Source organism: Streptosporangium sp. NPDC050284, from assembly GCF_044459525.1.
Lineage (GTDB): Bacteria > Actinomycetota > Actinomycetes > Streptosporangiales > Streptosporangiaceae > Streptosporangium.
Genome location: NZ_JBITIZ010000005.1, coordinates 140283 through 196699 on the forward strand (window position 1 = coordinate 140283; position 56417 = coordinate 196699).

Below are 56417 nucleotides of genomic sequence, written 5' to 3' on the forward strand. Positions count from 1 at the left end.
TCGACGACGGCGACGTGCTGACCGCGGCGGGCAGCGCGGCGGCGCTGGACCTCGGCCTGCACCTGATCCGCCGCGACCACGGCGCGGAGGTGGCCAACACGGTGAGCCGGCGCCTGGTGTTCGCGGCGCACCGGGACGGCGGCCAGCGGCAGTTCGTCGAACGCCCGGTTCCCGCGGTACCCGACGACTCCCTCGGCTCGGTGCTCGCCTGGGCACAGGAGCGGCTGGACCACCCGCTCACCGTCGCGGACCTGGCGGCACACGCGGCGGTGAGCCCCGCCACCCTGCACCGGCGGTTCGCCGCCCAGCTCGGCACCACCCCGCTGGCCTGGCTCACGGCCGAACGGGTGGCGCTGGCCTGCCGGTTGATCGAGTGCGGCGAGCTCCGGTTCGACGTGGTGGCCCGCCTCAGCGGGCTCGGCACCGCCTCGAACCTGCGAGCCCGGATGCGGCAGCAGACCGGGCTCGGTCCGCTGGCCTACCGACGGCGATTCGGACCGGCTGCTGAGCCGGCCGTGAGCTGCCTGGAGTACTACGCAGGAGCAGATCAAGGCTCAGATCTCGGGCCCGTGCCGGTTCATCCACGGCGTGGACGGCGGCTCTGAAGACGGACGCACCGCTGCCCCGTTCTCTCTGCTGTCCGGTGACGGCCGCCAGCTCGCCCTGGACGCACAGTGAGCCCCCACTGGGCATCCCCGCAGACTGGCATCAACGCTACGACGGCGCCCCTTTACGGCTCGCATCGCACTGCGTCCACGGAGACGACAAGCCATGGACCGTGCACTACGAGGTACCCATCGACGAGACCAAACCGGCGTGAAGCACCCGACCCGCAACACCCTGAAATACCAGGGAGACGATGATCTCCTCTCCTTCCTTTCATTGATCGATTGATCTAACCAGGGCCACCGTGATCGGCAGCAGCCCGCTACAACCGGGACGAGCGCTCTGTCCGCGGCTATCAAGGAGAACTCCGTGATCCACGCCAGTCTGATCGTCATCTACACCGATCAGCTCGACGCCTGCCATGGCTTCTACTCCGGGCTCGGCCTCACCTTTGCCAGGGAGCAGCACGCCGCCGGCCCCGAGCACTACGCCACCACCCTCGGCGGCACCGTGTTCGAGCTCTACCCCGCCACCAGTCGCCGCCCGGCCACCGGGAGCCTGCGGATTGGCTTCACCGCCCCGGCCGATGCCGTCACGCTGCCATCCGGCCGGCACGTCCTTACCGACCCCGATGACCGCGTTGTCGAGCTTTACGTCCATCAGGAACCTGGCCTGCGCAGGTCGTAGAGGCGCCCCTGTGTCAGCTCAACCCCGGCCAGTAGGCTCTGCTCGTCCTGGTCTAACTGCGCAAGGGCGAGACGTTCATCGAACTCGGCGCGGGATTAGGGGTACGTCACTCCACTGATCCCGGAGCGGTTCAATGTGTCGTCACTCAAAGTTAAGCGATGAGGATTTCGTACGCTGCTCAGACGGAAGTACGGGTGCGGATGCGGGTTTTCGAAAGGGAGGTTTCGATCGTCCGCCAAGCTTCCCGACAGGACACTCGGAGAGCGTCCTGTCGGGTTCGACGTTCTCCAGGGAGTCAGGCAAAACCGTCGAAGTGGCCGTTCTTGATGCCGTTGATGAAGGCGCCCCAGTCGTTGCGACTGGAGATGAGGGTGCCGCCGTCGCGGATGGCGACGTCGTTGCCAACGAAGGTCATCTCGACACAGCTCGGGCCGTCGCCGCTGAGGCTGCTCTTGCGCCAACGTGCTCGGGAGAGGTCAGGTTTCCGCATCCTGTGTCCTCGGTGGGTGGGGGTTAGGGGAGGGCGTCGAGGTTGCCGTTCTTGATGCCTCCGATGAAGGTGTTCCACTCGGTACGGCTGAAGATGAGGGTTCCGCCGTCGCGGTCTTTGGTGTCGCGGACGGCGACGTCGTTGCCGACGAAGGCCATCTCGACACAGCTCGGACCATCGGCGCTGAGGCTGCTCTTGCGCCATCGCGCACCGGACAGATCTGGTTGCATCTGGGTTCCTTTCGCTAGTGATCTCTGTGTAGAGATGCGAGTAGCGCGGCTGTATCGGCGGGACTGAGCGCTATCGCGCGAAGGTGCTCACACATATCGTTATACCGCTGGATATCCGTTTCTTCCTCAAGGAAAATGTCGCCGGCCATGCTGTCGATGTGAATCACATCGGGGTTGTCCGCAGCGAACTTCAAGACGATGAAGCTGCCGGGCATACCTGGGTGGGCTCCAGCGGAAAACGGGATGGTCTGGATGGTGACATGTGGGCGTCGAGCCTGCTGGGCCAGGTGTTTGAGTTGGGCACGCATGACAGAGTCGCCGCCGACCTGTCGGAGCAGGGCGGCCTGGTCCAGGACCGCCCATAGATGAAGTGGTGTGTCTCCCTCCAGGAGAGCTTGTCGTTGTATCCGGGCAGCGACACGATCCTCGATTTCGTCATCGGTAACGGTCGGACGGACACCACGGATCATCGCCCGCATGTAGTCCTCGGTCTGCAGAAGGCCGGGGATGAACAGCGACTCGTAGTTGATGGCCTGCTGGGCTTCGGCCTCCAGGCCGATGTAGGCGCTGTACTTGTCGGGGAGGTCTGCTTCGAGGCCGTGTAGCCATCCGCGTTGCTTGGCCTCCTTCTGGAGCGTCACCAGATCTGTGCGTTGGCTGCCGGTGACGCCGTAGGCGTCGAGCAGGGTGTTGAGTGTCCGGAGCTGCGGTTTGGTCTTGGCCGTTTCGATCCGGTGGAGCGTAGCGAGGTTGACGTCGGTCTTCTCGGTCACCTCGGCCTGGGAGAGTCCTGCTTCCTGGCGGAGGCGGCGTAGCTCGGCTGCCAGACGCCGTAGACGTACCGTCGGCGGCTGACGCTTGGTGCGTGGCAGGGGTGCAGTCGCTCCCAACTCATCTTTCTCCTGCATCTTCAGCACCTTTCTGGACTATGCGGGCAGTGTAAGAACCTGCATTGCATTTACTTACAGTGGTGATGCATGCTCTCTCCGTGAGCATTCCAGGCAGGGTCCCGCCGGAAGGCAAAACGAAGGATTTCCCCAGACGGCCGGGCGGACAATTTTCCCTCTCGGTGCGGCCCACCCCGTATCGGGTGCCCGCCCGGCCTCAGCGGTACGACCGGCGATACATCTGCGACGCTCCCCGGCCGTACTCCCGTAGGACCGGCACCGTGCCCCCTCGTCCCCCGTGGGGGAGTGCGGCGTCCCCGGCCGCGAACGGTGCCGGTCCTATGTCCGACGTACCAACCAGGAGCGAGGGAAAATGACCGATGTCGCCAGCAGCACGCAGTACCTCAAACTCTCCCTCTTCCCGACCTCGCCCTACTACGCCCGGGTCCACGTCCGGCGCGTACTGGAGAGCTGGCACCGGGACGACCTGATCGAGACCGCCCAGCTCGTCGTCTCCGAGCTGGTCTCCAACGCGATCACCGCGCACGCCGCGTGCCCCGAGGCCGCCAAGGTGATCCCGCACGCCGACCCGGACCAGATCTGGATGGACGTCTACCGGATGGGTGAGACCGTTGTACTCCGCGTCTGGGACGCCAGCCCGCTCACCCCGGTCGTCCGCGATCCCGGCCCCGACGACGAGAACGGCCGCGGCCTGCACCTCGTCGAGCTCCTCGCCACCGACTGGGGCTACTACCGCCCCACCCCCGGCGGCAAGATCGTCTGGTGCACCCTGGCGCCACCACCTCCCGAAGAGCAGGTGGGAACGATCCACTCGCACCGATAAGAGGGAACAGCCTTGGAAGCCTTCGAACGCGCCCGGCTGGACGCCTACTTCGCCAAGATCGCGGCTCGGTTCGTTCCCGACGAGCGGATCACGTCATTCCTGGTCACCCACCTTCTGCCGGAACGGCCCTGCTTCGTTCGCGCGGTCGCGGCGATGAGCCGCCTGCGGGCGGTGTTGCCCAAGCCCAAGTCGATCGACCCTGCCGCACGGCGTGAGGTCGAGCAGGCCGTTCCGGTCGACGCGCTCTTCCGCGAGTTGTTCGCCGACCCCGGCACGGCCCTGGACTACTTCGAGTCCCGGGCCGCCACCGAGCCGGTCGCGCTGCTGGACGTCGGTGGCTACTTCGCCCCGACCCTGGCCGAGGTGCACGGACGCTTCTCCGGTCGGCTGCTCGGGGTGATCGAGGACACCGAGAACGGCCACCGCCGCTACCGGGATCTCGACCTGCTGCCCTGTCCGGTGATCTCGGTCGCCCGGTCGCCGTTGAAGGATCCCGAGGACTTCCTCGTCGGTCAGTCCGTAGTCTTCTCCACCGAGGCGGTGATGCGTGGCCGGGGCGACATCCTGCACGGTCGTCCGGCCCTGGTGATCGGTTTCGGCAAGCTCGGCAGTTCGATCGCCCGGCTGCTGCATGCCAAGGGGGTCCAGGTCACCGTCTTCGACATCGACCCCGTCCGCCGTACCCAGGCGCTGTCCCAGGGGTTCGCCGTCGCCCGCGACCGTCACAGCGCCCTGACCGGCGCGGGACTCGTGCTCTGCGCGACCGGTGCCCTCTCCCTGCGCGGCGAGGACTTCTCTCACCTGCGCAACGGCGCCTACGTCGCCACCGTCACCAGCAGCGAGGACGAGTTGGAACTCAGCGGACTGCCGGACGTCTACACCCGCACAATGGTCGGTGACCACATCACCCGCTATCAGACGACCGGCCACTACTTCTATCTGGCGAACGGCGGAAACGCCGTCAACTTTTTGCACGGCGCCAGCGTTGGGCCGTTCATCTTCCTGGTCCAGGCCGAGATACTCGCCGGGATCGGGATGCTCTCCCGTGGGGACCTCGCATCCGGTATGCATGAGGTCTCTGCGGCCGACCGTGCCGCTGTCGCGGCGATCTGGCTCTCTTACGTCAACAGGTGATCGACTTGGCCATCACGGCAGACCACATCCGTACCGTCATCGGCGACTACCTCGACGCGTGCCCCGAGGAGAAGCAGAGCCTCGCCCCGGCTTTGGAACTGCTCGACGACGGCGCGGACCTCACGACCCGCGACGAGTTTCGAGGCCACGCGACCGCCGGCGCGATCCTCGCCGACCCCGACGGGCGGATCCTGCACATCCGCCACCTCGCCCTGGACCGGTGGCTGCTGCCCGGCGGTCACCTGGAGGACTCCGATGCCACCCTCCTGGACGCGGCCCTGCGCGAACTCGCCGAGGAGACAGGCATCCCCGCCGCCGCCGTCACCCCAGCCGGTGACCGTCCCCTCCACATCGACATCCACCCCATCCCCGCCAACCCGGCCAAGAGCGAACCGGAGCACCGGCACATCGACTTCCGCTTCCTCTTCCACACCACCAGCGCGATCGGCCCGCTCCAGACCGAAGAGATCACCGCCGCCGCCTGGCGCAGGGCCGACAGCATCGGCGACCCCATCCTGAGACAGCGCGTCACCCAGGCACTGCGCTGAGACTCTCCGGCCGAGTTTGGTGAGTGCTCTTCGCTTTCGTTAAGGGACGCGCACATTAGTCCGTAAAGCATCGACGGTGTCGACCGAATCGTTCAAGGAGCTCATTCGAACCCGGTAGTGCAGGTCGCAGGCTCGTTGCGAGCACCGGGCTTGGTTTCTGAATCTTGTTAAAGCAACCTTCGCTCTTCAATCTCGCAAGGCGAGACAAAACTCCTTCTCTATACGATAGTTTACAAAAAATGTCAATACTTGTGTGGCGCGCCTGTCATAACTCATGATCAACGAAGAGGGGTCGCGAAGAGAGACGGAAAGGAGAGCCTTCCCATCGGTCTTCACCAGAAAGGAAAAAATGATTATCCGTAAATGGCGAATTGTTGTCACCGCCTCACTCTCGGCCATCTTAACCGCGATAGCTGCAACCGTGTCTCCGGTGTCACTTATGGCTAACACATGGCCATTCGACGGCATGTATCCAGACAAGAGCACGCACAGCTGGTGCTATCACAGCTCGGCGGGATCGACGCTGAGGAGTTATATCCCAGGAGCGATGAACTACCTATACAACTCCACCACCATCCCCGGAATTCCTCAGCACGCTACATGTGATACGCAGAATTCAAACCAGGACGGCGACCCGGCAACCGACGTTGTATGGAGACAAGGGAGCCTGAACGGACAGTTCGGTACCGCACCCTGTTTCGTGGAGACGGCATCTAATAGCACTCACTGTGATCAAAGACAGATCACCATAGGCGTCAACAACATCGAAAATTCCGATTATCCACACCAGCAATATATTAAGACGGTATGCCACGAACTAGGACACACGGCAGGCTTTGATCATTATGCTGGTTTCGCCAATCCCCCCGCTATTCCCCCAGGGGGTGTACTGGACTGCATGGTGAGCGGAGACGTCAAATACGCTAGCAATCCTACTGGTTCATGGATATGGCAATATAATAGCCACCACCTCAGTCACGCGAACTCTTGGTGGCCCTAAAACGGAAAGGAGTCCGTCGATGAAGCGGCCTATTGCTGCTCTGGCTCTCGTTTCGGCTCTTGCCCTAAGCGGGTGTACAGGCGATGAGACCTTCGGCAACCCCGCTACAGGCCAGATCACGCGGGGGAATTACAAAGCACTCGACGTCTCAATTCTCCGGGTCGCGGAATCGGACTTTCAGCCCCTGTCCTCACCGGAGGCACTGGCAAAAGTCCAGCCGATCGTCGCCGCAGGCGTGGTCGACGGCTGGCAGGAAGGTCCAGCTCTGGCCACCTATCCCAATGGGCCACTCGAACATCGTGTCGTTCTCAGGATCAAGGTCACCCACCCCTTGAAAGGTATTGATACGGAGGGGGCAAACAGTAATTCAATGATCTATGTGGATTTGTTTCGGGGCGCCGTGGTCCGAGACGACTCCAAGAAGCCCGAGGAGTGGCTACCCAAAAGATCTTTGGAGGACTTCGAAAGTTCCATCCCCACCGGCACCAAGGCCATGGTTTTCGCAGCCAATCACCTTCCTTACGAAGGTTCTGTTATAAAGCCTGGAGTCACACTCTCCGATGAGGCCGTGCTCACCAGCCCACCGCCTCAGGGGCTCGTGTTCGAAGATCAGACGCTTGTCCAGCAGAAAAGTTCAGACGGCCGGGCCCTCGTGGGCGGAATCGAACCGCTAGACGTCGCGGGCACCAGCTCAGGATGGGCAGAGCCTAAAAACATGGACGACCTGATCTCGCGACTCAAAAGCAATGGTTTTTCCGATTGAACTAAACGCGCCACAGCTTACCCGCCAAGCCGGACAGGCAAACAGCCACTCTCTGTCAATCCTGACCTAACAGGCCGCGATGGAGATCGACAATCTCGATCTCCATGGCGGCTTCGGTGATCCCGTCCGGGTCGGTCCGATCAAAAGATTCCCGGGCGCTTGTTCCGGACAATCCCGAATGCCGTGATCGCCGGACATGTACGCGCGCCGTACGTCCCGCTCGGGAACGAGCGGATCGACCGGCGGCACGCGCACTCGATCGCCCTTTCGGCGTTCTTCCGGCACGCGAAGAAGGTCGGTGGCGAGACGTGGGCGACGGCGGGTGAGTTCTTCCTGCCGGAGAACGGCGGAGTGGCCGCTTCACGGCTCCGGTCCTTCCTCTCGCCGGTTCCCCGAGACGTCATGGAGTCGCTGCTGCGGGTGCTCCCGCCGGAGGTACAGCGGGAGATCGGCGTCAACACCGGCGCCTGGGTCGACGTGCTGGCCGACCTGCTGGAGGAGATCGGATCCCAACTCGCCCTCGATGTCGAGATCTTCGAGGAACGTCGCGTCGCGGCCTTCGAAGCGCGTCAGGACCACCTCGTCAGCCGGTACGCCAGAACCATCAACACCCTGACCAAGCGCAACCTGCTCGGTTACCTCGCCAACCGGAACGTGCTCCCTATGTATGGTTTCCCGGTCGACACGGTCGAACTGCGCACCTCGTACTCCGGGGAGGCGGTGGGCGCCAAGCTGGAGCTCACCCGGGACCTGTCCGCGGCGATCTACGAGTACGCGCCGGGCTCCGAGGTCGTGGCCGGAGGGCTGCTCTGGCGATCCGGCGGCGTCTACCGGCTGCCGGACCGTGAGCTCGTCGGCAAGCACTACCTCATCTTCGAGCACTGCCAGCACTACCGGGAGGGGGACGAACAACTCGACCCGATCTGCCCCTCCTGCTCGACGGTGGCGCGGAACACGCCGAGGCAGTACTACGTGCCGGAGTTCGGCTTCGTCGCGGAGTCCAAGCCGTCGAAGACCACCACCACGCCGCCCAAGCGGAGCTGGAACGGCGCGACCCACGTTCTCTCCCTGGCGGTCGAGGTGGAGGAGATCATATGGCGAGCCTCCACCGGCGGGACGATCCTCGGCCGGGCGGGTAGACGAGGACGGCTGATCGCGCTCTCGGAGGGACCGACCGGAGCCGGCTACCTGATCTGCGACTGGTGCGGCACCGGGATGCCGTTGACATCAAAAAAGGTGAAGTCCCACCCGCACCTGCTGCGTGGCACGGACTGCACCGGAACACTCCGGCGGCGCTCGCTGGCCCACCCGTACGAGACCGACATCCTGGCGCTGGACTTCGACCATCTCGTCGTACCGCTCACCACCAACACGGCGAGTTGGCACTCGCTGCTCTACGCGCTGCTGGAAGGGGCGGCGGAGGAACTCGAACTGAGCCGCGACGACATCGGCGGCACGCTGTACGCGTGGCCGGGCAACCGGATCGGACTCGTCCTGTTCGACGCGGTGCTCGGGGGAGCGGGCAGTGTGCTCCGTATCGCTCGGGCTCTGGACGGAGTCGTGAAGGCGGCGCACGCCAGGGTGTCCGACTGCGACTGCGGTGAGGAGACCTCCTGCTACGGCTGCCTGCGGAGTTTCCGCAACCAGGTCCACCACGAGGACCTCAGCCGCGCGGCGGCCCTCGGTGTACTGACCCACTGACAGTGGCCGGCCTGGAGGCGGAGCGGTACTGACCCGGGAGGACGTTTGATGCTCGGGGGTCAGGCGCCGTGCCGGGTGGGATGGGCGCGTGGTCACATCTGCAGACGTGACCACGCGGCTCGTACCCAGGCGCTGTCTCAGGGGGTTCGCCGTCGCCTGCTACCGTCACAGTGCCGTCGGGCCGCACTGTTGGTATGGAGAGAAAACTGTGACTCTGCGCGCTCTTCAGGTCCCGAGCAGCCCTCGCATGAACTCCTGGGTCCGCGCGTCCGTGGAATAGACGCAGGTGCCGATCATGCCGCGGGTGAGCAGGACCTTGTAGGTGTTGCGGATCAGCCGGTCGGCCTGCTCGTCGGTGGTTCCTCGGGTGAGGGCGGGGTCCTTACTGGCCGTTCGGACGGTGACGAGCCTGCCGTCGCGGTAGACCAGGTCGGGGCCGATGATCACGCCGTTCCAGTCGTACTCGAAGCCCTGGGCGGTGTAGACGCAGCCGACCTGCTCGAAGCCGCCCTCCTGGGTCGCCCACAGCGCGCTCGCGGGCGCATCGCCCACGCCGCGGTCGCCCTTGACGTTCCACGGGCGGGACCAGCCGTCGAGCCGGACGTCGTGGACGAGGGTGCCGTCCGGGTGGGGATCGCTCCACGGCCAGCAGAACCCGGCCGTCATCCGGGCCGAGTAGCCCTTGTCCAGCTTCGAGCGCAGCAGGGCTTCGAGCTCCTGCGGCGACTCGGCCGCCGAGACCGAGAAGTGGTCGTCGCCGGGCCACGGCGCGGGGCCACCCTCCGTCAGGCCGAGCAGCCGCAGCACCCACTCCTCGTACGCACGGCTGCCACCGCAGCGGAACTGCTCGTCGAGGGAGACCTCGTGAACCCGGAACCCGCGCGCCTCCGCATGGTCCCTGATCTCGGCCACGGTGCCCATCTCGCCGGGCCGTACGACCTGGTGCTCGTCCAGCAGGAAGACGGGGACCCGCGCGGCGTCGATCAGCTCGTCGACCTGGCGGCGGTCGCTGCGCAGGCGGGCCGGGGTGTAGCGGTTCTGCGACGTCTCCCGGATCCGATGCGCCTCGTCGCAGACGAGGACGTCGAGGCCGTTCTTTTCCGCCGTCATGAAACCGTTGAAGTACTTGAAGAGGTTCTTCACCTTCGAGGAGCCCTTGCCCGGCACCCGGCGCAGCGTCTCGGTGAACGAGCGGGAACCGGTGGCGTGCAGGACCGCCCGGCCCTGCCGTGACAGCTCGCCCAGCAGGGACAGCGCGATGACGCTCTTGCCGCTTCCGGGGCCGCCGGTGATGACGACGACCTCCTTCGAGTCCGCCCCACGCGCCCTGCCGACGGAGTTCAGCACGATCTCGTACGCCAGCCGCTGCTCGGCGAGGAGGACGAACTGCTCGCGGTCCTTGATCTCCTGGGCGGCGAGTTTGAGGAGCTGCTTGGAAGGGCGGACGGCGCTGGTGAGGAACCGGTCGGCCGCTTCAGCACCCGCTTCGGGGGCGAACAGCTCGCGGAGGTAGTCGAGGAAGGCTCCGCGGCGGCTCTTGGTGAACATGCGGGTCCGCTCGTCGAGCACCCCTGCGTAGAGGTCCTGAACGTCCGGGTCGGCCGCGTTGTGCAGGTAGGCCACGCCTCTGAGCGCGTCGTCCCGGCCCGCCAGGGCGGCGACGAAGTCGGTGATGTATTCGCAGTAGCCCTGAACCTGGAGCACCGGGTGCAGCTTGGGGCCGCCGGGGACGCCCTCGACGAGCACGAGCTTGGGATCGTCGTCCAGCAACTCGGCCTGGCTCCACTGTTTCAGCTCCACCACCAGGTAGGCGTCACCGCCCGTACGGCGGTCGACGCCCGCGAGGACCACGTCGGCGCGCTGGCTGGTCAGCGGCAGCTGGTATTCGACCAGCATCTCGACACCCCCGAGCCCGGCGTCGACCAGGTCGCGGGCGAGGACGGGAAGGCTCCGATCCCAGGACCTGCGCTCGGCGGGGGAGGGGTTGATGCGCGCGGTCCTTCTGAGGTGCTCGGCGACGACCTCGCTCAACCGCCGTTCCGGAACCGAAGCATCGGTCGCCAGCATGGCCAGACTTTCGGCGGAATGCCGAAATGCCGTCACGGACCTACCCCCAGGCAGCACGAGAGACTCGTGCGGTGTGGGGGCGTGTCCGCGATCAGATGATGAGCGGAAGCCCGTCGGGCCGCATCACTACGTCAGGCACATTACAGCGATCATCCGACAAAATCAGGCGAGCGGCGGGGCCTTCCTGGCCGACCCCCGGTAGGTCTCCACGGCATAGCGTTTCTCGCTCTGGTCGAGCTTGGCGTGGGCGGCCTCGACGAGATCGACGTTCAGCACATCGGCGAGCCGGACCAGGTAAATCATGACGTCGGCGAGTTCGGAGCGCAGGCGCCCGGCGGCCTCCGGATCCTCCATGGTCCGCGCGGACTCCTCGGGAGTGAGCCACTGCAACTCCGCGAGGAGTTCACCGGTCTCCCCGGCCAGGGCCATGGCCAGGTTCTTCGGGGTGTGGAACTGCTCCCAGTCCCTGTCGTGCGCGAACCGCCGCAGTCTGTCGGCCAGCTCCTCAAGCTCCGTCATGGCAGCACGCTACAAGCCACGGAAACCACGGTCCGAGACAACCGCGGCTGTCCTTGCCGCGCCACCGGGAGCGGGGGAGGAGGGACATCCGGTCGAGAAGGTTCCGCCTGTTCAGGCGGGTATCTGTGTCGCGGCCTGCTCCTGTCGGCCGAGTAGTTGCTCGTGCAGGGAGCGGGCGGTGCGTACGAAGTTGCTCGTCCCCTTGCGGGCCGCCGCCTCGGCGACCGCGGGGACGGGACCGCGCGCTCCAGCCCAGCGGGCGGCGTCGATCGCGAGGGAGAGCGCCTGAGTGTGGCTTGAATGCGGCCGCTCGTCCGGTCCTGGCAGGTAGACCGGCAGCAACCCGGTCATGATCTCCCACACCTGCCGGTGCGCGCCCTGTCTCGCGCATTCCTCCAGCGCCGAGCGCACGGGGCTCATCGTGGTCACCTCCCTGCGCAGGGACAGGCCGAGCTGACGTCCGCATTCCACGGCGGGCAGGCAACCGGCGGCGGCCGCGTCCAGCAGCAACCGCAAACCGCGTTCGGGCCATGCGAACATGCCCTGCTGGGCCAGCTGGACGGCGATCAGCAGCGCCGTCGCCTCACCCACCGGCCCGTCCTGGGAGAACAGCGCGGTCACGTACTGATGGAAGTAGCCGGGCCGCTCCCAGGTGTCGAGCAGGTGCGGCAGCAGGTGCATGGCCACCGCCTCCCGATCCGAGGGCAGCGTCAGCCGCCAGAACTCCATGTACTTGCCGTCGTCCGTGCCCGTCCAGGGACGTGGATCGGACAGCAGCGCGTCGATCAGCGCTAGCCCCGTCGGTTCGATCCGGATGCGGGGGTTCAGCCGGGGGGTGTGTTCGCCCTTTTGCCGGTCGTGCGTGTAGGCGCCGTTGGCGTGCGCCCAGTCCACCCGCAGTTGCGGCTCCGGCCGGTCGGTCAGCCAACGCGCCAGCGTGGCGCCCGCCTGAGAGGTCAGTTTCCCGGCACGGTCGATCACCTCGGGGGCCGCCTCGCGCGGCAGCCGCAGCAGCGCCTGCCCCAGGTCGGCGGGCAGGGCCTGGACACCGGCCCGCTCGTACCCCTCCAGGCGGGCCACCAGCTCGGCGGGATCGAGGTGACCGGAGGTCAGGGTCGGGGTGGCCAGCAGGTACGGAGGCAGCGTCCCGGCTTTCAGCGCGGAGTGGATCTCGGAGCAGCGCATCAGCATGGCGTAGTGCGGCGCCGAGAGGTGATGCGGGTCCGGCAGCCGGTCGTGCGGCGCGTTCTGCTGTTCCTCGTGGCTTCTCCAGCTGCCCGACGACATGATCCACACGTTCAGGATCTTCGCTTCGAGCGGCGGGCCCTGCGTGAAGTGCTCAAGGTTGCCGAGCGGAGTGCCGTTCTCCGTGAGGGCCGCAGCGATGTTCTCTCGCAGCTCGGCGGGCAGCCGGCCGAAGTCCACCTTGATGTCGCGCTCGTCGCCGCCGTCGGCGATGCGCACGCCGATGGCGTGCCTGACGTACTCGGGAGCCTGTTCGGGCTCGGGGACGGGAGGCTCCTGCCCAGGGTCGGCGGCCTCGCGCAGCAACGCCTCCGTCCACTCCTCAAGGCGGCACCAGTGGCGCCGCTCGTAGATGCGGCCCCGGCCGGGGCGCGGTCGCTTGAACGGGTCGCGGACGAAACCGTCGAGCCACCGTTCGAAGGTGACGATGTCGCTCACCTGGTCGTAGGTGGCGGTCAGGTCCTCCAGCGCCGGTGGGAACGGCTCGTGGGCGAGCGGCTGGAACGGCGGCAGCGTCCCGGGCTCGAAGTCGTCGATCATCTCCGGCTCGGCCGCCACCACCCCGTAGGACTGAGAGAGCCGCGCCGCCAGCTCGGCGGGCAGGACGCTCGCCGCCTCGCGGACGGCCTCGGCCCCGGTGGGCGTGAAGCGCCGGGCGTGCTTGACGGCCAGGCGTACCGCGCGCTCGCGCACCTCGTAGGTCTCGCACAGGAATGCCGAGGCGAGCGCCGGGGCCAGCTCGTCGAGGTCGCCGTCCGCGTCGCGGGCGGCTTGGTCGAGCAGGGTCAGTCCGGCCCGCACGAGCTTGCCCTCGGGGCGGAACAGCAGCGCCGACACCGCCTCGTCGATCTCCTCGCCGCTCAGCCCACCCGCGCCGCGCAGCTGCCGTAGCGCCAGCTCGGCCACCGGCCCCGGCGCGGCGGGCAGCAGCCGCAGGTAGTCGCGAGTGCGCTCGGTGCTCTGTGCCGGGTCGAGCATCTCGTGCAGGCGAACGAAGAAGCGCAGGTCGGCGGCGCCGCCACCGCGCAGAAACCGGCGCAGACAGCCGTCGACCAGCGGCTCGGGGGCGAACCGGCCGACCGCGACCGCGGCGCGCAGCGCCCCCAGCCAGGTGCGGAGGCCGGGATCCCACGAGGGCGGATCGACGCTGTCTCCGCGCAGCGCCTGGCCCACGCCTTCGGCCTCGAACAACCGGGGCACCAGGTGCTCGGCCAACGGGTCGTGCTCCAGATTCGGCGGCTGGGACACCCAGGCGACGGTGAGCGGGTCGTGTTCGGGCGGGACGGCACCGCTACGGCGCAGCAGCTCCAGGGCCAACGGCATGCTGTCGTCCCTGGCCTGGGTCCGGTTGCCACGCAGCCGCAGGGCCAGCCGCACCGCGAGATCGGCCTGCCACTGCTGCGGTCGCGCGGCGATCACACGCAGCAGCGGCTCGAAGTCCAGCGGTGGTCGCCAACGGGTGAAGTCGCGCCGATACAGCCAGGTCGCGACGGCCGCCACCCCGCCGAACACACCCGCGCCGGCGACCCGCATGGGCTCGATCCATTCCTCGCCGCCGGTCCATACCCCCCGGCGCCGGTCGCGTTCCTCGACCGCTGTCCTGGCGACGTCGATATGGCCGGGCAACTCGCGAGCCACCTCCCGGCGCCCGGCCTCGTCCAGATCCAACACGGCGGCTGCGACCAGGGCCGGGTCACCGGTGGTGATGGCCGCGCGCACGCTCGACCAGGCCCCGCTCACGGGGGAGTGTGTCGTCATGCCGCACACCGTAGAGATCGACCCCGACAGAACCGGATCTCACATGAACCGCACCGTGTACGCAACGTGTTGGAGGCGGGGAAGACGGAGGCCGTGCCGGTGCCGACGGTGAAGCTCACGCAGCCGGCGCGACCGCGACGCCAGGGGCGCTTCGAGAGAACCGGTTTTACCGGAGCGGTAGCCGGACGGCCGGCGGGAGAGGGGAGAGTCCGGGGTGTGCCTGGAACGACTGGATCATCAGTGCGGCGAAGCGGCGGGCGGCGGCCGCCCTCAGTTCGGGGGACTCGGCTCGGATGCCCTCGCTCGCCGTCATCGTCAGGACGACGTCTTCCAGAACGATGTCGGCGCGCAGGTCGCCCGCCTCCTTGGCCTTGCTCAGAAGTTCGCGCATCCCGCGTAGGGCGCGGTCGCGGTCGGCGGTCAGGCCCACCGATGCGGGCAGTCGTGAGACGAAGGCGTGGGAGAAGCCCCGGCCGAGGGCACGCATCTCCATAAGCCTGAAGATCGTCTCGCGGAACCCGTGCCAGGGGTCGGGGTCGGCCCGGCCTTCGTCGACGATCTGGGAGCACAGCGTCATCCCTTCACCGAAGGCCGCGGTGAGCAGGGACTCCTTGGTCGGGAAGTGCCGGTAGACGGTCGCCGGGCCGACCTGGGCGCGGCGGGCGATCTCCCGGATCGGCACGTCCAAGTCTTCCTGGGCGAAGGCGGCGCGGGTAGCGGCGAGGATCCGGGCGCGGTTGTCCCGGACGTCCGAGCGCCGACTCTGTCTCACTTCCGCCGTCACGACTCTCACTTTAGACAAGCGGATGAAGTGCTCTATTACCGTCAAACTCCATGAGAGCCGTCCAGTTTTCCGAGTACGGTCCACCCGATGTCCTGCAGGTGGCCGAGGTTCCGGAGCCGCACGCCGGACCGGGGGAGATCCGTATCGCCGTCCGGGCGTCCGGACTGTCCGCGGGCGAGGCGCGCCTGCGCTCAGGGGAGATGCGTCACGTGGTGCCGCTGACGTTCCCGTACCGGACGGGGTTCGACGCGGCGGGCGTGGTCGACGAGGTCGGCGACGGCGTCACCGGCGTTCGTGTCGGCGACGAGGTGTTCGGGATGACACATTCCGCCCTGCGCGGCGCCAACGCCGACCACGTCGTCCTGACCGCCTGGGCTCCCAAACCCACGGCATGGGACTGGGCGGAGGCGGGCGGCGCGGCGGGCCTCGTCGAGACCGCCACCCGGGTTCTCGACCGGCTCGCCGTCGGCCCCGGCGGCACGGTGCTGATCCAGGGCGCGGCCGGTGGGGTCGGCACGGTCGCCGGCCAGCTCGCGGCGGTCCGCGGCGCCCGCGTCATCGGCACCGCCAGTGCCCGCAACCACGACTTCCTGCGTTCCCTCGGCGTCGAACCGACGACCTACGGGCCCGGCCTGGTCGAACGCGTCCGAGCGCTGGCCCCGGCCGGGGTGGACGCGGTGTTCGACTGCGCCGGAGGAGCACTGCCCGACCTCGTCGCCCTCGCCGGAGACCCGGCCCGGGTCGTCACGATCGCCGACACCACCGCGGCCGCGCACGGTGTCCACATGTCCCACGGCGTCCCTGACGACGGCACCGCCCTCGCGGCGAACGCCGACCGGCCGGCGGTACACGGCCTCGGCCTCGCCGTCGACCTCGCCGCCCAAGGCCGCCTGCGCATCCCCGTCGCCGCCGCGTTCCCGCTCACCCACGTCGCCGCCGCCCACGAACTGAGCGAGACCCGCCACGCCCGCGGCAAGATCATCCTGATGCACTGACCGCTCATTCATCGACTCTCAGGTCCGGAGCAGCCCACGCGACAAGCCACGGAAAGCATGGTCCGCGACAACCGCAGCCTGCTGGGTGTCATCCTTACCGTGATCGGGCGAGCCGGAATCCCAGGTCGTCGATGCGGAAGGTCGGGTGGCTCTTGCGGCGGCACGACGCCCGGCACCCCCGGGGGTGATCGTAGAGACCCCCGCCCCGGAACACCCGGTACGGGCCGTAGACCTCGGGGTCGTAGACGTCCCAGCACCACTCCCACACGTTGCCGATCATGTCGTACAGCCCCCACGCGTTCGGCGCCCTGGTCGCGACGTCGTGGACCTCGCCGCCGGAGTTGCCGCGGTGCCAGGCGATCTCGTCCAGTTCCCCGTAGCGGACGCCGGTGGTCCCGGCCCGGCACGCGTACTCCCACTCGGCCTCGGTCGGGAGGCGGTAGCCGTCGGCCTCCCGGTCGAAGACCACGTCCTGGCCGTCGGGGTCGTCGCCCATCGAGTAGCAGGGGGCGAGGCCTTCCGCCCGCGAGAGCAGGTCGCAGAACCGGACGGCGTCCATCCAGGAGACCTCGGTCACCGGCGTCCGCGGCCCCGCCGGGCTCGCGGGGGCCTCACCCAGGACGGCGCGGTACAGCTCGCGGGTCACCGGATGGGGGGCCAGCTCGAAGGCCCCGATCTCGACCTTCCAGATCGCCTTCGTGCCCTCGTCCCGCAGGAAGACGTTTCCCGCCGGGATCGCGACCATGTGCTCGGCGATCGCCTCGCGCGGCGTCGACTCGGCGCTCATCGTTCGTGCTGCTCCACCCGATCGGTCCCGGACACCCCCGTCCGCGAACGCTACCAGGCGCGTCGGCGGGCCGACGGTCTCGCGGTCGCGACCGGGATTGTCGGTCTGTTCCGCTACGTTGCCGCCATGGCGAAATTCGTACTGGTGGCAGGTGCGTGGCTCGGCTCGTGGGTGCGAGACGACGTGGCCAAACCGCTGGGCGGTGCTGGCGCTGACGCTCTGACCGCCCGTCTTCGTGTGCTCCACGCCTCAGCGCAACGATGACCTGGCCGTGGGCGCCAACCGGAGCTGCCGCGGAGCGCCGGTGAGGGTTTCCGACAGTTCCGGGAGCACTCGATCGCGCCATGTGCGTGAGCCGGCCAGCCGCTCCTGGTGATCGGCGAGATCGTCAGGGTCGGCGAACCGGGAGAACCACACGAAGACGTTCTCCCCGGTGCGGACCGGCAGGGCGGGGAAGGTGTTCTCGGCGTACTCGGTCCGCAGGCAGGTGAGCGGCCGTGCTCCGGTCTCGGTCAGCACCGGTCGTACGGAGCGGTCGAAGAAGTCCGCGAACGCGTCGTCGAACGGCCGGTCGCGGTGGTAGAGCGTCGCGACGACGATCGACGTCGGTGTGGCATCGCCGACCGGAGGCCGCGCCGCTGCCGGGAAGTCCTCTCGGGTGCGCAACAGCAGCACGTCATCGGAGTCGATCATCGTCGCGTTGGCCCGATCGCGGTTCGCCTTCCAGACCGGACCGCCGTAGAAGGAACGCAACGCCTCGGCGCGGCGCTCCATGTCGGGGAATCCGCGTAGCCAGACGAATCGGTTCGGAGCGTCGAGGTCGCGGAACTGGCCGATGACGGTCATTCCCGTCGCTTCCTGCGGCTCGACGAACTCCCGCTCGAAGAGGTCGACCAGTACGTCGCGTTCACCCTCGTGCAGGGTGTACTGCCTGAGTTCGACGATCGGGTATCGACTGTCCTCCACCGGTGAGGCTCCTTCCGTGTTGATGGAACAAACATTGTTACTACTGAAGGCAGGCGTCGGCGCACCTACAGGCAGTCCCGCAGCACGTCGGCGATCGAGGTGAGATCGAGTTCGCGGCGCAGGCTCTGGTCGGCCCGGTCGTAGACCACGTCCAGCACGGGCCGGATGCCCCTGCCGATCGGACATTCCAGGTTGGGTTCGGTGCGGTGCATGGCGAAGAGCGGCTCTCGCTCCACGGCGTCGTACACCTGAAGCAGGGTGATGTCCTCGGGTGCGCGGGCCATGCTCCAGCCGGCCCCGGCCCCGTGGCGGACCTCCACCAGGCCCGCCCGGCGCAGATCGCCGAGGCTGCGTCGGATGATCACCGCATTGGTGTTGACGCTGGCGGCGACCTGCTCAGAGGTGAGCCACTCCTGCCCGCGCCGCTGGGCGAGCGCGATCCAGGTCAGCGCGTGTACGGCGATCGTCAGCCGGCTGTTCGCGGCCATCGGCCCTCCTGTCTGTAACAAGACATGTTACAGCTAAACGGCTGACGCGGAACCGGATGCGGGGCGCGCGAAAAGCGATCGGGGCCCTCGGCCATGCATGTTCACCGGGGCCGATCGCGATCAGGACTTCCGGACGGCGAGGCACAGGATCGGCGACGTGATCTTCCGCCAGGCCTATGGCCTGCCAGAGCACCAGAGTCGCCCATTCGAACGCATTGGATTCGTACCCTCGCGAGAACTTCGCACTTCCCGGGATATCAGGGTGCAAATGATTATTGGTCGAAGGCGGTCCCGGCATCCTCGGGGGCGTTCCACGGGCCGAGCAGCCGGGCGCTCTCGCGTACCCCCTCGATCATCAGGTCGCGGTGCGCGCGGAAGTAGCCGAGCGGGGCGGAGGCGGCGACGGCGCCGACCACGTTCGCCGAGGCGTCGAGGACGGGAACGGCGACGCAGGCCAGGTCGGGACGGAACTCCTCGACCTCCTGGGCCACCCCCGTCGCCCTCACCCGGCCCAGCTCCGCCTCGAACTCCTCCAGCCGGGTGATCGTGCTCTCGGTGAGGCGGCGCAGCCCGAACTCGGCGAGATAGGTCCTGCGTTCCGGAAGGTGCGCGAGCAGCACCTTCCCGAACGCCGTCGCGTGGGCCGCCTCGTGAAAGCCCACGTCCAGCGGCTGCACCCGCGGCGTCTCCGGCGAGTCGACCACCTCCGCGACCACGAGGTGGGCGTCCCGCAGCACGCTGTAGTAGACGGCGGTGCCGCTGATCCGGTGGGCGTGCTGCAGCGCCTCCGACACCAGCGGCGTGCTGCCGAGCTGGTCACGCAGACGCTGGTTCAGCGACGTGAGCTTGTAACCCAGGCCGTAGCCCCGGGAGTTGGGCAGCCGGACGAGGTAGCCCTCGTGGATGAGCGTGTTCAGCAGGTGGTACGTCGTGGACAGCTTGAAGCCGCAGCGCCGAGCCACGGCCTTGGCGGTGACGCCGTCACCGGCCGACGCCACCACCTCCAGCACGTGCAGCGCGCGCTGGACCGAGGAGAGGAGTCCCTGGCTCTCAGCCGGTTGCGGCACGGAGGACCTTCACGAACTCGCGCATCCACGCCGGGTGGTCGGGCCAGGCCCGCCCGGTCACCAGGTTGCCGTCCACGTGGGCCTCGCTGTCGATCCAGGTCGCGCCCGCCACCTCGACGTCCGGTGCGCAGGCCGGGTAGGCGCTGCTCTCCCTCCCCTTCAGCACGCCCGCCGCCGCGAGCAGGATCGGCCCGTGGCACAGCGCCGCGATCGGCTTGCCGGCCCCGGCGAAGTGCCTGACGATCTCCAGGCAGTCGCGGTCGTTGCGGATGTACTCGGGAGCCCGGCCGCCGGGAACGACGAGCGCCACGTACCGCTCGGGGTCGACGTCGGCGAACGCGAGGTCGGCGGGCCAGGTGTGGCCCGGCTTCTCGGTGTAGGTTTCGAAGCCGTCGACGAAGTCGTGCACCACGAACTGCAGCTTCTTGGCGCTCGGCGCGGCGATGTCCACCTCGTACCCCTCCTCGAGCAGCCGCTGGTAGGGGTACATCACCTCCAGGTCCTCCGCCGCGTCACCGGTGACGATCAGCACTTTGGCCATCGCGTAACACCTCCGTAATCAGTCTCCCCCGATCCTCATCACGCGAGGCTGCGGGGTCAACGGCGGAGATTCCACGGGTCGGTAAAACGGACATTCCCTGGTCCGCCGACCCCGTGAGATCGATGGCGCCGGTCTTTGACGGGGAGATGTGCCGTCGCGACGGGTGTCATGGCGTGTCGTCATGCGTGTGCGCACGAGCGCCTGCCGGCTCGGATTCTCCGGCTCGCTGAACAACCAGCGGTATTCGAGCTTCCATAATGCCCCTCAAGCCTCTGAAAATACGGCAGGAAAACCAAGCTAAGATCGCATCTCGTGCTTTCGGATAATCTATGGCGGATTATTAGAATTGGGGTAGTAGGGCTGGTTCTCGCGGCGGCGGTCGCGGGCCTGCTGCTCGGCGACGCCTGGCTCTGGGTGGCCGTCGAATGGTCGCCGCCGGCCTATGGGGAGTTCTACGGGCGCGACGGGTTCGACACCCCGACGACCGTGGTGCTGCTCGTGGCCGCCCTGGTGAAGGCCGCGCTCCTGTGGCTGATCCTGCGTGCTCCCGCGCCGGGACCGCTGGACCGCCGAGAGAAGGCACTGCGCCGACTGCTGTATCTGGCGGTGGCGTACACCCTCGTGCTGTGGTACCCGATCGTGCTGATCCCCGGTGCGGCCAACACGGCATTCCAGCTCGTGCTGTGGACCGCGGTCGACGTCCTCTACCTGCTCGTCATCCGCTGGCGGTCCCGCGTGCTGCGCGCGGTGGCCGGAGCGATGTTCGCGGTCGAACTGGCGGGGATGGCCAACCAGCTGCTCGACGAACTCGACCTTCCGGAGTTCGGATCGGGCGGCATCGCCGAACTGGGCCTGCTGCTGGGCGGAGTGGCGGCGACCGTCATCACGGTCATCGGGCAGCGGCGCGACGGCCGGTGGAGTCGCGGCACGCAGGTCGCCGGGTGGTTGTCGGTGGGCGTCTACGCGCTGGTGATCCCGTTCAACATGCTTTTTGCGGGGATCGCCGACGGCGGTCCGGTGGTGCCGATCATGATGGACGCGGTCGGTCTCGTCAGCGTCGTGTGGATCGCGGCGACCGCCCGTGAACTCTCCACCGAGGGCCATCCGGCGGACCTTCCGCCCGCGCGGTGGCGCGTGATCCGCGTCGCGGTGACGGCCGTGGCCGTACTGCCGATCATCGCGATGATCCACCCGGAGCAGACCCCGCACCTCACCCACACCGGCTGGTCGATGGACTGCTACGACCGGCGCAACTTCGGCGACCTGAAACCCGCGGAACGCGACGCCGAGTTCCTGTGCCGGGCGCGGAGCACAGAGGGCGGAGTCTCGCCCATGTTTCCCGACAGCCTGTCGGACCAGGGGGTCCTCGCGTACGGGCGGGCGCTGTGCCGCGCGAAGGACCGCGAAGAGCAGGAGGCGATTCTGACGCGGGCCGGGAGCGCACGGCCCGCGTGGGGCGCGGACCCGTGGGACCTCGTCTACGTCTGCCCGGAGATCGTCGGCGCGACCCATCCCGATCTGCTGCGGTCGACCGCGGAGAAGGAGGCGGCGAACACCGCCTACATCGCCGAGGAGAACGCGAAGTGCCGCGACCCGTGGCCCCGGACGAAGGGGGTCGTCCAGGCCTCGGCCACGTACTTCCTTTTCGCCGACGGCGATCACGGCTATCTGGTCCACGACCCCGAAGACGAAGCGGGCGAGAAGGAGGCGGAGCAAGCGACAGACGAGCTCTACGACGACGGAGCCCTCATCGGGGCGGTCGGCAGCTCGGTGCTCGTCGGGCACGTCGAAGACGTCATCGATCTGTGCCTCACGGTGAAGGCTTTCCGTACCGCGCCGCCGCGGCGGACAGCCGGGTGGGATCAGGTTACCGAGGTGCCGGTCGTCAGCCGCAGCGGCCGGCTCACCGTGCCGGAGATGGGCGAGGGCGGAGAGGTGGGCGCGGGTGCCCCTATGCCGAACCTGGCGATCGCGGGGAAGGGCCGCTACCGGCTCCGTGTCTACGTGCGGGTCGGTGATGTGGGGGAGGAGCACCTGGTCGTCGTGTTCCCGGGGGCGTCGAAGAAGAGGCTCAAGCTGAAGCCGTGAGCGGTGGTGAACGGTCAGTTCTCATGTGTTTGCCGTGGTCGTGGAAGTGAACCCCGCCACTGACATCTCTGGCCTGTACGACATCACGAGAGGACCCTGACAGCTCGGAACGCGAACCGCCGGAGTGCTCTTCTCCCTCTCCGGTCTTTCTGACGTCTACTCCGTCTTCGGCTGGGGCGAGTGAAGATGGGCCAACTCGCGGTCGAAGTAGGAAATCACATCTTCACCGGCCTCATAGAGGTTTTCGATGTATTTCTGCCAACTTGCGATGAAGCCGGGATCGGTGTAGCGGACCGCGCCGTCCGGGACACCGGTCGCGGTGTAGAGGACGTAGTAGAGGGTCTGCCCGCCTAGGATGACCACTTCCGGCAGTGGATCGGTCTTCTCCAGGGCCTGTACCCTTTCCACGCCGATCACACGGATCCTCTCACCGCATTCGGCGCGGATCCGCAGAGAGTGCAGCTCCCATCGCATATACGGTGTGAGTGGCGTCTCGACCACGCGTACCCGGTGAAAGAAGGAGCCGCGACGTTCGTCCTCCCGGGTGAGCGCGAGCAGGTCGTCCCGCCTTTCGTCGAGAAGCCGCAGCGCCTCGTCCCAGTCGCCTCGGCGAAAGGCGTCACGACTTGGACTGCCCTGCTCCTCGAAGTGCTGCCGCCGCTCGAACTTCCAGGAGTCATGATTGCGAATCCGCGCGTCCCGTTGCCGGAAGTCGCGTCTGTAGGCTTCTCTGACGAGTTTCTCGCCCTGTGGGGGAACGAGGAAGGGGGCGCCGGGATCAAGCATCGGGGATGTCCGCCTTCGCCGCGCTGAGCATGATGCCCGGGATGACGACCAGGCGCTCATCCGGGGCGAGGGACACGCCTTCCGGCAGGTGAGGGCCATAGGCGGCCGTGAGGTCCCTGCCGATCACCGCGATGTCACCGTTGCTGAGTTGCCAGATGTCTGGGCATTCGTCACGGCCGTCCGAACGATCCAACTCTTTGGCGGACTTTCCTAATCGCCGCTCGAACAACGCGGAAGGGTCGGCTTCCCAGGAACGAGCCATGCCCGCCTCCACTCGGCTTGGCTGAGCGTTTCACCTGTGCGGAGCATATGTCGGACGCTTCTCCGGGACAACGGAATGGGAAAACCGACACGCGAAAACAGCCGAAAGAGCAAACGGTCGGCCGAAACGGGAGTAAAGCGGGTTGAGTGAAAAGTGTTCTTCGTGCCGCTCCGCCGATTATCGATGCGCAGGGTTACGACGGTTCGACGCCGAGTCGGGGTCGGGCGGGGGGTGTCAACCGGATGTGTGCCGCGACAGCCCTTCCGGATTCACGCTATGGCCGCATGTTCCGACATCCGGTTTGTCGATGCTCGATTCCGGTGATCGGCGGACTCCGGAGATGTCAGGAACATAATGGTATGAACGGTGCACGCAGTACTTTCTTCCCGGGATTCTCATATTCCTGAGAAGGGGGCGAAAGTATCGAGGTCATGACTGTTGACCTCATAGGCGGCGCCCGGATGATCGATCACGGCGGGCTCACGGCCGACCGATATGAGCACAGGCCGGCCCGGGGTGCAGGTGAGGTGTGATCGCTGCCTTTGTGGAGGACGGTCAGTCCGTGTCCTGCGCTTTCTGTGGCTTCGGGGCGCCGAAGGTGATGCCGCCTTCGATATCCCTCGCCTGCACGGCGCTGCCGTGCACGGTGCCGCTGATCTCGTTGTGCACGCCACCCGGTTCGGGTTGGGCCGCTTCCGGGCGTGAGGAGACCGTGCCGTAGATCGCGAGACCCAGTCCCAGCAGTCCGACAAAGACCCCAAGAACGCTGGCGAGCTTGTCGGCGCGATCCAGGCCGACCGCGATGAAATACCATCCCAGCGCGGCCAGCGCCCCCAGCGCCACGGCCACCCCCGACCAGGTCAGTGCGCGTCTCGACATGCGTTCAGTGTCGGCCATGTCGCACGGCGGCGAAAGCCCGTGCTGTCACGCCCTCGGGACAGGTCGCGGGGTCGTCGGCCGGTTCGACGACGGTGTCACGGTGCTCACGACGGTCGATGTGGCACCGTGCTTGTTTGGTAACGGTGATGTAACAGACCTTTACCGGTGATTACGTTCGGTGGTTGACTCCGAGCATCCACTGTAAGCGCTTCCACCTTCAGTCGTCATTGAGTGTAAGCGCTTCCACTCGGCAGGGAGATCGGACGACAGGTGGCAAACAGCGACGAAGGTCAGGGTGCGACCATCTATGAGGTCGCGCAGCGGGCGGGCGTCTCCATCGCCACCGTCTCCCGGGCTCTGCGCAACACCGGACCCGTCTCGGCCGGGACGCGCGAGAAGGTGCTGAGGGCGGTCGAGGAGCTCAGCTTCACCCCGAGCCGCCTCGGTGTCTCCCTCGCCCAGGGCCGCCACGCGGCCAACGGGATCGTCTTCCCCGACCTGTCGGGCCCCTACTTCGCCGAGGTCCTCCTCGGCTACGAGGAGGTGGCCTCCGAGCTCGGCCGTTCCGTGCTCATCCTGTCCACGCGCGGGCGGGCCGCCGTACAGGACCTGGTCAGGGACCTGGTCGGCAGGGTGGACGGCATGGTGATCTTCGGCAGGACCGTCGAGGACGCCGTGGTGGACGAGATCGTCAGGAGCAGGACGCCGCTGGTCCTGCTCGCACGCGATCCCGTCGAGCGGGCCGACGCGGTCTGCAGCGAGAACACCGCCTCGGCCGAGGCGCTCACCGCCCACCTGCTCGGCCACGGTTACTCCACCTTCGCGATGGCCGGGGACGACGACGGGGGCGACGTCACCCAGCGCTGGACCGGGGTGAGACGGGTCCTGTCCGACCACGGGATCCGGCCCCCCGAGCCGTTGCCCTGCGAGTTCACCGTGGAGGGCGGGTACGAGGCGGGGCGGACCCTGCTCGCGGGAAAAGCGGGAAAAGCGGGGAGGGCAGGGAAAGCAGGAGGAGCGGGAAGAGCCGGTGGAGCGGGCCGGCCGCAGGCGGTGATCTGCGCCGACGACCAGGTGGCCCTCGGCGTCATCCTGGCGGCCGAGGAACTCGGCCTCGACGTGCCGGGCGACGTGGCGGTCACCGGCTGGGACGACATCATGGCCGCCCGCCACGCCAGGCCCGCCCTCACCACGGTGCGCCAGCCCATGCGCCTGCTCGGCGCCAGTGCCGCCCGCGCGCTGGACGAGCTCATCAGGGGCACCCGTACCGTCCCGAAGTCCGAGATTCTCCCCACCCAGCTGATCGTCCGATCCAGCTGCGGTCCTCACCCCCTGGAGGAAAAGTGAAGAAGTACGCCGTCGGGATCCTCGCGCTGGGACTGGTACTCGCCGGGTGCGGCCGGAGCGGCGAGGGGGCCGCGGAACAGGCGAGGGAGGTCGACACCGGCAAGGCCACCGGGGAGGTCACGGTCTGGGCGATCGGGGCGGAGGGGGAGGCGCTGGGCGCCTTCGCCAAGGACTTCGAGACGGCGAACCCCGGCATCACGATCAAGGTGACCCCGCTCGGCTGGGACGTCGCCCACGACAAGATCACCGCGGCCATCGCGGGGAACGCCACCCCCGACATCACCATGCTGGGCAGCACCTGGATGGGTGAGATGGCGAAGACCGGCGCCCTCGACCCCACCCCGGCCGACCTGATCGACAAGTCGGCGTTCTTCCCCGGCGCGTGGGGCACGGTCGAGGTGGAGGGGACCGCGTACGGCGTGCCCTGGTACGTCGAGACCCGCGCGCTGTACTACCGCAAGGACCTCGCTTCGAGGGCGTCGGTGAAGCCGCCCGTCACCTGGGAGGAGACCACCGCCTTCGTGAAGGCGCTCAAGGAGAAGGGCGGCGCCTCGCTCGGCGTGGAGCAGAACTTCCGGCAGGGCTCCTGGCAGGAGGTGCTGCCGCTGGTGTGGCAGGCGGGCGGCGAGATCGTCTCCGACGGGAAGTGGACGCTGGACACGCCCGAGATGGTCAAGGCGCTCAAGCAGTACGGCTCGTTCTTCGAGAGCGGGCTCTCCAGCACCGACCAGCCGACCGGCGCCTTCCCGCAGACGTTCGTCAAGGGGAAGGTCGGCGCCTTCTACTCGGGGCCGTGGATGATCGCGGGCCTGGAGAAGGAGGGGGGCGACGGCTTCGGGGACAAGTTCGCCGTCGCGCCCTACCCGAAGGGCAGCGCGGGAGGTCCCAGCCTGGTCGGCGGCAGCGACATGGTGGTCTTCAAGGACGCGAAGAACCGCGACGCGGCCTGGAAGTTCCTGAGCTGGCTCGTCGACCCCGAGGTCCAGGCCACCTGGTACACCAAGGTCAACGCGCTGCCCAGCGTCGAGGCCGCCTGGCAGGACCCCGCGCTCACCGCCGACGAGCGGGTCACCGTCTTCGGCGAGCAGCTCAAGGACGCGAAGGCCGTACCGGCCGTCCCGACCTGGGAGCAGGTGGCCAAGGTGATGGAGACCGAGGTCGAGAAGATGGCCCTGGGCAAGCAGACCGCCGAGGAGACGGCCAAGCGTGTCCAGGAGCAGGCCGAGACCATCGGGACCGGGGTCTGACCATGGTGGTCAGCGAGCGGGTGGACTCGCGCGAGTCCACCGCACCGGCCCCCGCCAGGCAGTGGAGACCCCGGGGCGGATTCCGCCGCACCGGTCTGGCCTGGATCTTCGTGACGCCCTTCGTCGTGATGTTCGCGGTGTTCTGGGCGGGGCCGCTCCTCGTCGAACTCGGCATGAGCTTCACCGACATGCGCAGTACCGACGTGCGCGACCCCCTGGCGGTGAACCTCGTCGGGCTCGACAACTACCTGCGGCTCTTCGACGACGAGCTCATGCGCCAGGCGGCGCTGAACACGCTGATCTTCGTGGTGACCGCGCTCCCGCTCACCATCGCCCTGGGTCTGGGCGCGGCCGTGGCGCTGAACTCGGGGATCGCCCGGCTACCGGCCGCGTTCTTCAGGCTCGGCTACTACCTGCCCTACGTCACCAGCATCATCGGCGTCGCGGTGGCCTGGAGGTTCCTGCTCGAACCCGACGCGGGACTGGTCAACCAGGTGCTCGCGGCGGTGGGCGTGGACGGCCCCCGCTGGCTCGCCGACGAGAACCTGGCGCTTCCCGTGATCATCGTCATGACCGCCTGGCGGAGCTTCGGCTTCGACATGGTCGTCCTGCTGGCCGCACTGCAGGGCATTCCCAGGGAGCTGTACGAGGCGGCGGAGGTCGACGGGGCCGGGCGCTGGGAGCGTTTCCGCTCCATCACGCTGCCGATGCTTCGTCCGGCGCTGCTGTTCTGCACCGTCTACAGCTCGATCGGGTTCGCCCAGTTCATGGAGGAGCCGCTGGTGATGACGAGGGGAGGCCCGGCGGGGGCGACCACCTCGGCCTCGCTCGCGATCTACAACCAGTTCGGCTCGGGCAACTACGGCTACGCCGCCGCGGCGGCGAGCGTGCTGTTCACCGTGATCGTGGCGCTGGCGGTCCTGCAGTTCCGGGTCGGGAGGTCCAGATGACAACCGCTTCGGGTCGTAAGGCCCCCGCGAGAGGCCAGGCTTCCGAGAGGCCGGGGCGCGGGGCCCTGGTGAAACGCCGCTTCTCCACGTACGCGCTGCTCAGCGCCGGGCTCGTGCTCGTCGTGCTCCCGTTCGTCTGGACGCTGCTCACCTCGTTCAAGCCGGAGAGCGAGATCAGGCGGGATCCGCCGGAGTTCCTGCCGACGCAGTGGACGCTCGGCAACTACGGCGAGCTGCTGGAGAAGATGAACATCACGCAGGTGTTCTTCAACAGCGCGGTGGTGGCCCTCGCCACCGTCGCGGGCAACCTGCTGTTCTGCTCGATGGTCGGATACGCCTTCGCCAAGATGGCCTTCCGCGGCAAGAACGTGCTGTTCGCGCTGGTCCTGACGCAGATGGCGCTGCCCGCCATCGTGGTGATGATCCCGCAGTTCGTGCTCATCGCGAAGCTCGGCCTGGTGAACACCTTCCTCGGGATCATCCTGCCCGGCCTCGTCACCCCGCTGGGCATCTTCCTGATGCGCCAGTTCATCGCGGACATCCCCGACGAGCTGATCCACGCCGCGCGGGTCGACGGCGCCAAGGAGTTTCGGATCTTCTTCAGGATCGTGATGCCGCTCTGCAGGCCCGCCCTCGCCACGCTCGGCCTGATCACCTTCCTCGGCTCGTGGAACAACTTCCTCTGGCCCGCGGTGGTGGCCCAGAGCGAGGACAAATACACGCTGCCCGTCGCACTGGCGATCTTCAACGGCTACCAGGGGACCCAGTACGGGCTGCTCATCGCCGGGGCGGTGGTCGTCGTGCTGCCGGTCCTCGTCCTCTTCGTCTTCCTGCAGCGCTTCTTCACCCAGGGCATCGCCTCCACCGGACTCAAGTAATCCACGTAAGGAGCCCCCCGTGCGTCGTCGTCACGCGGCCGCCCTGGCGGCCTGTCTCGCCCTGATCGCGGCAGCCCCCTCTCCCGCCTCGGCCGCCCCTTCCCCCGCCCCCTCCGCGTCTCCCCTGGTATCCCCTGATCTCCCCTTGACAACGTCGACACCTTCGACGGCTTCGGCGGCGGGGCGGCAGCGGGAGGTGCTGCGCCGCTACGCCGCCGACACCTGGAAGTCCATGGTCGCGATGGCCGACCCGGCGACCGGGCTGCCCTCCGACAAGATCGACGGCTCGCTCGCCCCCGGCACCCGCGCCAAGGTGACCTCGCCGACCAACATCGCCACCTACCTGTGGAGTACGGTGGCCGCCCGCGAGGTCCGCCTCATCTCCAGGGACGAGGCCCGGCGCCGCGTCGCCACAGCGCTCGCCTCGACGGCGAAACTGGAGCGCCACGCCCCGACCGGACAGTTCTACAACTGGTACGACCCGCGCACACTGCAGGTCGTGCGCACCTGGCCGGAGGACGGCTCCGTCGTGCAGCCGTTCCTGTCCAGTGTCGACAACGGCTGGCTCGCGGCCGCCCTCATGATGATCCGCAGTGCCGTTCCCGAGGCCTCCAAGCAGGCGGGGGCGCTGCTGAGTGGCATGGACTTCGAGTCCTACTACGACCCGCAGGCCCGGCCGGACGCGGGCACCGGGCTGCTGCGCGGCGGGTTCTGGCCGGAGAAGCCCACCGGCTGCTCGGTCGAGAGCGACTACAACGACTCGGGGACCACGGTCCACTCCACCTGCCACCACTACGGCGCGCTCACCGAGGCGAGGATCGCGAGCTACGTCGGCATCGCCCTCGGCCAGCTCCCGCCCCAGCACTACTACGGCATGTGGCGAACCTTCCCCGACACCTGCGACTGGTCGTGGGCCGAGCAGAAGCCGGTCGGCACCTGGCGCACCTACATGGGCGTCAACGTCTTCGAGGGCACGTACGGCTACCGGGGCATGCGCCTGGTGCCCACCTGGGGCGGCAGCATGTTCGAGGAGCTGATGGTGACCCAGCTCGTACCGGAGGACGTCTGGGGCGCCAAGAGCTGGGGCCGCAACCAGCCCGTCTACATCGCCGCCCAGATCGAGCACGGCATGAACGAGGCGAAGTACGGCTACTGGGGCTTCTCCCCGTCCAACGACCCCGCCGGGGGCTACCGCGAGTACGGCGTGGACGCGATCGGCATGGACACCCCCGGCTACACCTCCGACCAGGAGCGCACCTCCGTCGACTACGGGTTCGAGGGATGCCGCGAGGGGCAGCCGGAGCCGGAGTCCTACGGCGACGGCGTGGTCACCCCGCACGCGTCGTTCCTCGCGCTGCGCCACACGCCCGGCGCGGCCCTCGACAACCTCGCCAGGCTCAAGACGAACTTCGACGCCTACGGGCCGGGCGGCTTCTACGATGCGGTCGCCGTGCGCAGCGGCAAGGTGGCCAAGCAGTACCTTGCCCTCGACCAGGGAATGATCATGATCGCGCTCGGCAACGCGCTCGCCGACGACAGCCTGCGCCGCCACTTCGCGACCCGCGACGTCACGGCGAAGCTCGCGCCCGTCCTGCGGCAGGAGGAATGGGCCGTCGTACCTCCCAAGTGACCGTCGTGCCTCCCAGGTGAATCGTGCCGCTCACGTGCGTTGCTTCTCGCGCGTGAGCCGTACGCCACCGCGCACACCCACCCCACCCACACCGACCATCGGGGAGACGTATCCATGAGCACGGCCGACGCCGCACGCCGAGACTGGCAGGCCCGCATCTACCGGGCGTCGGGGGAGGTGACCGCGGCCGGACGGGTCGAGGTCACCGCCCCCCGGGGACTGCGCGCCGACAGCGGAGGCGGGCAGGTCACGCTGGCCTGGGAACCGGTGGCCGGGGCCATCGGCTACCTCGTCCACCGCGCGCCCGCCGAGGCGGGGCCGTACACCTCGACCAAGCAGCGCGACGTCGACGTACCGGCCGTGCCGGATCCGCGCTACGTCGACACGCGCGGGGAGCCCGCCTGGTACAGAGTCGCCGCCGTCACCACGATGGAACGGACCGGCCCCTTCACCGAGGCGGTGTTCGCCGCGCCGCTCGCCGAGCCGGGCGCGACGGTCCTGCGGGTCGACGCCTCGACGAGCACGCGGCCCCTGCCCAGGCCGTGGAAGTACATGATCGGCTCCGAGCACCTGTCGTACATGCTCTCCGCCGACACCGTGGGCGGCCGCCCGATCGGCCCCGAGCTGACCGAGGCACTGTGGACGACGCGGGAGGAACTCGGCGTCGAGACCGTGCGCGCCCACGCGATCCTCTGCGACGACCTCGGCGTCTACCGGGAGGTGGACGGCAGGCCCGTGCACGACTTCACCCGGGTGGACGAGGTCTACGACACGATCACCGCGTTCGGCATGCGGCCGATCGTGGAGCTGTCGTTCATGCCGCGAGACCTCGCCTCCGACCCGTCGAAGACGGTCTTCGGCTACGAGGCGATCATCTCGCCGCCCAGGGACTACGACCGGTGGGGCGACCTGGTCCGCGACCTCACCCGCCACCTCGTCGAACGGTACGGCCTGCGCGAGGTGGTCGACAACTGGGCCTTCGAGGTGTGGAACGAGGCGAACCTGGAGGTCTTCTGGAGCGGCACGCCGCAGGAGTTCTTCCGGCTGTACGACGTGTCGGCGGCGGCGGTCAAGGACGTCCACCCCGACATCCGCGTCGGCGGTCCGTCCTCGGCGGCGAACGGCTGGGTCCAGGAGCTGATCGACCACGTGGACGCCTCGGGCGCGGCGCTCGACTTCGTCTCCACCCACACCTACGGCAACGCCCCGCTCGACTGGCGGCCCGTCCTGGAACGGCACGGCCGCGAGGGCACGCCGATCTGGTGGACGGAGTGGGGCCCCACCCCCACGCACTTCCACGGCATCGGCGACGGGCCGTTCGGGGCGACGTTCCTGCTGCACGGGATGAGGTCGGCGGCCGGGCGGGTGGACGCGCTCTCCCACTGGGTGGCCTCGGACCACTTCGAGGAGCTGGGCCGCCCACCGGCGCTCTTCCACGGCGGGTTCGGCCTGCTCACGGTCGGCAACCTGCGCAAGCCCCGCTACCTCGCGCTCACCCTCGCCGACCGCCTCGGCGAGGACGAGCTCGCCTGCTCGGCCACCGGTGACGTCGCGGGAGTCGAGGTGTGGGCGGCGCGCTCGGCCACCGGCGCCGTCGGGGTGCTGGTGTGGAACGGCACCCTCGACCAGGACAGGGCCGGCGGCGCGGCGATCCTGTCACGCGAGGTCACCCTCACGGTCGAGGGCCTGACCGAGGGGGAGTACACGGTCGGCCACCACCGGATCGACGAGCGGCACTCCAACATCCGGGCGGTATGGGCGGAGATCGGCGGGGGTGCCGACTGGCCGGCGGGCGGGCAGTGGGAACGGCTCCACGCCGCGAACGGCCTGGACGAACTGGAGCCCGCCCGTACCGTCCGCGCGGAGGACGGGACCCTGCGGCTGGAGTTCACCCTGCCGATGCCCGCCGTCTCCTACCTGGAGTTCACCCTGGCGTGATGCGGGGATGCCCGCTGTCTCCTACCTGGAGTTCACTCCGGTGTGACGGGTACGCGCGTCCGCCCTCCTCGCGCTTCGAGGGCGGGGGACCGGTCGCCCTCACTTTCGGCGGGATCGCCGGGTCGCTTTCGGGAACCGCAGGCACGCGGGAGAGCAACAACGGGTGTCCTGACCGAGAGCCGAGAGGCCGGATATGAGCGAAACGAGCCGGACCCGGACGGGGGCGGGCGGCACCTTTCCCGCCGACGAGGTGGAGGTCGACGACGCCTCTCTCATCGGGCGGTCCCTGCGGGAGCCGGAGGTGTTCGCCGCGGTCTTCCACCGGCACGCGCCCGACATCAAGCGCTACGTCATCCGGCGGCTGGGAGCCGACGCGGCCGAGGACGTCGTGGCGGACACCTTCCTGGCGGCGTTCCGGGGGAGGGAGGGCTACGACCTCTCGCAGCCCGGTGCGCGCCCGTGGCTGTACGGCATCGCGACCAACCTGATCAGACGGCACAAGCGTGTCGAGGTGCGGCGGCTGCGCGTTCTCGAACGGACCGGCGTCGATCCGGTGACCGTTCCGTTCACCGAGCGCAGCGACGAGCGGCTGAGCGCCGACGCCGTGCGGCGCAGGCTGGCGGCCGCCCTGGCGCGGCTGCCCGCGGGCCACAGGGACGCGCTGTTGCTGGTGACCTGGGGCGGCCTCACCTACCCGGAGGCCGCCCGGGCGATGGGCGTCCCGGTGGGCACGATCCGGTCCCGGGTCAACCGGGCGAGAGGCAAGGTGCGCGAGGAACTCGGCGGGATCGACCCCACGTCCGTCAGCGAGGAGACCGTCCATGGATGAGATGACCCAGGTGAACCGGTTGCGCTCCGAGGTGCCCCGGCCGGGTCCGGCGGAGTTGCGCGCCGAGGAGTCGCGGCTGCTGTCGGAGATCGCGGCCCTCGGCGCGGCGCCGACGGCGCCGACGACACGGACGACACCGCCCGCACCGCCCGCCCGCCGGGTACGCCGCCCGGCGAGCCTCACCAGGAACCTCGGACTGAGTCTCAGGACGAGTCTCGCGGTGGGGGCCGGGGCCGCGGTGGTGGTGGGACTCGGGTTCGTCGGCGCCGGCTCGTTCCTCCAGGCGGGGTCGCTCCTCCAGCGGGAGAAGACCGTCCAGATGTCGCCCGTGGCGATGTCGGCGGTTCTCCAGCGGGCCGCCGACGCGACGAGCCTGCGGGACGAGCTGCACCCGAGGCCGGGGCAGTTCCTCGCCTACGAGTTGCAGGTCATGTTCCCGGTCAAGCTCAAGGAGGGCGGGAAGGACGTCCGCTACCTCGACCGCAGCCGGTTCAAGGTGTGGCTGCCCGTCGAGGGTTCCCCCCTGGACGGCGGGGTCATGACGAGCGAGCACCTGGAGCCGAGACCGTTCCCCGGGGAGCCGCTGCCTGCCGAGGCCGAACGGCGGAAGGGAGGCGTCGGGGCGCCGTCGAAGCTCACCGGTTACGACATCCGTCCCGACCACCAGCGCACCGACTACGTCTCGCTGAGCCGGTTGCCCACCGATCCCGAGGGGATGCGCGAACACCTCTACCGGGGACTAGGAAGCGATCTCCTCGCCGACTACAGGGCGTGGGGGAGCGTCGGCTCGATGATCACTCAGGCGTACCTGCCGTCCGCCCAGCGAGCCGCGCTGTTTCGGGCGGCGGGGACGATCCCCGGCGTCGAGACCGTCGACGAGGCCGAGGACGCCGCCGGACGCAGGGGGGTCGCGGTGGCAATGGTCAACAGGCTCGGCGGGGTGCGGCACGAGTACATCTTCGACCCCGTCACCTACCTGTACCTGGGTGAGCGCGTCGTCGTGGTGGACGAGAGCGTGGCGGGAGCGCCCGAGGGCACCCTGCTGAGCTCGACGGCGCAGCTGAAGGTAGAGGTGGCCGACCGCGCGCCCGAGGTGGCCGCACCCGCTCGACGCCTGAATAGCGCAGATCGCCCAATCGCGACACGCAGTCCGGGAGGTATTAATCCACACTTTTAATCATGGAACAAGGGGGTGGCGAATCCGCCATTCTCTGCCACCATTGCCCCATGCACGCCTTCCGTCTTGTTCGCGCCGCGGTGTTCGCGGTCGTGTGCGTGACGGCGTCGCTGGTCATGCACGTGCTGGCCGGAGGCAGCCCGGTGGGGCCGGGTGTGCTGGTCTGGGCGGTGCTGCCGACCGCGGTGGGCGCGTTCGTGCTCGCCCGGCGGCGGCGTGGTTTCGGCATGTTGCTGGGGGCGAGCTTCGCCGCCCAGTACGGCATGCACCTGTGGTTCACCTCCGGCGCGCTGCCACCGTCGACCGGGCATGAGCACGGCGCCGGTGGCCTGTCCACCGGCCTGTTCATGGTGCTGGTGCACGCCGTGATGGCGTTGCTGTCGGCCCACTGGCTGGAGCGGGGGGAGCGCGGTCTGACCACGCTTCTCTTCCTGCTCTTCGCCTCGCTGCTCACCCTGCTGCGGTGGCACGCGCCCGTCGCCCGCCGCGTCACCCTCTCCGCCGTGCCCGACGACCGGGTCTCACCGGTCGCCCGGCTGCTTGCCGCCGCCGTCTCGCGCCGCGGGCCGCCCGCTCCCTCGCACGCCGTCTGACATCGGGCCGTCGCGCCCGGACGCCGTCGTGCCCTGCCGGGCCCGCGCCTCCGAGCGCCGCACCTTCCCCGACCGTGGATCGTCGCGCCGTCGCGCCCTTCCCGGCCGGTGAGCCCGAGCGCCGCCCCGTCGGCGCCTGACGGCACCCGCAGGTTCCTGTCTCCCCCATGCCATACGGGCCCGCGAGCCCGGCTCCCACCATGCCCTCCCGCTGGTGAGAGCCGGAATTCCGCCTGCCCCGCGCTACGCCGAACTGAACCTCACACCGCGGTGACGCGTACCTGACGGTGCGCGCGTTCCCTGCGAACGGAGAGCCTCCCCATGACATCCGATGTCGACATCCCGCCCGCGGCCGACCCGGCCGAACCGGCCGGTCCGTCCCCGGCCCCCGCCCCCGGGGTGCCCTCCACCTGGGCGACGCTGCGCTCGCTCCTGCTCCGCCTGCACTTCTACGCCGGAATCCTCGTCGCCCCCTTCCTGCTGGTGGCGGCGACGACCGGCCTGCTGTACGCCGCCTCCTTCCAGTTGGAGAACATCGTCCACTCCAAGGAGCTGACGACCTCCGTACCGGCCGGGCAGCAGCGGCTGCCCCTCACCCAGCAGGTCACCGCCGCCACCGCGGCGCATCCCGAGGGAACCCTCGCGCTCGTACGGACCCACGACGAGCCGGACGCGACGACCCAGGTGCTGCTCGACGTGCCCGGCCTTCCGGAGAGCACCCGTCTCGCGGTCTTCGTCGACCCGTACAACGGCGAGGTCCGCGGGGCGCTGGAGAGCTACGGCAGCTCGGGCGCGCTACCCGTGCGAACCTGGATCTCCCAGCTCCACCGTCACCTGCACCTGGGCGAGCCGGGACGCGTATACAGCGAGATGGCCGCCAGCTGGCTGTGGCTGGTCGGGCTCGGCGGCCTTGTGCTGTGGCTCACCCGCCGTCGCCGCGCCGGACAGCGGCTGCGCCGCGTCGTCGCTCCCGAGCGCGGCGCCCGCGGCCTGCGCAAGACCCTCTCCTGGCACGGCTCGGTCGGCACGTGGGCGCTGGTCGGCCTGCTCGCCCTCTCGGCGACCGGTCTGACCTGGTCGAAGTACGCGGGAGCCAATATCGACGTGCTGCAGACCTCGATCGGCTGGTCCACCCCGTCGCTGCCCGTCTCCGGTGGTCACGGCGACCACGGTGGACACGCCGCGGGGCAGGAGGCGGCCGCCGCGCCGGCCGCCGACGCCGACCAGGTCGTTCAGGCGGCGGCGGGCAAGGGCCTGTCGGGACCCCTGGAGGTCGTCTGGCCGGCCGAGTCCGGCAAGCCGTACGTCGTCAAGGAGGCGGACCGCCTCTGGCCGCAGCGCAACGACCAGGTGGCGGTCGACGCCGCCACCGGCCAGGTGAGCGCCGAGCTGCGCTTCGCCGACTTCCCCATCGGGGCCAAGCTGACCCGCTGGGGCATCGACGTGCACATGGGGGTGCTGTTCGGCCTGGTCAACCAGATCGTCCTCGCCGTGCTCGCGATCTCGCTGATCTCGGTCATCGTATGGGGCTACCGCATGTGGTGGCTGCGCCGCCCGACCCGCGGTTTCGGCACCCCCTACGGACGCGGCGGCCTGCGGCGGCTGCCCCTCGCCGTCGCCCTGCCCCTGGCGGCCGTGGCGATCGCGGTGGGCGTGTTCCTCCCGCTGCTCGGCATCTCGCTGCTCGCGTTCCTCGTGATCGACGTCGTCCTGGGCAGGATCGCGGCGTCGCGTGCGGGGAAGGCCGAAGTCGGCGAGTCCGACGTGTCCTCAGCCGGAATCCCCGGCTGAGGACACGTCGAAGACCTTCCAGGACCCGGACCGGCCGAGACCGGATGACATCGGCCGGCGGGGGTGTGGCGTGGGGCGCACGCCACCCCGGCGTGGTGCCCGCGTCCCCCCCCCCCCGCCCCCCGGCCCCCCCCCCCGGGCCCCCCCGGGCGGGGGGGGGGGGGGGGGGGGGCCCCCCCCCCCCCCCCCGCCCCCGGTCAGTCGGGGTGGTGCTGGTGCTGCAGGTAGGCGGCGGTCTCGGGGTTGGCGGGGAAGTAAGCCTCGATGGCGAGTTCGGCGACGGTGATGTCGAGCGGAGTGCCGAACGTGGCCATGGTGCTGAAGAAGGCGAGCTCCCGGTAGCCGCGGCGCAGCCGCAGGGGGATCACGATGTCACCGGGGCCGGGGCGGTCTATCTCCGGCTCCGGTTGGTCGCAGGGATAGTCGTCGAGCTCCTTCCAGAGCGCCGCGAGGTCGGGGTCGGCGGTGAGGCTCATCTGGCGGCGGAGCCGGTGCAGGAGGTGGGCACGCCACTCGCCCAGGTTGATGATCCGCTGAGCCATGCCCTTGGGATGCAGGCTCAGCCGCATCACGTTGACCGGGGGGACGAGGAGCTCCGGCGCGACCCCGCGCAGCAGCAGCCCGGTCGCGGCGTTGCGGTCGATGAGGTTCCAGTGCTGGTCGACGACGACCGCCGGGTACGGTTCGTGCCCGCTCAGCACCTGCCCCAGTGCCTCCCGTACGGACGCCATGTGCGGTGAGTTGAGCGGCGTCTCCGAGTAGAGCGGCGCGAAGCCACCGGAGAGCAGCAGGTGGTTGCGCTCGCGAAGGGGGAGTTCCAGCTCCTCCGCGAGGCGCAGGATCATGTCCCTGCTCGGTTTGGACCTTCCGGTCTCCACGAAGCTCAGATGCCGGGTGGAGATGTCCGCCTGGATCGAGAGGTCCAGCTGACTCATACGCCGGCGCTCCCGCCACTGGCGCAGGAGCTCACCTACCGGCCGGGACGCGCTGGTGGTGGTCATGCACGTCACGATAACCGGGAGAGTGCGGTGAAACCATTACCGCGCGCGTAACGCACATCATGATGTCCAGGACCTGAAGCCGAGGCTAATTTTTCCTGGAGGAACCGAGTCTCGCGGGGGAACCGGACCGTTGGAGGAACCGGATCGCCGACCATCGCGACCCCGGAATGGCTAGAATTATGTACATGACTGTTCTTCCGCTCGCGGACGCGAGAAACCGGCTCTCCGGCATCGTCGAGTCCGCAGTCAGAACCCATGAGCGATTCGAGATCACCCGTAACGGTCTGCCCGCCGCCGTGCTGCTCGCCGCCGACGACTACGAGACGATGCGCGAGATGATCGAGATTCTCGCCTCGACGGAGACGGTGGAGGCCATCCGCGAAGGGCTCGCCGACCTGGAGGCGGGACGCGTCTCCTCCCCCGAGGAGGTGGAGGCCGAACTCCGCCGGACCGGTCGTCTGTGAGCGGGCGGTACGAACTCAGCCTCACCCGCCGCGCGAGGCAGGATCTCGCCGAGCGGCTACCGGCGAAGATCGTCCCAGCGGTCTGGGAGTTCATCACCGGCCCGCTTCTGGACAACCCACGCAGGGTCGGCAAACCTCTCGACGAGCCCCTCGCCCCGCAGTGGTCGGCGCGCAGGGGCGACTACCGGGTGCTCTATCTGATCGACGACGGCACGATCGTGGTCCAAGTGATCACCATCCAGCACCGATCGGACGCCTACCGATCCCGCTGAGAGGTGACTTTGGCTGGTGGTCGCCCGGTCCCGGGTGCCCCTGCGGCATATGGACCTCGACCTGCTCACGGCTTTTGCGCATGACTTGGAAGACGTGTTCGGAAAGGGATGGTTGGAGTGATCGGTGCACCCCTGCGGCTCACGACGAAGGCCGTGCGTAAGACCGATTACTGGATCGCACTCCCGGTGGACGCCCCCATCGAGGGAGGGGTTTCCGGTGACACCCTCGTGGAACTGTACGAAGAAGTGGAAGCGGCCAAGCACTTCATCCTCGATGTCCCTCCGGAGGCCGAGATCGTCGTGACATACCTGTACGAGGTGGCCGGTGTTCCGCCCACGGTGCTCGACGCCTGAAGGGCGGCCCTCACCGGTGTGAAGGCCGCCCCCGAAGAGGCCTCAGCGGTGGCGGACCTTGGTGGTGAGGCGGTTGAGGATGCGGTCCCACTCGGTGCCGAAGGGGTTGTCCTGGACGAGGTAGGTCCAGGTGGCGGTGGGACGCTTGAGGCCCGCGCCCTCGAGGTCGAGGCCGTCCGCGGTCACCGTCGCGGCCTCGAAGGTCTCGACCGAGCGTGACTCGACCTCGGCCAGCAGGCGCTGGTAGGCGGGGATGGCGTCCTTGTGGAACTCGTCGATCGGGTTGAGCCGCCCGAGGACCCGCAGGTGGATGCCCTCTCGCAGCTCTCCCAGATAGGCCAGGTGGTCGGCCCAGCCGCGGTCGAGGTGGAAGAGCACGATCTGGCGGGCCGCCTCGTGCAGCACGTCCTCCTCGACGCTCTCCCGAAGCTCCGCCCACCGCTCGGGCGCCGCGGCGGCGAGGGCCTCACCGGCCACCCGCTCGCGCAGGACCCGGTCGCGGCGCTCCAGCAGCTGGCCGCGCTGGCGCTCAAGCAGGCGGGTGTAGCGCCAGGTGTTGCGGTGGATCTCCATGTTGACGCCCTCGGCGACCCGCTGGGCGTGGCCCACCAGGGAGTGCTCGGGCACGCCCTTGGCGTACTCGTCGGCGACGTAGTGGGCGATCAGCTCGTCCTCGCCGCTGACGTAGAAGACCGAGCCGCCGGGGTCGCCCTGGCGGCCCGCGCGCCCGCGGAGCTGGTCGTCCAGTCGGCTGCTGGTGTGGCGGCCCGAGCCGATGACGTACAGGCCGCCGAGCTCGTCGACGCCCTCGCCAAGGCGGATGTCGGTGCCGCGCCCGGCCATCTGGGTGGAGACGGTGAGCGCGCCGCGCTCCCCGGCGCGGGAGATGATGGCCGCCTCCTCGGCGTCGTTCTTGGCGTTGAGGACCACGCACTCCAGCCCGCGCCCGCTCAGGGTGAGCGCGAGGCGCTCGGACTCGGCCACGTCCATGGTGCCGATCAGGATCGGCCGTCCGGTGGCGTGCACCTCGACGATCTCCTCGACCAGCGCGAGGTCCTTCTCCATCCGGTACTCGAAGAGCCGGTCGGGCTCGTCGGTCCGCACGCACGGCCGGTTGGAGGGGATCACGGCCACCTTGAGGTCGTAGAACTCCCGCAGCTGGTCGCCGACCGCGACCGCGGTGCCGGTCATGCCGCACTTCTCCGGGTAGCGGGTGATCAGCGCCTGGACGGTGATCGAGTCGAGGATCTCACCGGTCTCCGACGGCGAGAGCGCCTCTTTGGCCTCCACCGCCGCCTGCAGCCCGTCGGGCCAGCGCTGCAGCAGCGCGACCCGGCCCCGCGAGGGGTTGATCAGATGCACCTTGCCGTCGCGGACGATGTAGTCGACGTCCTTGGTCAGCAGGGCGTGCGCGTGCAGGGCGAGGTTCACCTCGGTCAGCGTGGCCGGGGTGTCGTAGAGGTCGAGGTCGAGCGCCTGCTCGACGGTGTCGATGCCCTTGCTCGTGAGGTGGACGTTGCGCGCCTGGTCGTCGAGCTCGTAGTGGTATCCCTTGACCAGCTGCCTGACCAGCACGGCCATCTCCGGAACCGCGTCGCCGGGGTCGGCGGCCCCGGCGAGCACCAGCGGCACCCGGGCCTCGTCGACGAGCACGGAGTCGGCCTCGTCGATCACCGCCACGGCCGGCGGGGGCACGATCAGGTCGTCCACGGAGGTGCTCAGCCGGTCGCGCAGCACGTCGAAGCCGATCTCGCTCACCGAGCCGTACGTCACATCCGCCGCGTAGGCCGCCCGGCGCTCGGCGGGCGTGGAGCTCTGCCCGATCCAGCCGCTGGAGACGCCGAGCGCCTCGTACAGCGGGCCCATCCACTCGGCGTCACGCTGGGCCAGGTAGTCGTTGACCGAGATGACGTGGACGCGCTTGCCCTGCAGGGCGTATCCGGCGGCGGCCATCGCGCCGGACAGGGTCTTGCCCTCGCCGGTCGCCATCTCCGCGACGTTTCCCGACAGCATCGCCAGCATGCCGACCAGCTGCACGTCGTAGGGGCGCAGGTCGAGCGTGCGGCGCGCGGCCTCCCGCACGATCGCGCAGAACTCGGGGAGGTCGTCGACCGAAGGCGCGGGCAGCTCGTCGAGCGCGCGGATCCGCTCCTCGCGGGTCCCGGCCTCGGCGACGACCCGCTCGAACTTCGAGAGGTCGATGGTGCCGGGGCGTTCCAGGAAACGCCGGAAGAGCTGGGTAATCGAGGCCACGTTCCCTCCAACGCCCGGTTCCGGGCTCGCGTTCCGTCTCTTCGCACATTGTGGTGCAAAGATCGGCCGTTCAGGATCGCGGTGCGTCCACCAAACTTTCGGGGCACCGGCGACTTGTTGCGCTTTAGCATGATAAGTCGGACGCGATTTTAGCCAATACACCCCAACAAAAGGCGGCCTTCCGGGTGACCCGGGGCGGTCAGGGGTGCCGCGAGGGTCCCGTACGGATTGCTGGTACGAGACCCTCGCGGCTCCTCACGCGGCTACACCGGCACGATCACCTCTCTCCTTCAGGGCGAGCAGGGCGACCGCGCCGAGCAGCAGGACGCTCCCGCACACCGCCGCCGGGGTGAGCCGCTCGCCGAGCAGCAGAATCCCCAGGATCGCCGCGCCCACCGGCTCCACGAGGGAGATCACGGCGGCCGTCGTGGCGCGTACCGCGACGAGACCGGTGAAGAAGAGCCCGTAGGCGAGGGCCGTCGGGACCGTACCCAGGTAGACGACGACCGCCCAGGAGGCGAGCGGGTCACCCGAGGGCAGCAGCCCCTGGCCGAGCGCGACGGGGAGCAGGCAGAGCCCGCCGACGACGAAGCCCCCCATCGCGGTGGCGTACGGCTCGTCGGGGGAGGCCCGGTTGAGCAGGGTCACGCCCGCGTACCCGGCCGCCGACAGCAGCGCCCAGCCGATACCGGCCGCGGAGAAGGTCGCCGACCCGCCGTCGAGCGTGAGCATGGCCAGGCCGGTCAGGGCGATCGCGACCGCGCCCGACCCGGTGGCGCTCAGGCGCTCACCCAGCAGCAACAACCCGCCCGAGGCCACCAGGACGGGGGTGGCGCCTATCGTCACCACGGTCGCCACGGCCAGGCCCGATTCGGCGATCGCCGCGAAGTAGGCCGTCTGGTAGACGGCCATCGCCACGCCGGTGACCAGGATCCGTCGGAGCATCGGGCCCCGCCGGGCGGGACGGGCCCGCCGAAGGACGGAGAACGGTCCGTTGGGTCGGGTTTCTTCGGCGGCCGGGTTCCATGTGGCGGGCCGGGGGGTGGTGAGTGGTTGGGGCTGTCGGGTTTCTTCGGCGGCCGGGTTCCATCCGGTGGGACGGTTTCGCCGGATGGTGGTGGGCGTTTCGGTGGTACCGGGCCTTCCGAGGCCGAACAGGAACCTGGCCAACAGGAGCACGGCCGCTCCGGCGGCGAACCGCCAGAAGGAGACGGCGACGGGGCCGAGCCCGCCCGTCTGGTGGAGCAGTGCGCCGGCCGCGCCGCCGGTGCCCCAGGCGGTCGCCGCGATGGACACGTACAGCAGGCCCCGCCGTACGGAGACATGCGTCATGGAGATCTCTCCAGATGAGGTGGTCGTCGTCAGGTCGCACGTATGCGGACGGCAAGCACCCACCGGACCGCTCGGGTCCGGTCATCAGGAGAGAAGGGCCGCCCGCTAGAGGGCGGGGGGCGGGGAAATGATCGGAAGCACGGAGCAACCCTAGCCAGCCACCCATGCGGCGGCCACTGCTTATGGGCCCGCTGTCTTTCACGACGGTCACCACCTGTGGGACAGGCGTCCTTCGCGGCGGGGACCGCTCATGGGCCGGGCGCCGGTCACGGCGGGCATCACCTGTGGGCCGGACGCTCTTCGCAGCGGTCACCGCTTGTGGATCAGGTGCCCCACGGCGGTCACCGCCACGGATGGAGATGTCCCGGCAAACGTGACAGCAGCTGACAGGTATGGGCGAGACGATCGCTCCATGACTGCCAAAGCGCAATTCATCGCCGTGACCATTGACTGCGCCGAGCCCAGGCGGCTCGCCGAGTTCTACGCGACCGTCCTCGGTTACGAGGTTCAGTATGCGGAGGACACCTACGCCGGCATCGGCGACGGCACGATGAGCATCTACTTCCAGCAGAACCTCGACCGCAAGCCGTCCACCTGGCCCGGCCCCGACAAGCAGTTCCACCTGGACGTCCGCGTCCCCGATCTGGAGGAGGCCGTCAGGGACTACCTGGAACTCGGAGCCACCCGCCCCGACTTCCAGCCGGGCGAGGGAAAGTGGGTCGTGCTCGCCGACCCCGAGGGCCACCTGTTCTGCGTCTGTCCGCCGAGCGGTCAGTGACCGCCGGCCACTCGAACCTTCGGGCCGGTGTGCTGACACCGGCCGCTCGAACCTCCGGGCCGGTGTGCTCACAGCGACCGCGTTGGCATCCCTCCCGGGGGGATCGCCGGCACGCGGACTCCAGAAGGGGAATCGCCGGCCACCCGGACTCCAGGACCCGGTGACCGTCCGGATCCCAGCCTGGTGACCGTCCAAATCCCGGGCCAGGTGACCGTCCGGGTTTCTGGCCTGGCTCGTCGGAGTGAACAGGGTCTCGTGCAAACCGGCGAATATCCCTACCCGTTCGCCGGGCGCTCTAAGCTTGCAGGATGACCCGTGAATCGCTTCTTTCTGGATGCCTTGTCCGTTATGTGGGGTGGCGATGACCTGGGTCGGGATATCCATCGCCCTGGTCGGCGCGCTGGGCTACGCCTTGGGGGCCGCGCTCCAGCAGTTCGAGGCGGTCTCCGAGGGCGCCTCGCTGAAACTGATGAGGCGGCCCCGATGGTGGATCGGCGGCATCGTCGGTTTCACCGGGGCGTCTCTGCACGCCGTCGCCCTCAGCTTCGCGCCGCTCATCACGGTGCAGCCGATCAGCGTGCTGACGCTGGTGTTCGCGGTACCGCTGGCGGCGATGCTGCACGGCAGGCGCCCGCACAGGGCGGAGCTCGTCGGTTCGGCCGCGGTGGCCGTCGGACTGCTCGGCCTGCTGTTGCTGGTCCCGGTGCACCCCGTGAAACCGCACATGACGAACCCGGAGGCGCTGGGCTTCCTCGGCTGCGTCGGGCTGGTCGTGCTCGTGACCCATCTGGTGGGGCGGAGGATGACCGGCCAGGCTCACGCGCTCGTACTGTCGGTCGCCGCGGGGGCCGTGACGGCGAGCGTCTCCACCTTCGTGCGGGTGGTGGGCGGCGGTTTCGACGGTGACCTGCGCACGCTGCTCAACTGGTTCACGGTCGCCATCCCCGTGCTGCTCGTCTGCGCGGTCGTGCTGCTGCAGAAGACCTACGAGGTGGGCTACTTCGGTATGTCCTACGCCGCCGTTCAGATCGTCGACCCGATCGTCTCCATCCTCGCGGGGGCGCTCCTGCTCGACGAGGCGGTGCCCAGCGGCTGGCTGAACGTGATTCCCGCCCTTCTCGCCGCCGCGCTGCTCGTCTGGGGGACGATCACCCTGGGGCGGCTCTCCCCTGACCGGGGGGTTCCCGCCGCGGTGCGCGAGAAGGCGGGCGTCGTCTAGCGGACATTGTCCGTACGGATTCCACCTGGCGGCTTTCTCGTGTTCGCACGGGTTTCCGCCAGATGGCTTTTCGCGTTCGCACGGCTTCCGTCGGGCGGTTCTCTCACGTTCGTACGGGTCCCGGAGGTTCTCCGGTGATTTTCTCCGGAGGAACGGTCACGCGGAGGGCGGTGTCCAGCCGAACACCTCGTCCATCGGGCCGTTCACGCTTGAGGGGGCGAGCCGCCAGCTGAGCGTCACCATCGCGTCGCGCAGCCGCACGGCCAGCGGGCCGCGCATCCGGGTCGCGCGGCAGATCGCGGCGGACCGGGCCACGATCTTGGACGTACGCTCCAGCCGCGCGGCGGTGTAACCGGCCAAGAGGTCGCCCTCACCGTTTCCGCCGGCCGCTCTGCCGCTCCCTGTGTTTCCGTCGTACGCTCCACGGCCCCTGCCCGTCGCCCTGGCGGTCCCGCCCGTCGTCGCGCGGCTCTCACCCACCGGTACGGCGCTCGCGCCGTTCGCTCCGGTGCCGCCGGTGAACCTTTCGCCGTCGCCGACCACGTGGGCCAGCACCACCGCGTCCTCGATCGCCTGGCAGGCGCCCTGACCCAGGTTGGGAGTCATGGCGTGCGCGGCGTCGCCCAGCAGGGCGACCCTGCCCCGGTGCATGGCCGGCAGGGGGGTGGCGAGGTAGCGGATGTCGTTTCTCAGGACCTTCTCCGGTGAGGCCGCGGCGAGCAGCTCGGGGATCGGGGAGTGCCAGTCGCCGAACAGCCGTCGCAGCTCGGCCAGCCGGTCTCCGCCACCGCCGCCCGCGGGGACGGCGTCGGTGGCGTAGCAGTAGGACGCGCCCCCGGCCAGCGGCATCACGCCGAAGACCCTGCCGCGCCCCCAGCTCTCGTACGCCTGGCCAGGGACGCCCTCGGCGGGGACGAGCACCTGCCAGCTGGTGACGCCCGCGTAGCGGGGGGCCGGATGGCCGGGAAACAGTGCCGACCTGATGACGGAGTGGATGCCGTCGGCCGCCACCACCAGGTCCGCCTCCACCTCCCCGTCGGGGAGGGTCACCACGCCGTTCTCCGCGTCGACCTCCGAGACCCTGGCGTTCAGCCGGACCGTACCGGGGGTGAGGCGGGAGAAGAGCATGTCGATCAGGTCCGCGCGGCGCAGCAGCACCACGGAGTCGCCACCGTTGCGCGCGGAGGCGGCCTCCACGCTCGTCTTCACCAGCCACCTGCCGTCGGAACGCCGGATGCCGCTGCTGCCCTGGACCACCGACAGCTCGCGGACCTCGTCACCCGCCCCGAACGTGTCGAGCGCCTTGAGTGCGTTGGCGGCGACGGCCAGTCCCGAGCCGACCGGCTCCAGGGACGCCGCCCGCTCGAACACCGTCACGTCCCAGCCTCGCCGCTGCAACGCCACCGCCGCCGCCAGCCCGCCAATGCCCGCTCCGATGACCGTCGCACGTGCCATGACCCTCTCCTTTACTACGAATGTAGTGAATATTACTACGCCTGTAGTTAGACTACAAATGTAGTATCGAGAGGTGAAGTCCCAGCGTGCCGAGCTCGTCGCCGATACCGCCATCGACCTGCTCGCCGATCGTGGAATGCGCGGTCTGACCCATCGAGCCGTGGACGAGGCGGCGGGACTGCCGCCGGGATCGACCTCCAACCTGGCCCGCACCCGGTCCGCGCTCCTGGAACTGACCCTCGCGCGCCTCACCCAGCTGGAGTCCACCGCGTTCGCGGGGGCCCCCGCACCCCCGGGGGCGGACATGATCGAAGCCCTCGCCGAGATGATGGCCCAGGCGCTCTGGACACAGCTGACGGTCGGCCGCCGACAGACGATCGCCCGCTACGAGCTGGCCTTCGAGGCCAACCGCAGACCGGAGCTGCGCACGATCTACGACAGGGCCGGTGAGCGCTTCCGCGACCTCGCGGTCGCGATCCTCTCCGCCGCGGGGTCGTCCGACCCGGTACGGCACGGGCGCCAGTTCGTCGCCTTCGGCGAAGGGGTGATGTTCGACGCCGTCATCGGCGCCGGAGCCGAACCGGCCCTGGACGACCTCCGGCTGGGGATCAGGGAATTCCTGCGCGGCATGCTCGGCGAGGGAGCCTCATAGGCGCGGAGCCTCGGCGAAGTCCCACAGGTCGCGGAGCCTTACCGGACTCCGTTGCCCGATTCGATGCCGATCCCCGCGACCCCGCGTCTCCGGCACCTGATGACGATGCCGGACGTCGGCCGACCGTCATCGGGCCGCGAAGTCCTGTAGATCGCGGGGCGCGAGGGCGCGGTTCAGTGGGACAGGCCGGTGAGGCGGGCGCGGTGGGCGGGCCACTCGTCGTCGAGGATGCTGAAATAGGCGGTGTCGCGCCAGGTGCCGTCGGTGCGACGGCGCTGGCGGCGCAGGACGCCCTCGGGAACGCCGCCGATGCGCATGATCGCGTTCTGTGAGCGGACGTTCAGGTTGTCGGTCTTGAGCTGGACCCGGTTCACGCCCAGCTTGTCGAAGGCGTGGTCGATCAGCAGCACCTTGCACTCGGTGTTCACCGCGGAGCGCCACACCGACCTGCCGTACCAGGTCCAGCCGATCTCGATGCTGTCGGCGTACCCGGGGGTGTCGATGTAGGTGGTCCAGCCGACCGCGCGGCCGGTCTCCCGCAGGATCACCGCGAACGGCACGTGGTCCGGCGTCCCGGCCAGCCGCGCGGCGATCTCCGCCAGTGCGGCCTCGGTGTGCGGGGTCGGGGCGGGCATCCAGCGCCACACCTCGTCGTCACCGCCACCGGCCAGGAACAGGTCGGGCACGTGGCCGCCGGTCAGCGGCTCCAGTCGTACGCTCTCGCCTTCGAGGGTGACGGGCGCGGGCATCTTCGCGGTCATGAGAACGACCCTAGAACCCGCGGCGGACCTGTCCGAAGGTCCACTCAGGGAGTGTTCCCGGGGACCACTCCGCGCTCGAACTGCCCGAGCCCGCGGCCCGCCGCGCAATCCTCGATCAACAGCGTGAGACGTCTCTCCCTCGTCTCGGGCCGTTTCGCGGTGCTCACCCAGTGCGGCGCGGTCTTGTGGTTGCCGATCAGCCGGTCCTGCACGCCGGCCGGGATGGCACCCCGCATGGCACCGCGCGGCGGGCAAAATGATGGGCTGCCCTCGTTTTGATGACACGTGGTCAGTCAAATCCGTACGAGGCGTTTCTTTTGGGAGAAGACTGGCCGCGATCATCGTCATGGCGCCGGCCACCGCCCACCCGGACGATCCCGCTCACCGCGATCCCCGCCGCTGCCTGGCCTTTCCGCTGTCCAGCCTGCGGACCTCGGGCTACGATCTGCCTGCGCCCTCCACGCCTCGCATACTGGATCCAGGCTCCGGACACTGTTCTACGGGCGTGGATGCGGCGTCGGCCGGAGACCTGCGATGTCCCCGACGACCATGGTTGGCCCGTCCACTTGCTTCTTTCACCATGACATGGGCATTCCGCGCGTTCCAGCTGACATTTACGTGGTTTTGGTCGTGAGTCTCCCCAGGAGCGGTAAGGAGTCGTCACAGGGGGTGTGCGTCTGGCCGTGAGGAGAGGATCAAGGTGAGCACGTGGCATCGGTGCTCCATCAGGACCCGCTTGACCGTGATGGCCGGCGCCGTCATGGCGCTGCTCTGCACTATTGTCGCGGTGTTCGCCCTACTGGAGGTACGGGAAGCCTCTGTCAACGATCAGACACAACGGCTCGCCAACCACGCTGTGGAGATGGCCAGGCAGATACGCCACGGCGGCATATCTCCCCACCCGTCGACGAAAAGGCGCAATGAGGCGATTCAAGTGTTCGACCCGGCCGGCACGCTGGTCACCGCCACCCTGGGCTTCGAGGCGCGTGAGCCGCCGATAAGCAACCTTCGCCCCGATGTCGACTCTTATGTGATTGCGCAGTTGTGTGACCTGCATGCGTTCCCCGGCCAATGCAAGATCGTGATCTCCTACCCCCTGCACAGGGCCGACGGTGTCTGGCTGCTCAACATGGCCGTCGACGATGTCCCCTGGCACGGGGGCCCTCGGCTACTGATCTCGATCGCCGCCGGCTGGCTTTTGCTGGTCGGGGCGACCACGGCGGGCACCTACCGGACCGTGAGCAAGACCCTGGAGCCGGTGGGCGCGATCAGCGGCAAGCTCGCCCAGATCACCGCGAGTGATCTCGGCCACCGGGTGCCGGTACCGAAGTACCAAGACGAGCTGCGAGACCTCGCCCAGACCGCGAACAAGACCCTGGACCGGGCCCAGTCGGCGGTCGAACAGCAGCTACGGTTCGCCTCGGACGCCTCCCACGATCTGCGCAGCCCGCTGGCCGCCATGCGCGTGCAGATCGAAGAGGCGCTCATGTACCCGCAGGAGACCGACTGGCCGCGAACGGCGAACGCGCTGCTGAAGAGTGTGGAACGGCTTCAGGACTTGGTCACCGACCTGTTGCAGATCGCCCGGCTGGACGCGGGCATCAGCGGCCGGCGCGATCCCGTCGACCTGACCGGCCTGGTGGCGGCCGAGCTGGACCGGCGGCCACGCCGGGTCGCGGTGATCCGCCACCTCACCCCCGGCGTGATGATCAACGGAGAGCGGATCGGCCTGGCCCGGTTGCTGAACAACCTGCTGGACAACGCCGAACGCCACGCCGACTCCGCCATCACGGTAACTCTGGCGTTGGAGGCGGGCACGGCGGCGCTGGAGGTGTGCGACGACGGCGAGGGCATCGCCCCCGACCAGCGGGAGATCATCTTCCGGCGGTTCGCCCGCCTGGAGGCCTCCCGCAGACGGGACATCGGCGGCACGGGGCTCGGCTTGTCGATCGCCCGGCAGATCGCCGAAACCCACGGCGGCACCCTCACCATCGAAGACAGCCCCCGTGGCGCACGGTTCGTGCTGCGTCTGCCCGGCTATGCCGCACCCCCCGCAGATCACGCTCACCTGCCGATGGAGACGTGACCGGGGTTGAGAAACCGGCGGGCGGAGCCGGTCACCGCCTGGTGGGGGCAGACCGTCGCCCTTTTCCGGCGTACTGGGTCTGCTCCTCCTCGGAGGTGGCGAAGAAGACGGGGTTCATGGGTTCAGGGTGGGGGTGTGTCGACAGGCATACCGTCCGGTCGGTACTCTCGCGGGAGACTGTGAGGAGGGCCCATGGATTTCGCGTTCGACGCCAAGACCGAGGAGCTGCGGGGACGGCTGCTCGGTTTCATGGACGAGTGTGTGTATCCGGCGGAGGAGGCATTCGAGGTCCAGGCCGCCGAGAGCGGGTGGGCCAGCCCGCCGCTGATGGAGGATCTCAAGGAGGAGGCGCGCAGGCGGGGCCTGTGGAACCTCTTCCTGCCGGGTGAGCACGGCGCGGGCCTGACCAATCTGCAGTACGCGCCGCTGGCCGAGATCATGGGCCGCTCGCCGAAGATCGCTCCCACCGCGACCAACTGCGCCGCCCCCGACACCGGCAACATGGAGGTCCTCTCCATGTTCGGCAACGAGTGGCAGCGCAAGGAGTGGCTGGAGCCGCTGCTGCGCGGGGAGATCCGGTCGGCGTTCGCGATGACCGAGCCCGACACCGCGTCCTCCGACGCCACCAACATCGCGCTGTCGATCGTGAGGGACGGCTCCGAGTACGTCGTCAACGGCCGCAAGTGGTTCGCCTCCGGCGCGATGAACCCCAAGTGCGCGATCTTCATCGTGATGGGCAAGACCGACCCCGAGGCGTCCTCGCACCGGCAGCAGTCGATGATCCTGATGCCGCGCGACACGCCCGGCATGCACATCAAGCGCGGGATGCACGTCTTCGGCTACTCCGACTCCGATCACGGCGGACACGCCGAGATCGTGTTCGAGGACGCCAGGGTGCCGGTCGACAACCTGATCGGCGAGGAGGGCGGCGGCTTCGCGATCGCCCAGGCACGCCTCGGACCCGGCCGCATCCACCACTGCATGCGGCTCATCGGGATGGCCGAGCGTGCCGTCGAGATGATGTGCCTCCGAACCCTGTCGCGGAGCACGTTCGGCAAGCCGATCGCCCAGCAGGGCGTCGTCCAGGACTGGATCGCCGAGTCACGGGTGAGGATCGAGCAGCTCCGCCTCCTCGTGCTGAAGACCGCCTGGCTGATGGACACCGTAGGCAACCGGGGCGCCCACGCGGAGATCCAGGCCATCAAGATCGCCACACCGCGCGATGTGGAGTGGATCCTGGACAAGGCCGTCCAGGCCCACGGCGCCGGAGGCGTGAGCCAGGACTTCCCGCTGGCCGCTCTCTGGGCCGGAGCGCGCTCGCTGAGGCTGGCCGACGGGCCGGACGAGGTCCACAAGCGCTCCCTCGCCTACCGGGAGCTCAAGAAGCACATGTAACCGGCGTCGCCCGTCGGCCGTCCCGCACGTCAGGGAGCGGTGGGTGGTGTCTCCGAGCTGGGGAGAGCACGAACCGACGTGGGTCGGCGGGCGGTGCGAGGCGTTCCAAGGCCGGGCGTGGGGTGCGCGAACCGACGCGAGTCGGCGAAGATTGACGCGGGTCGACGGAGATCGACGAAGGGAGCCGTTCGTGGCGCTGGACGAGAAGGCGGTGAGGGAGCGCGCCGCCGCCTTCCTGGCCGGGCACGACCCCGGCGGGGATCGGCTGGAGTTCCTGAGGGCCAGGTTCGACGCCGGACTCGCCTGGGTGCACTTCCCCGAAGGGCTCGGAGGGCTCGGAGCCGCACGCGAGCTGCAGAACGTGGTGGAGCGCGAGCTGGAGGGGACACCGCAGCTCGATCTCGGGGTGCAGACGATCGGGCTGGGGATGGCGGCGCCCACGATCCTGGCGTTCGGCACCGACGAGCAGCGCGTACGGTTCCTGCGCCCGCTGTGGACGGGCGAGGAGATCTGGTGCCAGCTCTTCAGCGAGCCCGGTGCCGGCTCCGACCTGGCCACGCTCGGCACCCGCGCGGTGAGGGACGGCGACGAGTGGGTGGTGGACGGGCAGAAGGTGTGGACATCCGGCGCCCACCACGCCCGGTGGGCGATCCTGGTCGCCAGGACCGACGTGGACGTGCCCAAGCACCGGGGACTCACGTACTTCGTGTGCGACATGCACGCCCCCGGGGTCGAGGTGAGGCCGCTGCGGCAGATCACCGGCGAGGCCGAGTTCAACGAGGTCTTCCTCACCGGCGTACGGCTCGGTGACGACCTGCGGCTGGGAGAGGTCGGCGACGGCTGGCGGGTCGCGCAGACCACGCTCATGAACGAGCGGGTCGCCATCGGCGGCGCGCCGGTACGGCGGGGTGGTGGCATGGTCGGCCTGGTCACCGAGACCTGGCGCTCCCGGCCCGAGCTGCGCACCCACGACCTGCACCAGCGGCTGCTGCGCCTGTGGGTGGAGGCGGAGGTGACGCGCCTGGCGGGGACGCGCCTGCGCGAACAGCTCTCCGCCGGGCAGCCGGGACCCGAGGGCTCCGGCATGAAGCTCGCCTTCGCCGACCTCAACCAGGCCCTGTCGGGGCTGGACGTGGAACTGCGCGGCGAGGAGGGCCTGGTCTACGACGACTGGACCTTCCGCCGTTCCGACACCGTCGACTTCTTCGGCAGGGGGCCCGGATACCGCTACCTCCGCGCCAAGGGCAACTCCATCGAGGGCGGCACCTCGGAGATCCTGCGCAACATCATCGCCGAGCGCGTGCTCGGCCTCCCCTCGGAACCCCGCGTCGACAAGGACGTGCCCTGGAAGGATCTTCCGCGATGACGGGAACGGGCTCGACGCGGTGAGCGGAGTGGGTCGCGAGGTAGGAGTGGGCCGCGTAGTGAATGAGGAGTGGTGAGCGACTGATGACACTGCTGTACACCGAGGTCGAGGAGGAGCTGCGCGCCTCCGTGCGGGATCTTCTCGCGGACCGCTGCGGGTCCGCCGCCGTGTTGAGGCGGGTCGAGTCCGGAGCGCCGTACGACATGGACCTGTGGAAGACGCTGTCGCGGGAGATCGGGGTCGCGGGCCTGCTCGTGCCCGAGATCTACGGCGGGGCGGGGGCGTCGGCGCGGGAGGTCGCGGTGGTGCTGGAGGAGCTGGGGCGGGCGGTGGCTCCGCTGCCGTTCCTCACCGGTTCGGTGCTCGCGACCAAGGCCCTGCTGCAGGTCGGCGAGGAGGATCTGATCCAGGAGCTCGCCTCGGGGGAGACGACGGCGGCGCTCGCGGTGTCGCTGGCGGCTTCGCCGTACCGGCCGCTGCCGGAGACCGTCACCGTCACGGACGGGGGGATCCTGAACGGCGAGGTGAGGGCGGTGGCGGGCGCGGACGTGGCGGACGTGCTGCTCGTGCCCGTCGGTACGGCGCTCCACGTGGTGGAGGCGACGGATGTCCGGATCGAGGTGGTGCCGTCGCTCGACCTGACGCGGCCGGTCGCCACCGTCACGTTCTCCGACACTCCCGCCGGTGAGGCGATCGGCCGGCTCGACGTGCGAAGGGTGCTGAGCTTCGGCGCGGGACTGCTCGCCTCAGAGCAGCTCGGGGTCGCCGAGTGGTGTCTGAGCACGACGCTCGCCTACATCAAGGAGCGACGGCAGTTCGCCCGCCCGGTGGGCTCCTTCCAGGCGATCAAGCACCGGATGGCCGATCTCTGGCTGGACGTGGTGCGCGCCCGCGCCGCCGCGAGGAACGCGGCCGACCTGCTCGCCACGGACTCGGGACTGCCCGGTGGGCAGGAGGCGGTCCGGGATCGCGAGCTGGCGGTGGCGGTGGCCGCGTCGTGGTGCTCGGAGGTGGCGGTGCGGGTCGCCGAGGAGAGCGTGCAGCTGCACGGCGGGATCGGGATGACCTGGGAGCACCCCCTGCACCTCTATCTCAAGCGCGCCAAGTCCACCGAGGTCGCGTTCGGCACTCCCGGTGCCCACCGGAACGCCCTGGCGGCTCTCGCGGACCTGCCCGCGCCGGTCTGACCGGGGGTCAGGCGGGGAGCGTCTGCCGATCCGGGCGCAGCGAGGTGAGGAGCAGGTCGGCGAAGTGCGCCCCCAGCTCGGGGCCGGAGAGCGCGCCCTCCGCGCTGTACCAGGTGCCCAGGTGGTGGACGGAGCCGAAGAAGAAGTCGACGACGATGTCCGCGGGGATGTCGCTCCTGAAGGTGCCCTCGCGCTGTCCCTCGGTGACCAGGTCGCGGAAGCGCTCGTGATAGCGGCGCCGCTCGGCGCGTACGACCTTGCTGGTGTCGGGCGCGAGCAGGTGCATCGAGCGGAAAAAGATCTTGAAGTCGTCCAGGTTGTCCACGGTGGTCGTCACGACGTCCGCGGCGGCGGAGTACAGGCGCTCGGACACCGGTCCCGGGCTGTCGGCGAAGTGCGTCAGGCGCTCCATCTGCAGGCGCAGCACCCGCCCGTAGATCTCGTGGAGCAGGTCGTCCTTGGAGTCGAAGTAGTGGTACATGGCGCCCTTGGTGACGCCGGCCGCCGAGACGACCTCCTGCACCGACGTGCTCTCGAAGCCCTGCTCGGCGAACAGGCGGGTGGCCTCGCTGAGCAGGCGTTGTCGTACCGGCTCCTGGTCCTGAGTCATGCGTCCCCCATGGTGTGGTGCAGGAAAGCATACCGACTGGTCGGTTACGTCGCCGGTGACTGGCGAATACGTGTTACTTGCGTCACCTTCGCGGCCCAGGGATGGCTGGAGCCCCCGGTTGGGTATTTCATAGTCTAAGGATCTTCAACGTGGCAGGTCCCCCCACCCTTCTCCTTGCCGACCGTTTCAGCCATGGGGGTTCGCTATGCCGGGCGGATCTATCTACGTGACGCCAGTCGACCAGGTCCACGGCCTGTCGCCGCAGGTCATGTACGAGCAGTTCTGGATCAAGGAAGTCGTCCACCGCAGGAAGGTGCGCGCGGTCAAGGCCGCGGCGGGCCTGGTGGTGGGCGTCGCGCTCGCCTACCGGTTCGGCCTGCCCCCGGTGATCCTCGGGCTGCTCGGCGGCCTGCTCGTCGCGGGCGGGGACACGTACTGGACCTGGAGGCAGTACGACGCCACCGCCGTCTGGCGCGGCAAGCGCAGAGGCGAGACCATCACCGCCAGGCTGCTCCGCCGCAAGCTGCGCAGGGCGGGCTACCAGATCCTCGAAGGCCGGGCGATACCGGGAAAGGCCTCGGTCGACCACCTCGTCATCGGCCCCGGTGGCGTCTGGGTGGTGGACAACGAGGCGTGGGACCCCGACACCGAGATCGCCAGGTACGGCGACCGGTTGTTCCTGGGCGAGAAGTACGGCACGAAGGTGGCGAAGGCGCTCGTGGAGGTCGCCGAGTCGCTGGCCGAGGTGCTCTCCCGCGAGTCGGGCATCCCCGTCACCATCGAACCCCTCATCGCCGTACACGGCGGGGAGATCAGGCGGTCGGTCACCGCGGAGGGGATCACCCTTCTCAAGCCCCGCCTGGTCTCGCGCTGGATCCTGCAGGGCCCCCGGGCCGATTTCGACGAGGCCCAGGTCGAGGTCCTGGCCAGGACCGCCGCCCGGGTGCTGCGCCGCATGAGCTGAGCATGCCCGGCCCGCTCTTCGGACGAGTTCCTCAACGCGGCCGGTTCGTTCTTCAGACGAGATCTTCGATGAAGGCCGCGAGCTGCTCGACGTTCCGGCACTCGTACATCGGCACGATCCCGCCGTACGCCGTCGCCAGCGAGTCGCCGCTGTCCCACTGGGCGGTCGGCTCCGGATTGAGCCAGTAGCAGTGCCGGGCGCCGTCGGCCAGGCGCCGCAGCGTCTCCAGCGCGGGCGGCTGATAGTTGGACCGGGCGTCGCCCAGGATCAGCAGGGACGTCTTCGGCCCGATGGCGTCGCCGTACCGCTCGGCGAACATCTTCAGCGCGTGGCCGTAGTCGGTCCGGCCGAACCGCACCATGTCGGCCTCCCTCGTGAGCCGGGTCATCGCCTCCACCACGTCCGCACCCGGCACGAAGAACCGGGTGATCTCGTCCACGGTGTCCACGAACCCGAACGCGCGCACCTTGGTGAACTGCTCGCGCAGCGCGTAGGTGAGCAGCAGGGTGAAGTGCGCGAAGGAGGCGACCGAGTCGCTGGTGTCGCAGAGGACGACCAGCTCGGGCTTGTGCGGCCGGCGCGGCCTGTTGAAGGTGGTCAGCGGCACCCCGCCGCTGGACAGCGAGGCCCGTACGGTCCTGCGGAAGTCGAGGCGGCCACGGTGGCCCAGCCGGTGCTTGACCGTGAGCCGGGCGGCGAGGCGGCGGGCGAGCGGGTGCACCTCCCGGCGGAGCCTCACCAGGTCGGCCTTGGTGATCCGCAGGAAGTCGAGCCGCTCAAGCGGCGGGCGTACGGAGGCGCGGGCGATCCGCTCGATCCCGGAGTCCTCGGCGATCCGGCGGCGCACCTCCCCTGAGACGGCCTCCTCGAAGCGCCTGGTGTTCTCGCCGATCCGCTGCCGGGCCACCTTCTCGGCGAGCCCGCCGCGTTCCCGGCCCGCGAGGACCTCGGCGAGCAGCCGCGCCATGAGCGTCTCGGGGGAGAGCGCCCGCATCACCGGGTAGGAGAACCAGTTCTGCCTGCCGGGACCGGCGGGCTGGCGGCCGAAACGCTCCACCATCGCCCGCGCGAACTCGTTCATGCCCTCGGCGCCCAGCAGCAGCTCGGCGAGCCGGTCGCGCAGCTCGGGAACCTCGGCGCTCTGCGGGTCCGGCAGGCCGGGCTCGGACTCGCGCGGCGCGCGCAGGCCGGTCGTCGAGGCGGGGAACCACAGGTCGAACAGCGTGTCGAAGCCCGGCCGGTGCGAGGGCCGCTTGACCAGCGTGGTGGCGTACGCGGCCCGCAGCGACTCCCGTTCGGTCAGGTCGATCACCTCCAGCGCCCTGGCCGCGTCCAGCCCCTCGGCCGGCGACACCGGCAGCCCGGCCTCGCGCAGCGCGTGCACGAACCCCACATGCCGGTCGAGCAGGCTCACCCCCGGCCCCCCGCCTTGCGAAGAGCGCCGCCCACGCCGTTGCCCTTCACAGGGCGAGTTCCTTGCGGGCGCGTGTCTGGTCGGAGGCGTGCTTGAGGACGACGCCAAGGGTCGCCCCGATCGCCGCCTCGTCCAACTCGGTCCTGCCCAGCGCGAGCAGGGTGTTGGCCCAGTCGATCGTCTCGGCGATCGAGGGCGACTTCTTCAGCTCCAGGGCGCGCAGGGTGGCGACCGTGCGGGCGAGTTGCTCGGCGAGGCTCGCCTCGATCGCGGGCACCTGGGCGAGCACGATGTCGCGCTCGCGTTCCGGCGTCGGATACTCCAGGTGCAGATAGAGGCAGCGCCGCTTCAG

54 protein-coding genes (2 of these 54 cut by a window edge) are annotated in these 56417 nt (G+C 69.1%); 30 read left to right on the plus strand and 24 right to left on the minus strand.

Translation table 11 applies throughout. The features are described 5' to 3' along the window. Nucleotides 1–605: the 3' portion of a helix-turn-helix domain-containing protein gene (locus ACIBH4_RS13915; RefSeq protein WP_362763645.1), read on the plus strand. Its footprint begins 478 nt before the window's first position; the window shows 605 of its 1083 coding nt (coding positions 479–1083); its start codon lies off the left edge, out of view; it ends in the stop codon at nt 603–605. A gap of 370 nt (nt 606–975) precedes the next feature. Then, complete coding sequence (locus ACIBH4_RS13920; RefSeq protein ID WP_362763648.1) at nt 976–1293, plus strand: glyoxalase/bleomycin resistance/dioxygenase family protein; 318 nt, start codon at nt 976–978, stop codon at nt 1291–1293. A 295-nt stretch (nt 1294–1588) separates the two neighbouring features. On the opposite strand, the gene ACIBH4_RS13925 is transcribed toward ACIBH4_RS13920, so the two are convergent. Genes ACIBH4_RS13925 through ACIBH4_RS13935 form a run of 3 tightly spaced genes read right to left on the minus strand, consistent with a single transcriptional unit; the run spans nt 1589 to nt 2921 of the window. Beyond that, nucleotides 1589–1783, minus strand: coding sequence for a DUF397 domain-containing protein (locus ACIBH4_RS13925; RefSeq protein ID WP_362763650.1), 195 nt, complete (start codon nt 1781–1783; stop codon nt 1589–1591). Nucleotides 1784–1806: 23 nt separating this feature from the next. Next, a complete protein-coding gene (locus ACIBH4_RS13930; protein WP_362763653.1) occupies nt 1807–2013 on the minus strand; it encodes a DUF397 domain-containing protein in 207 nt (68 codons plus the stop codon). A 14-nt stretch (nt 2014–2027) separates the two neighbouring features. Next, nucleotides 2028–2921: a helix-turn-helix transcriptional regulator gene (locus ACIBH4_RS13935; RefSeq protein ID WP_362763837.1), complete on the minus strand. Its 894-nt coding sequence runs from the start codon at nt 2919–2921 to the stop codon at nt 2028–2030. A 352-nt stretch (nt 2922–3273) separates the two neighbouring features. On the opposite strand from ACIBH4_RS13935, the gene ACIBH4_RS13940 reads away from it, so the two are divergent. The 5 genes from ACIBH4_RS13940 to ACIBH4_RS13960 all read left to right on the plus strand — a co-directional run bounded on the left by ACIBH4_RS13940 (nt 3274) and on the right by ACIBH4_RS13960 (nt 8890). Beyond that, on the plus strand, nt 3274–3744 hold the full coding sequence (locus tag ACIBH4_RS13940) for an ATP-binding protein (protein ID WP_362763656.1): 471 nt from the start codon (nt 3274–3276) through the stop codon (nt 3742–3744). Between the two features lie 12 nt (nt 3745–3756). Continuing rightward, on the plus strand, nt 3757–4878 hold the full coding sequence (locus ACIBH4_RS13945; RefSeq protein WP_362763659.1) for an NAD-binding protein: 1122 nt from the start codon (nt 3757–3759) through the stop codon (nt 4876–4878). A gap of 5 nt (nt 4879–4883) precedes the next feature. Next, nucleotides 4884–5426: an NUDIX domain-containing protein gene (locus ACIBH4_RS13950; RefSeq protein WP_362763662.1), complete on the plus strand. Its 543-nt coding sequence runs from the start codon at nt 4884–4886 to the stop codon at nt 5424–5426. A 1019-nt stretch (nt 5427–6445) separates the two neighbouring features. Further along, nucleotides 6446–7189 carry a hypothetical protein gene (locus tag ACIBH4_RS13955; RefSeq protein ID WP_362763665.1) on the plus strand — a complete coding sequence of 248 codons (744 nt, stop codon included), beginning with the start codon at nt 6446–6448 and terminating at the stop codon, nt 7187–7189. A 183-nt stretch (nt 7190–7372) separates the two neighbouring features. After that, nucleotides 7373–8890, plus strand: coding sequence for a DUF1998 domain-containing protein (locus ACIBH4_RS13960; protein ID WP_362763668.1), 1518 nt, complete (start codon nt 7373–7375; stop codon nt 8888–8890). Nucleotides 8891–9115: 225 nt separating this feature from the next. Here ACIBH4_RS13960 and ACIBH4_RS13965 read toward each other — a convergent pair whose 3' ends face one another. From ACIBH4_RS13965 to ACIBH4_RS13980, 4 genes are all read right to left on the minus strand, one after another. Next, nucleotides 9116–10957, minus strand: coding sequence for a DNA/RNA helicase domain-containing protein (locus tag ACIBH4_RS13965; protein WP_362763671.1), 1842 nt, complete (start codon nt 10955–10957; stop codon nt 9116–9118). Nucleotides 10958–11119: 162 nt separating this feature from the next. Next, nucleotides 11120–11476 carry a nucleotide pyrophosphohydrolase gene (locus ACIBH4_RS13970; protein WP_362763674.1) on the minus strand — a complete coding sequence of 119 codons (357 nt, stop codon included), beginning with the start codon at nt 11474–11476 and terminating at the stop codon, nt 11120–11122. 111 nt (nt 11477–11587) lie between these two features. Then, on the minus strand, nt 11588–14479 hold the full coding sequence (locus tag ACIBH4_RS13975) for a DUF6493 family protein (protein WP_362763677.1): 2892 nt from the start codon (nt 14477–14479) through the stop codon (nt 11588–11590). Between the two features lie 166 nt (nt 14480–14645). Continuing rightward, a complete protein-coding gene (locus ACIBH4_RS13980) occupies nt 14646–15263 on the minus strand; it encodes a helix-turn-helix domain-containing protein (RefSeq protein WP_362763680.1) in 618 nt (205 codons plus the stop codon). 50 nt (nt 15264–15313) lie between these two features. On the opposite strand from ACIBH4_RS13980, the gene ACIBH4_RS13985 reads away from it, so the two are divergent. Further along, a complete protein-coding gene (locus ACIBH4_RS13985; protein WP_362763683.1) occupies nt 15314–16258 on the plus strand; it encodes an NADP-dependent oxidoreductase in 945 nt (314 codons plus the stop codon). Between the two features lie 94 nt (nt 16259–16352). Here ACIBH4_RS13985 and ACIBH4_RS13990 read toward each other — a convergent pair whose 3' ends face one another. From ACIBH4_RS13990 to ACIBH4_RS14010, 5 genes are all read right to left on the minus strand, one after another. Next, the gene (locus ACIBH4_RS13990; protein WP_362763686.1) at nt 16353–17045 is read right to left on the minus strand and encodes a formylglycine-generating enzyme family protein; all 693 of its coding nucleotides are present in this window, start codon (nt 17043–17045) and stop codon (nt 16353–16355) included. 249 nt (nt 17046–17294) lie between these two features. Continuing rightward, nucleotides 17295–18011 carry an NIPSNAP family protein gene (locus tag ACIBH4_RS13995; protein ID WP_362763689.1) on the minus strand — a complete coding sequence of 239 codons (717 nt, stop codon included), beginning with the start codon at nt 18009–18011 and terminating at the stop codon, nt 17295–17297. Between the two features lie 65 nt (nt 18012–18076). Beyond that, the gene (locus tag ACIBH4_RS14000; RefSeq protein ID WP_362763692.1) at nt 18077–18499 is read right to left on the minus strand and encodes an Rrf2 family transcriptional regulator; all 423 of its coding nucleotides are present in this window, start codon (nt 18497–18499) and stop codon (nt 18077–18079) included. 272 nt (nt 18500–18771) lie between these two features. After that, entirely contained in the window at nt 18772–19566 is a 795-nt protein-coding gene (locus ACIBH4_RS14005) for an IclR family transcriptional regulator (RefSeq protein ID WP_362512618.1), read from the minus strand. Then, the gene (locus ACIBH4_RS14010; protein WP_362512615.1) at nt 19550–20107 is read right to left on the minus strand and encodes a DJ-1/PfpI family protein; all 558 of its coding nucleotides are present in this window, start codon (nt 20105–20107) and stop codon (nt 19550–19552) included. Before ACIBH4_RS14010 ends, ACIBH4_RS14005 begins: the two co-directional genes overlap by 17 nt. A 312-nt stretch (nt 20108–20419) precedes the next feature. Here ACIBH4_RS14010 and ACIBH4_RS14015 point away from each other — a divergent pair, with 312 nt between their 5' ends. After that, nucleotides 20420–22195 (plus strand): hypothetical protein, encoded by a 1776-nt coding sequence (locus ACIBH4_RS14015; protein WP_362512612.1) that lies wholly within the window; start codon nt 20420–20422, stop codon nt 22193–22195. Nucleotides 22196–22351: 156 nt separating this feature from the next. Here ACIBH4_RS14015 and ACIBH4_RS14020 read toward each other — a convergent pair whose 3' ends face one another. The 3 genes from ACIBH4_RS14020 to ACIBH4_RS14030 form a co-directional block, all read right to left on the minus strand. Next, the gene (locus ACIBH4_RS14020; RefSeq protein ID WP_362763694.1) at nt 22352–22981 is read right to left on the minus strand and encodes a DUF6879 family protein; all 630 of its coding nucleotides are present in this window, start codon (nt 22979–22981) and stop codon (nt 22352–22354) included. Continuing rightward, on the minus strand, nt 22974–23243 hold the full coding sequence (locus ACIBH4_RS14025) for a hypothetical protein (protein WP_362763697.1): 270 nt from the start codon (nt 23241–23243) through the stop codon (nt 22974–22976). The genes ACIBH4_RS14020 and ACIBH4_RS14025 overlap by 8 nt, the downstream gene beginning before the upstream one ends. 555 nt (nt 23244–23798) lie before the next feature. Continuing rightward, nucleotides 23799–24122 carry a hypothetical protein gene (locus ACIBH4_RS14030; protein ID WP_362763700.1) on the minus strand — a complete coding sequence of 108 codons (324 nt, stop codon included), beginning with the start codon at nt 24120–24122 and terminating at the stop codon, nt 23799–23801. Between the two features lie 270 nt (nt 24123–24392). Here ACIBH4_RS14030 and ACIBH4_RS14035 point away from each other — a divergent pair, with 270 nt between their 5' ends. The 10 genes from ACIBH4_RS14035 to ACIBH4_RS14080 all read left to right on the plus strand — a co-directional run bounded on the left by ACIBH4_RS14035 (nt 24393) and on the right by ACIBH4_RS14080 (nt 36502). Next, on the plus strand, nt 24393–25469 hold the full coding sequence (locus ACIBH4_RS14035; protein WP_362763703.1) for a LacI family DNA-binding transcriptional regulator: 1077 nt from the start codon (nt 24393–24395) through the stop codon (nt 25467–25469). Next, nucleotides 25466–26716 carry a sugar ABC transporter substrate-binding protein gene (locus ACIBH4_RS14040; RefSeq protein WP_362763705.1) on the plus strand — a complete coding sequence of 417 codons (1251 nt, stop codon included), beginning with the start codon at nt 25466–25468 and terminating at the stop codon, nt 26714–26716. The genes ACIBH4_RS14035 and ACIBH4_RS14040 overlap by 4 nt, the downstream gene beginning before the upstream one ends. A gap of 2 nt (nt 26717–26718) precedes the next feature. Then, complete coding sequence (locus ACIBH4_RS14045) at nt 26719–27666, plus strand: sugar ABC transporter permease (RefSeq protein WP_362512596.1); 948 nt, start codon at nt 26719–26721, stop codon at nt 27664–27666. Then, nucleotides 27663–28544, plus strand: coding sequence for a carbohydrate ABC transporter permease (locus tag ACIBH4_RS14050; RefSeq protein ID WP_362512593.1), 882 nt, complete (start codon nt 27663–27665; stop codon nt 28542–28544). Before ACIBH4_RS14045 ends, ACIBH4_RS14050 begins: the two co-directional genes overlap by 4 nt. Before the next feature lie 19 nt (nt 28545–28563). Continuing rightward, nucleotides 28564–30174 (plus strand): glucoamylase family protein, encoded by a 1611-nt coding sequence (locus ACIBH4_RS14055; RefSeq protein WP_362763708.1) that lies wholly within the window; start codon nt 28564–28566, stop codon nt 30172–30174. Between the two features lie 114 nt (nt 30175–30288). Next, nucleotides 30289–32112, plus strand: coding sequence for a hypothetical protein (locus ACIBH4_RS14060; RefSeq protein ID WP_362763711.1), 1824 nt, complete (start codon nt 30289–30291; stop codon nt 32110–32112). 193 nt (nt 32113–32305) lie between these two features. Further along, nucleotides 32306–32941, plus strand: coding sequence for an RNA polymerase sigma factor (locus ACIBH4_RS14065; RefSeq protein ID WP_362512584.1), 636 nt, complete (start codon nt 32306–32308; stop codon nt 32939–32941). Further along, on the plus strand, nt 32934–34118 hold the full coding sequence (locus tag ACIBH4_RS14070) for a CU044_5270 family protein (RefSeq protein ID WP_362512580.1): 1185 nt from the start codon (nt 32934–32936) through the stop codon (nt 34116–34118). Before ACIBH4_RS14065 ends, ACIBH4_RS14070 begins: the two co-directional genes overlap by 8 nt. A 50-nt stretch (nt 34119–34168) precedes the next feature. Next, complete coding sequence (locus ACIBH4_RS14075; RefSeq protein WP_362512577.1) at nt 34169–34711, plus strand: hypothetical protein; 543 nt, start codon at nt 34169–34171, stop codon at nt 34709–34711. A gap of 321 nt (nt 34712–35032) precedes the next feature. Then, nucleotides 35033–36502 (plus strand): PepSY domain-containing protein, encoded by a 1470-nt coding sequence (locus tag ACIBH4_RS14080; protein WP_362763713.1) that lies wholly within the window; start codon nt 35033–35035, stop codon nt 36500–36502. Nucleotides 36503–36699: 197 nt separating this feature from the next. On the opposite strand, the gene ACIBH4_RS14085 is transcribed toward ACIBH4_RS14080, so the two are convergent. Then, nucleotides 36700–37503 (minus strand): helix-turn-helix transcriptional regulator, encoded by an 804-nt coding sequence (locus tag ACIBH4_RS14085; protein ID WP_362512570.1) that lies wholly within the window; start codon nt 37501–37503, stop codon nt 36700–36702. Between the two features lie 185 nt (nt 37504–37688). Here ACIBH4_RS14085 and ACIBH4_RS14090 point away from each other — a divergent pair, with 185 nt between their 5' ends. The 3 genes from ACIBH4_RS14090 (at nt 37689) to ACIBH4_RS14100 (ending at nt 38593) form a co-directional block, all read left to right on the plus strand. Then, nucleotides 37689–37967, plus strand: a complete 279-nt coding sequence (locus ACIBH4_RS14090; RefSeq protein WP_362512567.1) for a type II toxin-antitoxin system Phd/YefM family antitoxin — start codon at nt 37689–37691, stop codon at nt 37965–37967. Continuing rightward, nucleotides 37964–38239, plus strand: coding sequence for a type II toxin-antitoxin system RelE/ParE family toxin (locus ACIBH4_RS14095; protein ID WP_362512564.1), 276 nt, complete (start codon nt 37964–37966; stop codon nt 38237–38239). The genes ACIBH4_RS14090 and ACIBH4_RS14095 overlap by 4 nt, the downstream gene beginning before the upstream one ends. A 117-nt stretch (nt 38240–38356) precedes the next feature. Beyond that, entirely contained in the window at nt 38357–38593 is a 237-nt protein-coding gene (locus ACIBH4_RS14100) for a hypothetical protein (protein ID WP_362512562.1), read from the plus strand. 42 nt (nt 38594–38635) lie between these two features. Here ACIBH4_RS14100 and secA2 read toward each other — a convergent pair whose 3' ends face one another. After that, a complete protein-coding gene (gene secA2, locus ACIBH4_RS14105) occupies nt 38636–40846 on the minus strand; it encodes an accessory Sec system translocase SecA2 (protein ID WP_399172112.1) in 2211 nt (736 codons plus the stop codon). A gap of 255 nt (nt 40847–41101) precedes the next feature. Then, nucleotides 41102–42178, minus strand: coding sequence for an EamA family transporter (locus tag ACIBH4_RS14110; RefSeq protein ID WP_362763716.1), 1077 nt, complete (start codon nt 42176–42178; stop codon nt 41102–41104). A 412-nt stretch (nt 42179–42590) separates the two neighbouring features. Here ACIBH4_RS14110 and ACIBH4_RS14115 point away from each other — a divergent pair, with 412 nt between their 5' ends. Together ACIBH4_RS14115 and ACIBH4_RS14120 are read left to right on the plus strand one after the other, a co-directional pair. Further along, nucleotides 42591–42956 carry a VOC family protein gene (locus ACIBH4_RS14115; RefSeq protein WP_362512556.1) on the plus strand — a complete coding sequence of 122 codons (366 nt, stop codon included), beginning with the start codon at nt 42591–42593 and terminating at the stop codon, nt 42954–42956. Nucleotides 42957–43317: 361 nt separating this feature from the next. Beyond that, on the plus strand, nt 43318–44175 hold the full coding sequence (locus tag ACIBH4_RS14120; protein WP_362512553.1) for a DMT family transporter: 858 nt from the start codon (nt 43318–43320) through the stop codon (nt 44173–44175). A gap of 156 nt (nt 44176–44331) precedes the next feature. Here the strand turns inward: ACIBH4_RS14120 and ACIBH4_RS14125 are convergent, their stop codons facing one another. Next, a complete protein-coding gene (locus ACIBH4_RS14125) occupies nt 44332–45630 on the minus strand; it encodes an FAD-dependent oxidoreductase (protein WP_362512549.1) in 1299 nt (432 codons plus the stop codon). 73 nt (nt 45631–45703) lie between these two features. Here ACIBH4_RS14125 and ACIBH4_RS14130 point away from each other — a divergent pair, with 73 nt between their 5' ends. Further along, nucleotides 45704–46282 (plus strand): TetR/AcrR family transcriptional regulator, encoded by a 579-nt coding sequence (locus ACIBH4_RS14130; protein ID WP_362512547.1) that lies wholly within the window; start codon nt 45704–45706, stop codon nt 46280–46282. A gap of 173 nt (nt 46283–46455) precedes the next feature. Here ACIBH4_RS14130 and ACIBH4_RS14135 read toward each other — a convergent pair whose 3' ends face one another. Beyond that, nucleotides 46456–47043, minus strand: a complete 588-nt coding sequence (locus tag ACIBH4_RS14135; RefSeq protein ID WP_362512545.1) for a GNAT family protein — start codon at nt 47041–47043, stop codon at nt 46456–46458. A 44-nt stretch (nt 47044–47087) separates the two neighbouring features. Continuing rightward, nucleotides 47088–47279, minus strand: a complete 192-nt coding sequence (locus ACIBH4_RS14140; protein ID WP_362763719.1) for a YdeI/OmpD-associated family protein — start codon at nt 47277–47279, stop codon at nt 47088–47090. 464 nt (nt 47280–47743) lie between these two features. Here ACIBH4_RS14140 and ACIBH4_RS14145 point away from each other — a divergent pair, with 464 nt between their 5' ends. From ACIBH4_RS14145 to ACIBH4_RS14160, 4 genes are all read left to right on the plus strand, one after another. Beyond that, nucleotides 47744–49129: a sensor histidine kinase gene (locus ACIBH4_RS14145; RefSeq protein ID WP_399172116.1), complete on the plus strand. Its 1386-nt coding sequence runs from the start codon at nt 47744–47746 to the stop codon at nt 49127–49129. A gap of 192 nt (nt 49130–49321) precedes the next feature. Next, nucleotides 49322–50524 carry an acyl-CoA dehydrogenase family protein gene (locus ACIBH4_RS14150; RefSeq protein WP_362763724.1) on the plus strand — a complete coding sequence of 401 codons (1203 nt, stop codon included), beginning with the start codon at nt 49322–49324 and terminating at the stop codon, nt 50522–50524. A 190-nt stretch (nt 50525–50714) separates the two neighbouring features. Then, nucleotides 50715–51890: an acyl-CoA dehydrogenase family protein gene (locus ACIBH4_RS14155; RefSeq protein ID WP_399172118.1), complete on the plus strand. Its 1176-nt coding sequence runs from the start codon at nt 50715–50717 to the stop codon at nt 51888–51890. 83 nt (nt 51891–51973) lie between these two features. Beyond that, nucleotides 51974–53077 carry an acyl-CoA dehydrogenase family protein gene (locus tag ACIBH4_RS14160; protein ID WP_362512532.1) on the plus strand — a complete coding sequence of 368 codons (1104 nt, stop codon included), beginning with the start codon at nt 51974–51976 and terminating at the stop codon, nt 53075–53077. Between the two features lie 7 nt (nt 53078–53084). Here ACIBH4_RS14160 and ACIBH4_RS14165 read toward each other — a convergent pair whose 3' ends face one another. After that, on the minus strand, nt 53085–53687 hold the full coding sequence (locus tag ACIBH4_RS14165; RefSeq protein WP_362512529.1) for a TetR/AcrR family transcriptional regulator: 603 nt from the start codon (nt 53685–53687) through the stop codon (nt 53085–53087). 226 nt (nt 53688–53913) lie between these two features. Between ACIBH4_RS14165 and ACIBH4_RS14170 the strand changes: the two genes are divergently transcribed. Continuing rightward, nucleotides 53914–54651, plus strand: a complete 738-nt coding sequence (locus ACIBH4_RS14170; RefSeq protein WP_362512526.1) for an NERD domain-containing protein — start codon at nt 53914–53916, stop codon at nt 54649–54651. Between the two features lie 52 nt (nt 54652–54703). Here ACIBH4_RS14170 and ACIBH4_RS14175 read toward each other — a convergent pair whose 3' ends face one another. Both ACIBH4_RS14175 and ACIBH4_RS14180 read right to left on the minus strand, forming a co-directional pair. Next, nucleotides 54704–56065 (minus strand): VWA domain-containing protein, encoded by a 1362-nt coding sequence (locus ACIBH4_RS14175; protein WP_362512523.1) that lies wholly within the window; start codon nt 56063–56065, stop codon nt 54704–54706. Between the two features lie 46 nt (nt 56066–56111). Then, nucleotides 56112–56417: the end of a MoxR family ATPase gene (locus ACIBH4_RS14180; protein WP_362512520.1), read on the minus strand. The gene runs 546 nt beyond the window's last position; the window shows 306 of its 852 coding nt (coding positions 547–852); its start codon lies beyond the right edge, outside the window; it ends in the stop codon at nt 56112–56114.

Excerpts from the sequence above, each read along its gene's own strand:
- ACIBH4_RS13925 (WP_362763650.1), bottom strand. The coding sequence starts at position 1,783 with ATGCGGAAACCTGACCTCTCCCGAGCACGTTGGCGCAAGAGCAGCCTC.
- ACIBH4_RS13930 (WP_362763653.1), bottom strand. The coding sequence starts at position 2,013 with ATGCAACCAGATCTGTCCGGTGCGCGATGGCGCAAGAGCAGCCTCAGC.
- ACIBH4_RS13935 (WP_362763837.1), bottom strand. The coding sequence starts at position 2,921 with ATGCAGGAGAAAGATGAGTTGGGAGCGACTGCACCCCTGCCACGCACC.
- ACIBH4_RS13940 (WP_362763656.1), top strand. The coding sequence starts at position 3,274 with ATGACCGATGTCGCCAGCAGCACGCAGTACCTCAAACTCTCCCTCTTC.
- ACIBH4_RS13955 (WP_362763665.1), top strand. The coding sequence starts at position 6,446 with ATGAAGCGGCCTATTGCTGCTCTGGCTCTCGTTTCGGCTCTTGCCCTA.
- ACIBH4_RS13965 (WP_362763671.1), bottom strand. The coding sequence starts at position 10,957 with ATGCTGGCGACCGATGCTTCGGTTCCGGAACGGCGGTTGAGCGAGGTC.
- ACIBH4_RS13970 (WP_362763674.1), bottom strand. The coding sequence starts at position 11,476 with ATGACGGAGCTTGAGGAGCTGGCCGACAGACTGCGGCGGTTCGCGCAC.
- ACIBH4_RS13975 (WP_362763677.1), bottom strand. The coding sequence starts at position 14,479 with ATGACGACACACTCCCCCGTGAGCGGGGCCTGGTCGAGCGTGCGCGCG.
- ACIBH4_RS13985 (WP_362763683.1), top strand. The coding sequence starts at position 15,314 with ATGAGAGCCGTCCAGTTTTCCGAGTACGGTCCACCCGATGTCCTGCAG.
- ACIBH4_RS13990 (WP_362763686.1), bottom strand. The coding sequence starts at position 17,045 with ATGAGCGCCGAGTCGACGCCGCGCGAGGCGATCGCCGAGCACATGGTC.
- ACIBH4_RS14000 (WP_362763692.1), bottom strand. The coding sequence starts at position 18,499 with ATGGCCGCGAACAGCCGGCTGACGATCGCCGTACACGCGCTGACCTGG.
- ACIBH4_RS14010 (WP_362512615.1), bottom strand. The coding sequence starts at position 20,107 with ATGGCCAAAGTGCTGATCGTCACCGGTGACGCGGCGGAGGACCTGGAG.
- ACIBH4_RS14020 (WP_362763694.1), bottom strand. The coding sequence starts at position 22,981 with ATGCTTGATCCCGGCGCCCCCTTCCTCGTTCCCCCACAGGGCGAGAAA.
- ACIBH4_RS14025 (WP_362763697.1), bottom strand. The coding sequence starts at position 23,243 with ATGGCTCGTTCCTGGGAAGCCGACCCTTCCGCGTTGTTCGAGCGGCGA.
- ACIBH4_RS14030 (WP_362763700.1), bottom strand. The coding sequence starts at position 24,122 with ATGTCGAGACGCGCACTGACCTGGTCGGGGGTGGCCGTGGCGCTGGGG.
- ACIBH4_RS14045 (WP_362512596.1), top strand. The coding sequence starts at position 26,719 with ATGGTGGTCAGCGAGCGGGTGGACTCGCGCGAGTCCACCGCACCGGCC.
- ACIBH4_RS14050 (WP_362512593.1), top strand. The coding sequence starts at position 27,663 with ATGACAACCGCTTCGGGTCGTAAGGCCCCCGCGAGAGGCCAGGCTTCC.
- ACIBH4_RS14060 (WP_362763711.1), top strand. The coding sequence starts at position 30,289 with ATGAGCACGGCCGACGCCGCACGCCGAGACTGGCAGGCCCGCATCTAC.
- ACIBH4_RS14065 (WP_362512584.1), top strand. The coding sequence starts at position 32,306 with ATGAGCGAAACGAGCCGGACCCGGACGGGGGCGGGCGGCACCTTTCCC.
- ACIBH4_RS14070 (WP_362512580.1), top strand. The coding sequence starts at position 32,934 with ATGGATGAGATGACCCAGGTGAACCGGTTGCGCTCCGAGGTGCCCCGG.
- ACIBH4_RS14075 (WP_362512577.1), top strand. The coding sequence starts at position 34,169 with ATGCACGCCTTCCGTCTTGTTCGCGCCGCGGTGTTCGCGGTCGTGTGC.
- ACIBH4_RS14080 (WP_362763713.1), top strand. The coding sequence starts at position 35,033 with ATGACATCCGATGTCGACATCCCGCCCGCGGCCGACCCGGCCGAACCG.
- ACIBH4_RS14085 (WP_362512570.1), bottom strand. The coding sequence starts at position 37,503 with ATGACCACCACCAGCGCGTCCCGGCCGGTAGGTGAGCTCCTGCGCCAG.
- ACIBH4_RS14090 (WP_362512567.1), top strand. The coding sequence starts at position 37,689 with ATGACTGTTCTTCCGCTCGCGGACGCGAGAAACCGGCTCTCCGGCATC.
- ACIBH4_RS14110 (WP_362763716.1), bottom strand. The coding sequence starts at position 42,178 with ATGACGCATGTCTCCGTACGGCGGGGCCTGCTGTACGTGTCCATCGCG.
- ACIBH4_RS14115 (WP_362512556.1), top strand. The coding sequence starts at position 42,591 with ATGACTGCCAAAGCGCAATTCATCGCCGTGACCATTGACTGCGCCGAG.
- ACIBH4_RS14120 (WP_362512553.1), top strand. The coding sequence starts at position 43,318 with ATGACCTGGGTCGGGATATCCATCGCCCTGGTCGGCGCGCTGGGCTAC.
- ACIBH4_RS14125 (WP_362512549.1), bottom strand. The coding sequence starts at position 45,630 with ATGGCACGTGCGACGGTCATCGGAGCGGGCATTGGCGGGCTGGCGGCG.
- ACIBH4_RS14135 (WP_362512545.1), bottom strand. The coding sequence starts at position 47,043 with ATGACCGCGAAGATGCCCGCGCCCGTCACCCTCGAAGGCGAGAGCGTA.
- ACIBH4_RS14140 (WP_362763719.1), bottom strand. The coding sequence starts at position 47,279 with ATGCGGGGTGCCATCCCGGCCGGCGTGCAGGACCGGCTGATCGGCAAC.
- ACIBH4_RS14150 (WP_362763724.1), top strand. The coding sequence starts at position 49,322 with ATGGATTTCGCGTTCGACGCCAAGACCGAGGAGCTGCGGGGACGGCTG.
- ACIBH4_RS14160 (WP_362512532.1), top strand. The coding sequence starts at position 51,974 with ATGACACTGCTGTACACCGAGGTCGAGGAGGAGCTGCGCGCCTCCGTG.
- ACIBH4_RS14165 (WP_362512529.1), bottom strand. The coding sequence starts at position 53,687 with ATGACTCAGGACCAGGAGCCGGTACGACAACGCCTGCTCAGCGAGGCC.